The sequence below is a fragment of the Pseudomonas floridensis genome (assembly GCF_002087235.1).
Lineage (GTDB): Bacteria > Pseudomonadota > Gammaproteobacteria > Pseudomonadales > Pseudomonadaceae > Aquipseudomonas > Aquipseudomonas floridensis.
This window is the reverse complement of sequence record NZ_MUIO01000024.1, coordinates 1-57,671: the sequence shown is the minus strand read 5'-3', so window position 1 is coordinate 57,671 and position 57,671 is coordinate 1. Positions and strand designations below refer to the sequence as shown.

Sequence of the window (57,671 nt, the reverse complement as noted above, 5' to 3'; positions counted from 1 at the left end):
GGCATCCTTCGAGCCTTCCATCGACTACGTCGTGACCAAGCTGCCTCGCTTTGCCTTCGAGAAGTTCGCCAAGGCCGACGCCCGTCTGACCACTCAGATGAAATCGGTCGGCGAAGTCATGGCCATCGGTCGTACCTTCCAGGAATCGCTGCAGAAAGCGCTACGCGGTCTGGAAGTGGGCGTCTGCGGTCTGGACCCGAAGCTAGACCTGAGCCACCCGGAAAGCATGAGCACCCTCAAGCGCGAACTCACCGTGCCGGGCGCCGAGCGTATCTGGTACGTCGCGGACGCCTTCCGTGCGGGCATGACGGTCGAAGACATCTTCGCCATGAACATGATCGACCCTTGGTTCCTGGTCCAGATCGAAGATCTGATCAAGGACGAAGAGAAGGTCAAGACACTGGGTCTGTCGGCCATCGACCGCGACCTGATGTTCCGCCTCAAGCGCAAGGGCTTCTCCGACGCACGCCTGGCCAAGCTGCTGGGTGTGACCGAGAAGAACCTGCGTACGCACCGTCACAAGCTGGAAGTGTTCCCGGTCTACAAGCGCGTCGACACCTGCGCTGCCGAGTTTGCGACCGACACGGCGTACCTGTACTCCACGTATGAAGAAGAGTGCGAAGCCAACCCGTCGACTCGCGACAAGATCATGATTCTGGGCGGCGGTCCTAACCGCATCGGCCAGGGCATCGAGTTCGACTACTGCTGCGTACACGCCGCCTTGGCACTGCGTGACGACGGGTACGAGACCATCATGGTCAACTGCAACCCGGAAACCGTATCCACCGACTACGACACCTCCGATCGCCTGTACTTCGAGCCGGTCACCCTGGAAGACGTGCTGGAAATCGTGCGTGTCGAGAAGCCGAAAGGCGTGATCGTTCAGTACGGCGGTCAGACGCCGCTGAAGCTGGCGCGTGCCCTGGAAGCCGCTGGCGTACCGATCATCGGCACCAGCCCTGATGCCATCGACCGTGCCGAAGACCGTGAGCGCTTCCAGCAGATGGTCGAGCGCCTGAACCTGCGTCAGCCGCCTAACGCCACCGTGCGCAGCGAAGACGAAGCGATTCGTGCTGCCGCGAAGATCGGTTATCCACTGGTCGTACGTCCGTCCTATGTACTGGGGGGTCGCGCCATGGAAATCGTTTATCAGGAAGACGAGCTCAAGCGTTATCTGCGTGAAGCGGTTCAGGTCTCCAACGACAGCCCGGTGCTGCTGGACCACTTCCTGAACTGTGCAATCGAAATGGACGTCGATGCGGTCTGCGACGGCACTGACGTGGTGATCGGCGCGATCATGCAGCACATCGAACAGGCGGGCGTTCACTCCGGTGACTCCGCATGCTCGCTGCCGCCATACTCGCTGCCGGCACATATCCAGGACGAGATGCGCGAGCAGGTCAAGAAGATGGCGCTGGAGCTGGGCGTGGTTGGCCTGATGAACGTGCAGTTGGCCCTGCAGGGTGAAGACATCTACGTCATCGAAGTGAACCCGCGTGCATCGCGTACCGTACCGTTCGTGTCCAAGTGCATCGGCGTCTCCCTGGCCATGATTGCTGCCCGCGTGATGGCTGGCAAAACCCTGAAAGAGCTGAACTTCACCAAGGAAATCATCCCCAATTTCTACAGCGTGAAAGAAGCGGTATTCCCGTTCGCCAAGTTCCCGGGCGTTGACCCGATCCTCGGCCCGGAAATGAAGTCGACCGGTGAAGTGATGGGTGTGGGCGACACCTTCGGTGAAGCATTCGCCAAGGCGCAGATGGGTGCCAGCGAAGTATTGCCGACTGGTGGCACCGCATTCATCAGTGTGCGTGATGACGACAAACCGCTGGTGGCCGGCGTTGCGCGTGATCTGATCGATCTGGGTTTCGAGGTCGTCGCGACAGCGGGTACCGCCAAGCTGATCGAGGCGGCCGGCCTGAAGGTGCGTCGCGTCAACAAGGTGACCGAAGGTCGTCCGCACGTTGTGGACATGATCAAGAATGACGAAGTCACCTTGATCATCAATACCACCGAGGGCCGCCAGTCGATCGCGGATTCCTACTCCATTCGTCGCAACGCCTTGCAGCACAAGATTTACTGCACCACTACTATTGCAGCAGGCGAAGCGATCTGTGAAGCGCTCAAGTTCGGTCCAGAGAAGACTGTACGTCGCTTGCAGGATCTCCATGCAGGATTGAAGGCATGATCAAATACCCAATGACTGTTCAGGGCGCTCGCGCCCTGGAAGAAGAGTTGACACATCTGACCAAGGTGGTCCGTCCCAAGCTGAGCCAGGACATCGGCACAGCGCGTGAGCTGGGCGATCTCAAGGAAAACGCTGAATACCATGCCGCGCGTGAGCAGCAAGGTATGGTCGAGGCGCGTATTCGCGACATCGAAGGCCGGATGCAGAATGCCGTGGTGATCGATGTCACCACCATTCCTCACACCGGCAAGGTGATTTTCGGTACTACCGTTGAAATTGCCAATGTGGAAACGGACGAAAGCGTCACGTATCAGATCGTCGGTGAGGACGAAGCGGACATCAAGAAAGGCAAGATTTCGGTGGGGTCGCCCATCGCACGCGCCTTGATTGCCAAGGAAGAAGGCGATGTCGTTGTGGTAAAAACGCCAAGCGGCGTCATCGAATACGAAATCGTCGAGGTTCGTCACATCTAAGGCTCGGTGCCCGCTCAACGCGGGCGCAACCTGTCAGTCTTCAGGGTTCTGACCTTGAGGCGCTGGCGGTAGCCTGTTCGATGGTTCGGTACAGAGAGTGCTGGAATCAGGAGCAGGGCACGCGTTAAGCGGCCCTGGCTTCTGTTTTTTTTAGTGCGCGCGGTGGACGTTGGACAGCTGCTTGTTTACCTTTGGGTTCTTGCGGTAGATCAGCGCCATTTTGCCGATGACCTGAACAAGGTCCGCCGAGCCGGTCTTGCAGAGTTCTGCAATGGCCTGCAAACGACTCTCACGGTCGAGGATGTTGAGCTTGATCTTGATCAGCTCGTGATCGCTCAGTGCGCGTTCAAGTTCTGCCAGCACACCTTCAGTCAAGCCATTGTCCGCCACGATCAATACCGGTTTCAGGTGGTGGCCAATGGATTTGTATTGTTTCTTCTGCTCTTGAGTGAGCGGCATAATCTGACCTCTGCGTCTGATCTTGTAAAAAGCGGCGGCCAGTTTACCCGAGCGAGTCCGGGACCGCCCAGTTAATCACGACTCGTTTATTTTTGAGGTGCCCAGTGGCCCGTTCCAAGACAAGCCATAACTGGCTTAAAGAACACTTCGACGACAAGTACGTCAAAATGGCGCAGAAGGACGGCTACCGTTCGCGTGCCAGTTACAAGCTTCTCGAGATTCAGGAAAAGGACAAGATTATTCGTCCCGGCATGACCGTGATCGACCTCGGTGCAGCCCCGGGCGGATGGTCGCAGGTGACCAGTCGTCTGATTGGCGGTCAAGGCCGGCTGATCGCTTCCGACATCCTTGAAATGGACAGCATCCCCGATGTGACCTTCATTCAGGGTGACTTCACCGAGGATGCGGTGCTGGCTCAGATTCTGGAAGCGGTCGGTAATACGCAGGTAGACCTTGTGATTTCCGATATGGCCCCCAATATGAGTGGATTGAGCGCTGTCGATATGCCGCGAGCAATGTTTCTCTGTGAATTGGCGCTTGACCTGGCCGGTCGGGTACTACGCCCCGGTGGTGATTTTCTGATCAAGGTCTTCCAGGGCGAGGGCTTCGATGTGTATCACAAGGATATCCGCAAGCTGTTCGACAAGGTTCAGATGCGTAAACCGTTGTCGTCCCGCGACCGATCCCGCGAGCAATACCTGCTGGCTCGAGGTTTCAAAGGCGTCGAGGGGGCGGCCAGTGATGAGCGTCTCTGACACGATGCGATAGCTTTTTTTAAATGGCGTTGTCGATGCAGCATGTCCGAACATTGCGTAGTCAAAGTTTCACAAAGGGTTACAGACGGCGCCTGCCACATCTGTAGGTTCTGTAGTAAGTTAGGCCGGTGAATATCATGCGAGGCACGCTTGCTGCGTGGAGCTTGCTTCAGAGGGTAGCTAATTGAACGATATGGCAAAGAATTTGATCCTGTGGTTGATCATCGCGGCTGTCCTGGTGACGGTGATGAACAACTTCTCCAGCCCGAACGAGCCGCAGACCCTCAACTACTCCGAGTTCATCCAGCAAGTGAAGGATGGCAAGGTTGAGAAGGTTTCCGTGGACGGCTACGTCATCACTGGCAAACGCAGTGATGGCGACACCTTCAAGACTATCCGTCCGGCCATCCAGGACAACGGTCTGATCGGCGATCTGGTCGACAACAATGTGGTCGTGGAAGGCAAGCAGCCTGAACAGCAGAGCATCTGGACCCAATTGCTGGTCGCCAGCTTCCCGATTCTGGTGATCATCGCGGTCTTCATGTTCTTCATGCGCCAGATGCAGGGCGGAGCCGGTGGTAAAGGCGGCCCGATGAGCTTTGGCAAGAGCAAGGCGCGACTGCTGTCCGAAGATCAGGTCAAGACCACCCTTGCGGACGTCGCCGGTTGCGACGAAGCCAAGGAAGAAGTGGGCGAGTTGGTCGAGTTCCTGCGCGATCCGGGCAAATTCCAGCGTTTGGGTGGTCGTATTCCTCGCGGCGTGCTGATGGTCGGTCCTCCGGGTACCGGTAAGACGCTGATCGCCAAGGCGATCGCCGGCGAAGCCAAAGTGCCGTTTTTCACGATTTCCGGTTCTGACTTCGTTGAGATGTTCGTGGGTGTGGGTGCAAGCCGTGTGCGTGACATGTTCGAACAGGCCAAGAAACATGCGCCTTGCATCATCTTCATCGACGAAATCGACGCTGTCGGTCGTCACCGTGGTGCGGGCATGGGCGGTGGTCACGACGAGCGTGAGCAGACTCTCAACCAGTTGCTGGTCGAGATGGATGGTTTCGAAATGAATGACGGCATCATCGTCATCGCTGCTACCAACCGTCCCGACGTGCTTGACCCTGCGCTTTTGCGTCCGGGCCGTTTCGACCGTCAGGTCGTGGTCGGTCTGCCGGACATTCGTGGTCGCGAGCAGATCCTCAAGGTTCATATGCGCAAGGTTCCGATGGGTGAGGACGTCAACGCAGGCGTTATCGCTCGCGGTACGCCTGGCTTCTCGGGTGCCGATCTGGCCAACCTGGTCAACGAGGCCTCGCTGTTCGCCGCTCGCGCCGGCAAGCGCATCGTCGAAATGAAAGAGTTCGAACTGGCAAAAGACAAGATCATGATGGGCGCAGAGCGCAAATCCATGGTCATGTCCGAGAAAGAAAAGCAGAACACCGCCTACCACGAAGCGGGTCACGCTATCGTGGGTCGGCTGGTGCCTGAGCACGATCCGGTCTACAAGGTCTCGATCATCCCACGCGGTCGTGCGCTGGGTGTGACCATGTTCCTGCCGGAAGAGGATCGCTACAGCTTGTCCAAGCGTGCGCTGATCAGTCAGATCTGCTCGCTGTACGGCGGCCGTATTGCCGAAGAGATGACGCTCGGTTTCGACGGTGTTACCACCGGTGCTTCCAACGACATCATGCGTGCCAGTCAGATTGCCCGGAACATGGTCACCAAGTGGGGACTCTCGGAAAAGCTGGGTCCGCTGATGTACTCCGAAGACGAGGACTCAGGTTTCCTGGGGCGTGGCGGCAGCCAGAATTCCAATTTCTCTGGTGAGACGGCCAAGCTGATCGACTCCGAGGTGCGCAGTATCATCGACCTCTGCTACGGCACGGCCAAGCAACTGCTCACGGACAACCGTGACAAGCTCGACGCCATGGCGGATGCGCTGATGAAATACGAAACCATCGATGCCGATCAGATCGATGACATCATGTCCGGTCGTCCTCCCCGTGAGCCTCGCGACTGGGAAGGTGGTTCGGGTACCAAAGGTACGCCGATCACTCCTGACCCTCGTCCTGAAACACCGATCGGCGGTCCTGCTGCCGAACATTAAGGTCTGACATGACTTCTGTGCTGTACCCGACCCGGTTGCCTTGCGGCAACCGGGTTCTTGATTTGGCCCATACCCATGTGATGGGCATCCTCAACGCCACTCCTGACTCATTTTCTGACGGCGGCCGTTACAGTCAGCTCGATGCGGCCTTGCGCCACGCGGAAGCGATGGTGGCGGCAGGCGCGACCTTGATCGACGTAGGAGGGGAGTCAACACGCCCTGGCGCTCGTTCGGTTTCGCCTGTCGAGGAGGTCGAGCGCGTTGCGCCGGTCGTCGAGCTTATCGCTCGCGAGCTGGATGTGATCATTTCGGTCGACACCTCTACTCCCGAAGTCATTCTAGAGTCCGCCAGGCTCGGTGCGGGGCTTATCAACGATGTGCGCTCGCTGCGACGTCCCGGTGCGCTCGAGGCCGCTGCCTGCACCGGTCTTCCGGTCTGTCTGATGCATATGTTGGGCGAGCCGGGCGACATGCAGGATAATCCTCACTATGACGATCTGATCGGCGAAGTAAGCGCCTTCCTGGCTGAGCGAATGGAGCGGTGCGAGGCCGTTGGCATTGACCGCGACCGGATCATTCTCGATCCCGGTTTTGGCTTTGCGAAAACCCTGGCGCACAATCTCAGTCTGTTCAAGCGCATGGAGGCGTTGCATGCGCTGGGCCGCCCGCTGCTGGTCGGTGTGTCGCGCAAAAGCATGATCGGCGCAGTGCTGGGGCGTCCGGTGGATGAGCGATTGTCTGGTGGGCTGGCTCTGGCTGCCTTGGCCATGATCAAAGGGGCTCGAATCTTACGTGTGCATGATGTCGCCGAAACGGTCGACGTGGTTCGCATGATTGCAGCTGTCGAAGCAGCTGAATAACAACAGTGGGGCATCCATGACTAGCAGAAAATATTTCGGAACCGACGGCATTCGCGGTCGCGTGGGCCAGTTTCCCATTACGCCCGAGTTCATGCTCAAGCTGGGCTGGGCCGCAGGCATGGCCTTCCGCAAGCTGGGGTCCTGCCGCATTCTGGTGGGCAAGGACACCCGGATTTCGGGTTACATGTTCGAGTCTGCGCTGGAAGCCGGACTGTCTGCCGCAGGCGCCGACGTGATGCTGCTGGGTCCTATGCCCACGCCTGCGATCGCCTACCTGACGCGTACGTTCCATGCTGAAGCGGGCATCGTGATCAGTGCCTCGCACAACCCGCACTACGACAACGGCATCAAATTCTTCTCCGGGCAGGGCACCAAGCTCCCCGATGAAATCGAAATGATGATCGAGGAGCTGCTTGATGCGCCGATGACCGTCGCCGAGTCGGAAAACCTCGGCAAGGTATCGCGCATCAACGACGCCGCTGGTCGTTACATCGAATTCTGTAAAAGCAGCGTTCCCACCAGTACCGATTTTGCCGGTCTGAAAGTCGTGATCGATTGCGCGCACGGCGCGACCTACAAGGTTGCGCCCAACGTATTTCGCGAACTCGGTGCGCAGGTCGTTGTGCTCTCCGTCCAGCCAGACGGGCTGAACATCAACAAGGATTGCGGCTCGACTCATATGGAGGCGCTGCAGGCCGCCGTGCTGGCCGAGAAGGCCGATATGGGTATCGGCTTCGATGGTGATGGCGATCGGGTCCTGATGGTCGATCATACGGGCACTGTCGTCGACGGTGACGAACTGCTCTACATCATCGCCCGCGATCTGCATGAGCGCGGTCGCTTGCAGGGTGGCGTGGTTGGCACGCTGATGAGTAACCTGGGCCTCGAACTGGCGCTGGCCGAACAGAATATTCCGTTCGTGCGCGCCAATGTGGGCGACCGCTACGTCATCGCAGAACTGCTGGAGCGCAACTGGCAGATCGGCGGCGAGAATTCCGGGCATATCGTGTGCTTCCAGCATGCCACCACGGGCGACGCGATCATCGCTGCACTGCAGGTGATTCTCGCGCTGCGCCGTAGCGGTATCAGTCTGGCCGAATCGCGCCTGAGGCTGCGCAAGTGTCCGCAGATCCTGATCAATGTGCGGTTCGCAGGCGATGGTGTCGACCCCGTTTCGCATCCCTCGGTACAGCAAGCCTGCGCGCGCGTCACCGAGCAGATGGCGGGTCGTGGTCGGGTGCTTCTGCGCAAGTCCGGCACCGAGCCGCTGGTCCGCGTGATGGTCGAAGGCGAGGACGAAACCCAGGTCAGGGCCCATGCTGAAGAGCTGGCAAAACTGGTTGCTGAAGTTTGCGCCTGATTTCGGCTTGCCAGTGCTCTAAGTGTTGGGTAACATCTGCGCCCACTTTGACCCACGAGGTGTAGCATGCGTCGCCCAATGGTAGCTGGTAACTGGAAAATGCACGGTACCCGCGCCAGCGTCGCTGAGCTGATCAAGGGTCTTGCTCTGCAGTCTATTCCGAGCAATGTTGATGTTGCCGTGATGCCTTCGAGCCTGTTCATCGGTCAGGTGGTTCAGGGGCTTGAAGCTACCTCGATCATCATTGGTGCTCAGGATGCGGCCATACAGGCTGCGCAGGGCGCGCTGACAGGTGAGGTTGCATCGAGCCAGCTGGCTGATGCAGGTTGCAAGCTGGTGTTGGTGGGGCACTCCGAGCGCCGTCAGTTGATTGGCGAGCAGGACGATGTCCTCAACCGCAAGTTTGCAGCGATCCAGGCAGAAGGGCTTACGCCGGTGCTTTGTATTGGTGAAACCCTGGAAGAACGTCAGGCGGGCCGGACACTTGAAGTGGTTGGTCGTCAGCTTGAGGTGGTCATTGCTGAGTTTGGTGTTGAAGCGTTCTGGAATGCGGTCATCGCTTACGAGCCAGTCTGGGCCATTGGTACCGGGCTGACCGCTTCGCCTCAAGAGGCGCAGGAAGTGCACGCAGCCATTCGTGCGCAACTGGCGGAAAAGAATGCCGAAGTCGCACAAGGCGTGCGACTTCTCTATGGCGGCAGCGTTAAGTCGGCCAATGCGGTCGAGTTATTCAGCATGCCGGATATCGATGGGGGGCTCATTGGTGGTGCCTCCCTGAATGCAGATGAGTTCGGTGCGATCTGTCGCGCCGCGGGAAACTGAAAAAATGCTGGAAACAGTCGTAGTCGTTTTTCATCTGTTGGGCGCTCTGGGCGTTGTTGCTCTGGTATTGCTGCAGCAGGGTAAAGGTGCGGACGCAGGTGCGTCTTTCGGAGCAGGTGCATCAAATACTGTCTTCGGGGGGCAAGGAACCTCTACCTTTCTCAGTAAGTTTACTGCTATACTTGCGGCATGTTTTTTCATAACCAGCTTGGGGTTAGGTTACTTTGCTAAAGAGAAAGCTCAACAGCTGACTCAAGTAGGTTTGCCAGATCCAGCGGTACTGGAAGTGAAGCAAAAGCCGGCGGCAGATGATGTCCCGGTGCTCGAAGGGCAAAAGCCAGCCGTTGTTCCGGCTGACGTACCTCAGGCTCCAGAGCAGAAGTAAAAGAATTCGGCGATGTTCGTTGAGGTCGCCAAAAAGAGTTGTAATGCCGAGGTGGTGGAATTGGTAGACACGCAACCTTGAGGTGGTTGTGCCCATAGGGTGTAGGGGTTCGAGTCCCCTTCTCGGTACCAATTAACAGGAGAGCCCGCATTAGCGGGCTTTCTTGTAGGTGGATGTTCGATTGACCCATAGCAGGATCAGTCGTATACTTCCGCCCCAGCTTTGTCGCGGGGTGGAGCAGCTTGGTAGCTCGTCGGGCTCATAACCCGAAGGTCGTTGGTTCAAATCCAGCCCCCGCAACCAGTTTTAGCGGAGCCCCTTTTTAGGGGCTTTTTGTTAGCTGGACAGTACATGACGTCGATGTTCAGCGGCGTTCTCATGGATGGGCTTTTGCCCATTTTTTTATTTTTAAAGCATGCACGAGGGGGTTCAGGTGTCGAGCAAGCTAGAACAGTTGCAGGCCTTGTTGGCCCCGGTGGTCGAGGCTCTTGGCTATCAATGCTGGGGAATAGAGTTTCTTTCCCAGGGCCGACATTCACTGCTGCGCATTTATATCGACAAGGAAGGTGGTGTTCTGGTGGAGGACTGCGAAATCGTCAGTCGCCAGATCAGTGGTGTGTTGGATGTAGAAGATCCAATCGCGGCTGAATACACGCTTGAGGTGTCTTCTCCCGGCATGGACCGCCCGCTGTTCACTCTTGAACAGTTTGCTTTGCACGCTGGGGAACAAGTGAAAATAAAGCTGCGCTCGCCCTTTGATGGCCGACGCAACTTTCAAGGCCTTCTCCGCGGGGTGGAGGAGCAGGATGTCGTGGTGCATGTAGAAGATCACGAATACCTGTTGCCGATCGACTTGATCGACAAGGCCAACATTATTCCCACGTTTGACTGAGACGTGCCAGATACTGCGGATCCCGCGGATCCAATGGCTTGCGAAAGGCGAGGCGTACGATGAGCAAAGAAGTACTGCTGGTTGTTGAGTCGGTGTCCAATGAAAAGGGCGTTCCGGCAGGTGTAATTTTCGAAGCACTGGAGCTGGCGCTTGCCACTGCTACCAAGAAACGTTTTGAAGATGAAGTTGAACTGCGTGTGGAAATCAACCGTCACACGGGTAACTACGAGACTTTCCGTCGCTGGACGGTGGTCGAAGACGAAGATCTGGACGATCCGGCTTACGAGCTGGCTGTCGATCAGGCCCAGGCTAAAAAGCCGGGCGCCGTTGCTGGCGATCTGATCGAAGAGAAAATCGAATCCATCGAGTTCGGCCGTATCGCCGCGCAGACCGCCAAGCAAGTCATCGTGCAAAAGGTTCGTGAAGCCGAGCGTGCTCAGGTTGTCGATGCCTATCGTGAGCGTCTGGGCGAAATCATCTCCGGTACTGTCAAAAAGGTTACGCGTGACAATGTCATCGTCGACCTTGGCAACAATGCCGAAGCACTGCTGGCTCGCGAAGACATCATTTCCCGGGAAACTTTCCGGGTCGGTGTTCGCGTTCGGGCGCTGCTGAAAGAAATTCGCACCGAAAACCGTGGCCCCCAGCTGATTCTGTCGCGTACTGCGCCAGAGATGCTGATCGAGCTTTTCCGTATCGAAGTACCGGAAATTGCCGAAGGTCTGATCGAGGTGATGGCTGCCTCCCGTGACCCGGGTTCGCGTGCAAAAATCGCTGTTCGCTCCAAGGACAAACGAATCGACCCGCAAGGCGCTTGTATCGGCATGCGCGGTTCGCGAGTTCAGGCCGTTTCCGGCGAGCTGGGTGGCGAGCGTGTGGATATCGTGCTTTGGGACGATAACCCGGCACAGTTCGTGATCAATGCAATGTCCCCTGCTGAAGTAGCGGCAATCATCGTAGATGAAGATGCGCATGCAATGGACATCGCGGTCGGCGCGGACAACCTGGCCCAGGCGATTGGTCGCGGCGGTCAGAACGTACGTCTGGCAAGCCAGCTGACTGGCTGGACCCTGAACGTAATGACCGAATCGGACATCCAGGCCAAGCAGCAAGCTGAGACCGGCGACATCCTGCGCAATTTCATCGACGAGCTGGAAGTCGATGAAGAACTGGCACAGGTTCTGGTTGATGAAGGTTTCACCAGCCTGGAAGAGATTGCCTACGTACCGTTGGAAGAAATGCTCAACATCGACGGCTTTGACGAAGACATCGTCAACGAGCTTCGCGCTCGTGCCAAGGATCGTTTGTTGACTAAAGCCATCGCTACTGAGGAAAAGCTGGCAGACGCCCATCCGGCCGAAGACCTGCTCTCGCTTGAGGGTATGGACAAGGATTTGGCGATGGAACTGGCGGTGCGCGGCGTAGTTACCCGCGAAGACCTGGCCGAGCAGTCTATAGATGACCTGCTCGACATCGACGGCATTGACGATGATCGTGCCGGCAAGTTGATCATGGCCGCCCGAGCCCATTGGTTCGAGTAAGTAGGCGCGGCCTGAGGAGAGAAGTGCATGACGCAAGTCACGGTGAAAGAACTGGCCAAAGTGGTCGACACACCGGTAGAGCGCCTGTTACAGCAGATGCGTGAGGCAGGTCTGCCGCACACCGCCGCCGAGCAAGTTGTGACCGATAACGAAAAGCAAGCCCTGTTGACGCATTTGAAAAGCGGTCACAAGGCCAAGGTGGAAGAGCCGCGCAAGATTACCTTGCAGCGCAAAACCACCAGCACCCTGCGCGTTGCTGGCAGCAAGAGCATCAGCGTTGAAGTGCGCAAGAAGAAAGTCTTCGTGCAGCGTAGCCCGGAAGAAATCGAAGCCGAGCGCAAGCGCGAGATGGACGAACGTCGTGCGGTAGAAAACGCGGCTCGTCAAAAGGCTGAAGAAGAAGCCAAGCGTCGCGCCGAAGAAGAAGCGGCGCGCCAGCCTGCTGGAGCACAGACAGCCGAGCAAGCCGCACCAGCGCCTGCTCAGCCGGTTGCTGCTAGCGAGCCTGCACGTGAAGCACCGGCAGCTCCTGCTCCGGCGCATCCAGGTGCAACGCCGACCGTTGAAGTGCGCAAGCGTGACGACCAGCGTCGTCCGGACAAGCCGCGCGCCGATGATCGCAATGCCCGTGGTGGCGACGGTGAGCGCAAGAACGCGCCGCATCGCGCTTCGGTCAAAGAGAAGGCTCCGGCTCCACGCGTAGCCCCTCGCACCACCGACGAAGAAAGCGATGGTTTCCGTCGTGGCGGTCGTGGCAAGTCCAAGCTGAAGAAGCGCAATGCACACGGTTTCCAGAGCCCTACCGGTCCTGTGATTCGTGACGTTGCCATCGGCGAGACCATCACTGTCGGCGAATTGTCCGCTCAGATGTCGGTCAAGGCTGCCGAAGTCATCAAGTTCATGTTCAAGATGGGCACCCCGGTGACCATTAACCAGGTACTGGATCAGGAAACTGCCCAGTTGATCGCCGAAGAGCTGGGCCACAAGGTCACGCTGGTCAGCGACAACGCCCTGGAAGATTCCCTGGCTGAATCGTTGAAGTTCGAAGGCGAGACGTTCTCCCGTGCACCGGTCGTGACCGTAATGGGCCACGTTGACCACGGTAAGACTTCCCTGCTCGACTACATTCGTCGTGCCAAGGTTGCGGCTGGCGAAGCGGGCGGCATCACTCAGCACATCGGTGCCTACCACGTTGAAACCGAACGCGGCATGGTCACCTTCCTCGACACCCCGGGTCACGCCGCGTTTACCGCAATGCGTGCTCGTGGTGCCAAGGCGACCGACATCGTGATCCTCGTGGTTGCGGCGGACGATGGCGTCATGCCTCAAACCATCGAAGCGGTTCAGCATGCTGTTGCTGCTGGCGTGCCTCTGGTGGTTGCAGTGAACAAGATCGACAAGCCGGGCGCAGATCTCGATCGCATCCGCAGCGAGTTGTCGGTTCACGGCGTAACGTCGGAAGAGTGGGGCGGTGATACGCCGTTCGTACCGGTTTCCGCGAAGATGGGTACCGGCGTCGACGAACTGCTCGAAGCCGTTCTGCTTCAGGCTGAAGTTCTGGAACTCAAGGCAACGCCATCGGCTCCTGGCCGTGGTGTGGTTGTCGAGTCCCGTCTGGACAAGGGCCGTGGCCCGGTCGCGACGGTTCTGGTTCAGGACGGTACGCTGCGTCAAGGCGACATGGTTCTGGTCGGATCGAACTTCGGTCGTATCCGCGCCATGCTCGACGAGAATGGCAAGCCGGTCAAAGAAGCAGGTCCTTCGATTCCGGTCGAAATCCTGGGTCTTGACGGTACGCCGGACGCTGGCGACGAGATGTCTGTACTGGCTGACGAGAAGAAAGCCCGTGAAGTCGCTCTGTTCCGCCAGGGCAAGTTCCGCGAAGTCAAACTGGCTCGCGCACATGCCGGCAAGCTGGAAAACATCTTCGAGAACATGGGTCAGGAAGAGAAGAAGACGCTTAACATCGTCCTCAAATCTGACGTCCGCGGTTCTCTGGAAGCATTGCAGGGCGCCCTCGGCGGCCTGGGTAACGATGAAGTGCAAGTGCGCGTAGTCGGCGGCGGTGTCGGTGGTATCACCGAAAGCGACGCCAACCTGGCACTGGCCTCCAACGCTGTACTGTTCGGCTTCAACGTGCGTGCCGATGCCGGCGCTCGCAAGATCGTCGAGCAGGAAGGTCTGGATATGCGTTACTACAACGTGATCTACGACATCATCGAAGACGTCAAGAAGGCCCTCACCGGCATGCTTGGCAGCGACGTCCGGGAAAACATCCTGGGTATCGCCGAAGTCCGCGATGTGTTCCGCTCGCCGAAATTCGGTGCGATCGCAGGTTGTATGGTGCTGGAAGGCGTTGTTCACCGTAACCGTCCAATCCGTGTTCTGCGTGACGACATCGTTATCTTCGAAGGCGAGCTGGAATCCCTGCGCCGCTTCAAGGATGACGCTGCCGAAGTGCGTGCCGGCATGGAATGCGGTATCGGCGTCAAGAGCTACAACGACGTCAAGGTCGGTGACAAGATCGAAGTCTTCGAGAAGGTCCAAGTGGCTCGCAGCCTCTAAATCGCGAGCTTCAGGAGCCATGGTGAAACGACGCATGCAAATGCCGCAGTCTTCATCATGGGCTCTCAACGCAACGCCCGGTCTGGCACTTGTCAGGCCGGGCGTTTGCCGCTTTCAGACTGTCAGGGTTTGGTCCCGGATCAGTAACAGGTAACAAACATGGCAAAAGAATACAGCCGCACCCAACGTATTGGCGATCAGATGCAGCGCGAGCTGGCACAGCTGATCCGCCGCGAAATCAAGGACCCACGTGTGGGTCTGGTCACCATCACCGCCGTGGACGTCAGCCGCGATGTGGGTCATGCGAAGATTTTCATGACCGTGATGGGGCAGGACAGTGCTGAAGAAATCGCGCAAAGCATCAAGGTGCTCAACGCTGCTGCCGGTTTCCTGCGCATGCAACTGGCGCGTGAAATGAAGCTGCGCAGCGTGCCTCAGTTGCACTTCCACTACGATGAAAGCGTCGTACGTGGCGCCCACCTCTCGGCGTTGATCGAGCGGGCTGTCGCTGAAGACGGGCAGCATCAGCAAGACTCTGCACCGCAAGGCGTCAAGCCTGACGATACCGAGGAGTAAAGGGTGGCTCAGGTCAAGCGTATACGCCGTAATGTCAGCGGGATCATCCTGCTCGACAAGCCGCTGGGTTTCACCTCCAACGCAGCGCTGCAAAAGGTCCGCTGGTTGCTCAACGCCGAGAAGGCTGGTCACACAGGCAGTCTCGACCCGCTGGCGACCGGTGTATTGCCGCTGTGCTTCGGTGAGGCCACCAAGTTCTCGCAGTACCTGCTCGATTCGGACAAGTCCTACGAAACCCTGATGCAACTCGGCAAGACCACCACCACGGCAGACTCCGAAGGCGAAGTTTTGCTGACCCGCCCGGTGACCGTTGGTCGTGACGATATCGAGGCCGTATTGCCCGCTTTTCGCGGGGAAATCAGTCAGATACCGCCGATGTACTCGGCGCTCAAGCGCGACGGGCAGCCTCTCTACAAGCTGGCACGTGCAGGCGAAGTAGTGGAGCGCGAGCCTCGTTCTGTTACTATTGCGCGCCTGGAATTGCTTGCCTGCGAAGGCGACACGGCACGTCTGTCGGTCGATTGCAGCAAAGGCACTTATATCCGGACCCTGGTCGAGGATATCGGCGAGAAGCTGGGTTGTGGTGCTTACGTTTCAGAACTGCGTCGCACGCAAGCCGGGCCGTTCAGTCTGGCCCAGACGGTCACGCTGGAAGAGCTGGAGCAGGTGCATGCCGATGGCGGCAACGAAGCAGTCGATCGCTTCCTGATGCCGTCGGACAGTGGCTTGCTGGACTGGCCGCTGTTGAAGTTTTCGGAACACAGTTCGTTCTACTGGTTGCATGGTCAGCCAGTGAGAGCACCGGACGCGCCGAAATTCGGTATGGTTCGGGTGCAGGATCATGAAGGTCGCTTCATCGGTATTGGTGAAGTCAGCGAAGACGGGCGCATTGCGCCGCGTCGATTGATTCGGTCAGAGTGACCGGAACCAGTCCGTCAGCAGGCTAGCCTGCGAGCGGGGTGGAAGAGGATGGCTGTCAACAGGCACGGTCATGCCTCATTTTTTAATACGGGGATTTGTCCTCGGCCTGTTGGAAACGTTTCTCCGGAAGCGCTTCCTTGAATAGAAGGATTGCCCACATGGCACTCAGCGTTGAAGAAAAAGCTCAGATCGTAACCGACTACCAGCAAGCTGTTGGTGACACTGGTTCGCCAGAAGTGCAAGTTGCACTGCTGACCGCCAACATCAACAAATTGCAAGGCCACTTCAAGGCCAACGGTAAGGACCACCACTCGCGTCGTGGTCTGATCCGTATGGTAAACCAGCGTCGCAAGCTGCTGGATTACCTGAAAGGTAAGGACGTTAGCCGTTACAGCACCCTGATCGGTCGTCTGGGTCTGCGTCGCTAATAACGACGTTGCTAGAGGTTGGTTGTCTGTCACGAATCGTCGGCTTTGCCCGACGGTTCTGGCAGGCTCCCAGCCTCAAGTTTTATCTGGACTGTGGAAGGGGCCGATTCCCCACGCTGCCCAAGAATTCGCAAGAAACCAGTTCCCCAAGAGCCACAAAGAAAGGTAGGAAACCGTGAACCCGGTAATCAAGAAGTTTCAATTCGGTCAATCGACCGTAACCCTCGAGACGGGCCGTATCGCCCGCCAGGCCTCCGGCGCAGTATTGGTCACCGTTGACGACGACGTCAGCGTGTTGGTGACTGTCGTCGGCGCCAAGCAAGCCGATGCCGGCAAAGGCTTCTTCCCCCTGTCCGTGCACTATCAGGAAAAGACCTACGCTGCCGGCAAGATTCCTGGTGGTTTCTTCAAGCGTGAAGGCCGTCCTTCCGAGAAAGAAACCCTCACTTCGCGTCTGATCGATCGCCCGATCCGCCCGCTGTTCCCTGAAGGCTTCATGAACGAAGTGCAGGTTGTCTGCACCGTCGTGTCCACCAGCAAGAAAACCGATCCGGACATCGCTGCGATGATCGGTACCTCGGCTGCCCTGGCCATCTCCGGCATTCCGTTCGACGGCCCGGTTGGCGCTGCCCGCGTTGCTTTCCATGAAAGCACCGGCTATCTGCTGAACCCGACGTACGAGCAGCTTCAGGCTTCCAGCCTGGACATGGTTGTAGCCGGTACCTCCGAAGCCGTTCTGATGGTCGAATCGGAAGCCAAGGAACTGACCGAAGACCAGATGCTGGGCGCCGTGCTGTTCGCCCACGATGAGTTCCAGGTCGTGATCAATGCCGTCAAGGAGCTGGCTGCAGAAGCTGCCAAGCCTACCTGGACCTGGCAGCCAAAGCCTGAAGCCACCGCGCTGCTGGGCGCCATCCGCGCCGAGTTCGGCGATGCAATCTCCCAGGCTTACACCATCACCATCAAGGCCGACCGTTATGCGCGTCTGGGCGAGTTGCGTGAGCAGATCGTCGCCAAACTGGCCGTCGAAGATGGCAGCCCGTCCGCCAGCGAAGTCAAAGCCGCTTTCGGTGAAATCGAATACCGCACCGTTCGCGAAAACATCGTCAACGGCAAGCCGCGTATCGATGGCCGTGACACCCGCACCGTTCGTCCTTTGAACATCGAAGTCGGCGTTCTGCCAAAGACTCACGGTTCGGCACTGTTCACCCGCGGCGAAACCCAGGCGCTGGTCGTTGCCACGCTGGGTACCGCACGTGACGCACAATTGCTCGATACCCTGGAAGGCGAGAAGAAAGACCCTTTCATGCTGCACTACAACTTCCCTCCGTTCTCGGTGGGCGAGTGTGGCCGCATGGGTGGCGCGGGTCGTCGCGAAATCGGTCACGGTCGTCTGGCACGCCGCAGCGTACAGGCCATGCTGCCAGGCGCTGACGTGTTCCCATACACCATCCGTGTCGTATCGGAAATCACCGAATCCAACGGTTCCAGCTCCATGGCCTCGGTCTGCGGTGCTTCGCTGGCACTGATGGACGCAGGTGTTCCTATGAAGGCACCGGTTGCCGGTATCGCCATGGGTCTGGTCAAGGAAGGCGAAAAGTTCGCCGTTCTGACCGACATCCTGGGTGACGAAGATCACCTGGGCGACATGGACTTCAAGGTAGCCGGTACCTCGAAAGGTGTTACCGCGCTGCAGATGGACATCAAGATCAAGGGCATCACCGAAGAAATCATGGAGATCGCTCTGGGCCAGGCCCTGGAAGCTCGCCTGAACATCCTCGGTCAGATGAACCAGATCATCGGTCAGTCGCGTACCGAGCTGTCGGCCAACGCTCCGACCATGATCGCGATGAAGATCGACACCGACAAGATCCGTGACGTCATCGGTAAGGGTGGCGCGACCATCCGTGCCATCTGTGAAGAGACCAAGGCGTCGATCGATATCGAAGACGACGGCTCGATCAAGATCTTCGGTGAATCCAAGGAAGCGGCCGAGGCAGCTCGTCAGCGCGTTCTGGGTATCACCGCAGAAGCGGAAATCGGAAAGATCTATGTCGGCAAGGTTGAGCGCATCGTCGATTTCGGCGCATTCGTGAACATCCTGCCGGGCAAGGATGGTCTGGTTCACATCTCCATGCTGAGCGACGCTCGTGTGGAAAAAGTGACCGACATTTTGAAAGAAGGTCAGGAAGTCGAAGTGCTGGTACTGGACGTGGACAACCGCGGGCGTATCAAACTGTCGATCAAGGACGTAGCGGCGGCGAAAGCATCCGGCGTCTGATGGACCTGGCAGTATGAAAAAGGACCCTTCAGGGTCCTTTTTTTATGAGCGCAATTAAAGAGTTATGACAGCATGATGCAGAGCGGATGACACAAACATGCATCTTGCATGCGCAAACGGGCCGAAGCGGGCAATCTGCACGATTCCGTAAAATCATGAAAATCATAACTATCTGATTTTATTGGTTTTTATGGGTTTATGAGGGTTGGCACACCGCTTGCGATATACCTGTTAACCCTGCAGCCACACGCTGGCGCAGATTTTGAGAAAAACAGGAGTTATCGTATGAAGAAGTTCGTTATCGCTGCTGCTACCGCTACTACCCTGACTCTGACCATGGCTGGTGCTGCTTTCGCACAGACCGCCGTTCAATCCCCAATGGTTCTGGCAGCCAACACCACTACTCAAGAAGTGAAAGAAGACACTTCTGATACCTGGATCACCACTAAAGTCAAAGCTGACCTGCTGACTGAAAAAGGCATCCCGGGTTCGGACATCAAGGTTGAGACCAACAAAGGTGTGGTTTCCCTGTCGTCGACCGTCGCAGTGACCGACAGCCAGAAGAAAATGGCCGTTGATATCACCAAGAAGATCAAAGGCGTGAAGGACGTTTCTGCTGCCGGCCTGAAAGCTGAGTAATCAGATTCTGCCCATGAGCCTCCCTGTCATCTGACCGATGGAAAGTTCATGCGAGGCTACAAGGATGTAGCCATTACAGGCCCCGGCTTTCGAGTCGGGGCCTGTTCTATTGTGGGCAGGAAAAAGTTAAGAGAACGGAGCTTTCAGTTACCGCGCTTGCTCTGGATCTCCGTCAAACGGCCGCCTACGAAGCGCAGATACTGATACATGCCGTGGCTGGGTCCATAGACCCATTCTTCAACGATGACTTCTTCGGACTGTCGGTAGTAGTTCACCACCTCGCGACTGCTCACCACTTGCTGGCTGATCGGCTCGCCACATTTCTGCTGGACCTCGAACGTTCGGTCCCCTGTGCTGACCAGCTGGCTGCCGCAACGCAATGTCGAAGCGGCCTGGACGTCAAGCGCTGCCGGGCCTGTGATCATGAACAGAGCCAGGTACAGCGTGGATTTCATGGGGAGACGAGACAAAGTGGTTACTCACTGTCCAGATGAAGTGGGCTGATGACACGGCCATCTCGCTCGGCCTGACCCAGCCGAGCATCGACGAAGTACACACGCTCATCCTCGAGTTTACCTTTATCCACCAGATAATCCTTGATACTGCTGGCCCTGTTCTGTCCCAGCTCACGAAGCAGCACTTCATTGCCACTCCAGAATTTGAGGATGGCAGCCTGCATCTGATGGGTACGCTCTTCCTTGCCCAAATTGGCCCATTCGGCGGGCGGCTGCTGTTTCAGACGCGCGCGATAGATGCCTTCCAGCATGGGCGCCTTCTCATCATCCGGCACCTGTAGCAGACCGGCCTTGGCTGGCACCTTGTCACCACGTCGCTGCAGGATCTTGTAGTAGGTGGATTGGTATTCGCGTTCCAGTCGCTGTTGAGCGATCAATGGACCATCGCTACTGGCCGCGCTGGTGCCTTCGATCTCAAGCTTCAAGGCCGGACGTTCCTTGAGCGCGGCTGAGAGCTTGTCCAGGGCTTTTTGGGTGTCATTGCTCAACTCACTGGAACCGGGCGCGAAACTCACGTTACCGAGGTCCTCAGAGCTTCCTCCGGCCACCAGCCCACCCAACATCTTGAACGGCGCCTGTGCGGCACGCAGGACCAGATTGCGCAGGGTTTGCCAGACGATCGGCATCACACTGAACTGAGGGTTGTTCAAGTCGCCTTCGACCGGCAGTTCGATAGAGATGCGGCCCTGTGTGTCCTTGAGCAGGGCGACGGCCAGACGAATCGGCAGATCCACCGCGTCCGGGCTGTCCACTTTTTCGCCCAGTTGCAGTTGTTCAACCAATACTTTGTTCTGAGCTTTCAGCTGGCCATTGGTGATCAGGTAGTGCAGGTCGAGGTTGAGTCGGCCCTTGCGGATCCTGAAACCCGCGAACTTGCCGGAGTAGGGCGTCAGCGTAGTCAACTCGACGCGTTTGAAGCTGGTGGCGATGTCGAGGCTGGCCATCGGGTCGAACGGATTCAGGCTGCCCTTGATCGTAACGGGCGCGTAGCGATCGACCTTGCCTTCGATATTCACCGGGGCCGGCGTGGACTTGCGATTGTCGATGGTGCCGATACGTCCGTTGAGCTGCTGCACGGCGGTCGAGAAGTTGGGCGTCAGCGTCAGGTCGGCGAAATTGGCCGAGCCGTCCTTGATGTTCACTTCACCCACATAAATGCCCAGCGGATTTTCCTTGCCTGCCTTGGTTGTCGGCCTGGCAGCCGTTTTCTTCGCTGCCGGTTTTTCGTCTCCCGGTTGGGGAATCAGCAGATCGTCGATGTTGGTGGTGCGGTCATCGTTGATCATGAAGCGTGCGTACGGCTGCTCCATGTTGACTTTGGCAATCGAAAGGCTGGCGCCGTGTTGGTAATCCAGTCCCTCGAGTTCCAGTTGCTGCCACTTGAGGAAGTCGCGCTGTTTGAGCGTATCCAGGGTGTGCAGCTGACTCACCTGAGCCTTGCCGGTCACGCTGAACGCCAGCGGCTCGGTGCTTTCCAGGTTGACCGCCAGATCGCTGCCCAGCATGCCGCTGCGCATTTCGAGCCGGATGAACGGGCTTATGTAAGCCTGCGCGAGTCGCAGGTCGATGTCGCGGGTCGTGACAGTGAGGCGGGCGCTGACCGGGTTGAGATTGACGTCACCGGCGGCGGTCAGGTTGCCCTGCTTGCCAAGCCCGGTGTCGAGTCGGAGCGGGAAGGGTGAGGTGTTGAGGCTGTCGAAGTTCTGCACATCCACATTCAGCGGACCGACGTCCAGCGTGACCGGCTCGGCTGGAACGCGATCCGCCAGATGCACCCGGTAGTTGCGCAGTTGCACATCGCGCAGCACCACTTGCCAGGGTTTACCGGGCTTGGCGGATTGCGCCGTGGCCTTGGCCGAAGCATCGGTGACGGGCGCAGGCTCGGCGGCTTTCTCATCCACTGGCGGTTTTTGAGGTGCGGCAGGTTTGGTCGGCTTGTCAGCGAATAGTTTCTGCCAGTCCAGTTGGCCATCCGACTCACGCGCCGCCCAGGTTTCCAGCCCCTGGCTGCGGATCTTGCCCACGTTGACGTGCTGTCTGGCCAGATCCACCGAGGTCTCGCTCACGTCCAGACGCTGCAGACGCACCAGCGGGCGACCGTCAGGTGCATTGAGGCCGAAAGGCGCAACGCTGGCCGACAGGTTGGTCAATTGCAGCTCGGTGTCCTTGGCGAGATCAAGCTTGTAGGCGGTGCTGAAATTCAGCACACCGTCCTGAATCGCCAGCGGCAGCGCATCACGGACATAAGGCCACCAGAGCTTCATCTTGCCATCGGTAACCTTCAGCGTGCCCTCGGAGGTGATCGGTACCAGGCTGATACGCCCGACCCAGTCAATCCGGCCTCCATCGGGCCCTGCGGCCACCAGGGTCATGTCGGCATTGTCTTCAGGCAGCGTGCTGAGGTTCTTAAGCTCAAAATTCAGCTTGTCGTAGAGGAATTCGATTGGCTCGCTGGGACGCAGGTCGCGGAAGTGCAGATAGCCGTCAGCCAGCCTGACTTCGTCGATACGCAAAGGAAAGGGCTTGCCTGGTGGCTCGTCCTTGACCGGTTCACTGGCCGGAAACTTGAACAGTTGCGCCAGATTCAGCTTGCCCTGCTTGTCGAACAACAACTCGGTCTTCGGCTGCAGCAGCTCGATGCGTTGCAGGTGCAGCGCGCGGGTCCACAGGCTGTCGAGCTGGAGATTGGCGTAGAGCTTTTCGAACGCGATCTGTTCTTTGCCAGGCGTGCCGATATTCAGGCCCCAGAGGGTCAGCTCAAGCGTATACGGGTTGAACTCCAGCCGCTCCAGCTTCGCCGGAGCGGTCGAATAGGTGGCCAATTGCTGATTGGCGATTCGCAAGGCGACACCGGGAAGGATGAAAAACCCCAACAGGCTGTAGAGCACACACACAGTCAGCAGGGAGCCAAGTGTGATTTTCAATCCTCTGGACATGGGCAGTGACGTCTCGCTCTTTCGGAGGTCCTTGGAGTATGGCATGCCTGTTCGGTTCCCAAGCCGCTGCCGATCACGCATGTAGGAAGTTTCAGGTATTGCGGACGGCCTAGAACTGCAGAATCAGGGTTTTCAGCGGTGGCTGGTTATCCAGAGAAGGAAAGTCTTGCGCAGGCTGCATGACCTGCCATTCGCGGACCGGGCGACCGGCCTTGGTGGCGCAGCGCAGAACCTGGTCTCGCCAGTCTTCCATGCTCACCTTCGCCAGGTTGTTGCAGCAGATCAGCACCCCGTCGTCGCAGGTGCTCAGCAGCGCGGGCTTGAGCAGGCTCTGGTAGTCGCGCAACAGATCGACGGTGCCGAATGCGCTCTTGGCCCAGGCGGGCGGGTCCAGCAGCACCAGATCGTATTGGCGCGGTTGCAGCTTGATGTAACCCGGCAATTTCTGGCTGCGTCGCGCCGAAACCGGCAGGCCGGCCAGCTGACGGATCGCCGGAAAGTAATCGGACTGGATGAACTGCATGGTCGGCAAGTGCGGATTCAGCGCGCCGTTTTCGCGGCCGACCGCCAGGTTGCCCTCGGCGAAGTCCAGGTTGCACACTTCCCGCGCACCACCGGCTGCGGCACTCAGGCCGACGCCACAGGTGTAGGCGAACAGATTCAGTACGCTTTTGCCTGCGCTGTGTCGTTTGACCCAGCCGCGGGTATTGCGCAAGTCGAGAAACAGCAGTGGGTCCTGACCGGCATGGCGGCCACGCACCCGATAATTGAGCCCCCATTCGTGACCGACCTGGTCTTCGAGCGCGGCGTCTTCGGCTTTGTACACCGCATCCTGACGGTCGATGCGCGAATTGCCTTGCGAGCGGTCGTTGTAGACCAACAGCGTGTCCAGGCCCAGACGGCGGTTGACCTGAGTATGCAGTTCGAGCAGCGACTCGCGATCCAGACCGGTATGAAAACTCTGCACCAGCAACTGCGGGCCATAGCGGTCAACGGTCAGACCGCTGGCACCTTCCTGACTGCCATGAAACAGGCGATAGCAATCGGTGCCTTGCTCGTGCAGTTCAGCGAGCAGACGCTGGCGATTATCGAGGGCGACGCTGAGCGCCTGATTCAAGGAAGACATACAACGCGCCTCGGGCTGGAATGAGGCGCGGGAGTTTAACAGTTACTGCAAGCTGGAGATGCATCGCTTGCAGCGCAGGGGAAAGTGTTCTGACAGGGGGTGAGCCGACTGTCTTTAATGACCCCTTCGACGACACACCTTGTTCGCGGACAAGTCCCCACGAGAGCGCGCCGGCGGACCGCTGCGGGAGTGGACGTGCCCACGGAGAGATCTTTTCAGACTCCTCACTCAGCGAACTCGCGCTCACTAGTCACCGCGTCATCCGTGGAAGTGGGCTAACGCCCTGTTCTGTCTTCCCACAGGTCAACGCGCCAACGCCAGTGCCACGCCCTGACCACCGCCGATGCACAGTGTCGCCAGGCCTTTTTTCGCGTCACGCTTGATCATTTCGTGCAGCAGGGTGACCAGCACGCGGCAACCCGAGGCTCCGATCGGATGGCCGATGGCGATTGCGCCGCCGTTGACGTTGAGCTTCGCCGGATCCAGTCCCAGTTCTTTGCCGACCGACAATGACTGTGCGGCGAAAGCTTCGTTGGCTTCGATCAGGTCCAGTTGCTCCAGCGTCCAGCCCGCCTTGTCCAGGCAACGGCGTGTGGCGCTGACCGGGCCGATGCCCATGATCGCCGGGTCCACCCCGGCATTGGCGTAACCGGCAATGCGTGCCAGCACCGGCAGGCCCAATTGTTCGGCCTTGGCCGCGCTCATCAACATCACCGCAGCCGCACCGTCGTTGAGCGAGGACGCGTTACCGGCGGTTACCGTGCCGTCTCTCTTGAACGCCGGCTTGAGTTTGGCCAGCGATTCGGCGGTTGTGCCCGCGCGCGGTTGTTCATCGGTGGCGAAGGACAACGGGTCGCCTTTGCGCTGTGGAATCAGGATCGGGGTGATTTCGTCGACAAAGCGTCCGCCTTCGATCGCGGCCAGTGCCTTCTGCTGCGAGGATGCGGCGAACGCGTCTTGCGCCTCACGGCTGATCTCGTACTTCTCGGCCAGATTCTCCGCCGTGATGCCCATGTGATAGTCATTGAACGCATCCCACAAGCCATCGCTGATCATGGTGTCGATCATCGTCGCGTGGCCCATGCGCAAACCGGTTCGTGCGCCCGGCAGGACGTAGTTGGCCAGGCTCATGTTTTCCTGACCGCCCGCGATGATGATCTCTGCGTCACCGCAGCGAATGGCCTGAGCCGCCAGATGCAATGCCTTGAGACCCGAGCCGCAGACTTTGTTCAAGGTCATGGCGGGTACGGCGAAGGGCAGGCCAGCCTTGATCGCGGCCTGGCGTGCCGGATTCTGTCCGGCACCTGCGGTCAGAACCTGCCCCATGATGACCTCATCGACCTGCGCACCGTCGACGCCGGTCTGGCTCAGAAGTTGACGGATGACCGCCGCTCCCAGTTCGACGGCGGGAGTTGTAGCCAGGGAACCCTGGAAACTACCCACGGCGGTGCGGGTGGCGGCAACGATAACGACGTCTTGCATGGTGCGGATCCTCATTGTTATTGGGGGGCGAGCCGGTCGGGCTTGCTGTGATCACATGGCTCATGGTGTCACAGTTGGGGATCAACCTTCCAACTGCGAACCCGTTGGTCACTTTTTGCACCTGATCCGGGTTGTTCAGAGGCCCATTCGTCGCTTTGCCCGATGCGAAGAACCATCACGCACTGCCCAGCGCAAGATCGGCGCGCAGCTGTTCACGCCCATATGGATCAATGTGCGTTTCGCGGGGCCTTGAGGCACATCGAGCATGTCGCTCGCCCAGGTCGGCAGTAGCTCGATGCCAGCCTGCATCATCAGCACACCGAAGGGCTTCGCCAGCCAGTTGGGCGCGGGTGCATCGAGCAGCAGACGCAGCACTTCGCGGCTTCGGGCATCGCAGACCAGTTGAGGGCGGACGTTGTCGAGATAGTCGGCAATGGCTGCACGTGACTGGGGGACGTCACGTGCACCAAGCCGTTCGGCGACCTGCGCCGTCTCAGCGTAGTAGGTGTCTTGATCAGCCGGGGAAAGCTGCGGATTCAGGTAACGCAGGTGCGCCGCCATGAAGCTGCTGACTTCTGCCACGTGCACCCAGGTCAGCAGGTCCGGGTCGCTTGCGGCATAAGGGCGGCCGTCTGGTGCGGTGCCGGTGACCTGCAAGTGGATGGTGCGTACCTTGTCGATCAGCCAGTTGGCGTCCTGAGTCGAGCCGAAGGTCGTGCCGGACAGAAACTGCCCGGTGCGTCGCAGCCGCCCGAGCATATCGTCGCGAAAGTTGGAGTGATCCCAGATCCCCGCCAGTGCCAGCGGATGCAGCGCCTGCAGCATCAGCGCACTGATGCCGCCGACCAGCATGCTGGTGAAATCACTGTGCACGCTCCAGCAGACAGCCTGCGGACCGAACAGACCTGGATCACCCTTGGGGTTTTCCAGGTCCAACTGGCCCAGTGACAGGCCAGTGAGACTGATGACCTGCGTTTCGATACGACGACGAATGAATTCCATGTTCCCTCATGCAGGCGACTACGAACGCGGCGCTGACCATGCCCTGTCAGCTTCAACGATTCAAGCGTTTGTCGATCAGATCATCCACTACGCCAGGGTCGGCCAGGGTTGACGTGTCGCCCAGACTGTCGAGTTCGTTGCAGGCGATCTTGCGCAGGATGCGACGCATGATCTTGCCCGAACGGGTTTTCGGCAGAGCCGATGCCCACTGGATGTGGTCCGGCTCGGCGAAGCTGCCGATTTCCTGGCTGACGTGACTGAGCAACTCCTTTTTCAAGGCATCACCGGGCTCGACTCCGTTGATCGGCGTGACGAATGCGTAGATGCCCATGCCCTTGACGTCGTGCGGATAGCCCACCACCGCAGCTTCGGCGATATTGTCGTGCAGCACCAGCGCGCTTTCCACCTCGGCCGTGCCGATGCGGTGACCGGAGACGTTGATCACATCGTCGACGCGGCCAGTGATCCAGTAATCGCCATCTGCGTCACGTCGAGCGCCGTCGCCGGTGAAATAGTAACCGGGGTAAGGTTTGAAGTAGGTGTCGATCATGCGCTGCGGATCGCCATATACGCTGCGAATCTGCCCCGGCCAACTGGCCTTGATCGCCAGCAGGCCGCTGCCGGGGCCGTCGAGTTCCTTGCCCTGTTCATCCAGTAACACCGGCTGCACCCCGAACAGCGGGGACGTTGCACAGCCAGGTTTGACCTGTCCGGCACCGATGAGCGGTGTGAGCATGATGCCGCCGGTTTCGGTCTGCCACCAGGTGTCGACGATCGGGCAGCGCTCTTTGCCGACCTGGTGGAAATACCATTCCCAGGCCTCCGGGTTAATGGGTTCGCCCACGCTGCCCAGTAATCGCAGGCTTTCGCGGGACGATGCCTGTAGCGGTCCAGGCCCTTCACGCATCAACGCGCGCAACGCAGTGGGCGCGGTGTAGAAAATATTGACGTGATGCTTGTCGATGACCTGCCAGAAGCGTGACGCGTCCGGATAGTTGGGGACGCCTTCGAACATCAAAGTGGTCGCGCCGTTGGCCAGCGGTCCGTAGACGATATAGCTGTGTCCGGTGACCCAGCCGACATCCGCCGTGCACCAAAACACCTCGCCGTCCCGGTAATCGAACACGTACTTGTGGGTCATGGCCGCGTACAGCAAGTAGCCACCAGTGGTGTGCATCACCCCTTTGGGTTTGCCGGTGCTGCCGGAGGTATAAAGAATGAACAGCGGATCTTCGGCGTCCATGGGCTCCGGCGGGCAGTCGTCGCCAGCCTCGTGAATCGCTTCGTGATACCAGAGGTCGCGGCCTTTGACCCACTCGACGTCCCCCCGCGTGCGCTCCACGACCAGCACGGTGCTGACCGACGGACAGCTTTGCAGCGCCTTGTCGACATTCGCTTTGAGCGCAATGTATTTCCCGCCACGAACCCCTTCATCAGCGGTGATCACGGTGCGGCAGTCTGCGTCCAGAATCCGGTCGCGCAGCGCGTCGGGTGAGAAACCACCGAACACCACTGAATGCACCGCGCCGATTCGGGCGCAGGCCAGCATCGCATAGGCCGCCTCGGGGATCATTGGCATGTAAATGCACACGCGGTCGCCTTTCTTGACGCCACGCAGCTTCAGCACGTTCGCCAGACGGGCGACATGATGATGCAGCTTTTTGTAGGTAATTTCCGCCGACTCGGAAGGATCGTCGCCCTCCCAGATAATGGCGATCTTATCGGCGTGGTCTTTCAGGTGGCGATCAATGCAGTTGTGGCTGACGTTGAGCTTGCCGTCCTTGAACCAGGTCGCCTTTGCGCTGGAAAGATCAGCGGTGTGCACCTCGCTCCAGGGCGAAGACCAGTCGAGAAAGAGGTGAGCCTGCTCGGCCCAGAATGCATCAGGGTGATCGACGGATTGGCGGTACAGACGCTGATAGTCGTCGGCACTGAGCTGCGCCGCTTTGCACACGGCAATGGCATTGGGGAAAGCGCTGATATCGAACATGACGGCTTCCTTATTCTGTGATCCACAGAAATGGGAGTCATGCGCGGGGAGAGGGGTTCAATGTGTGTGGCTGTCTGGCCGCTTCTCATGCGTCACCTGGAAATGGCGCCTGAGACGCTCCGCGTCCACTTCTAGAGGTGTGGCGCAGCGTCCTGAACGACACATGCCCGCGCACAGCACGGGCATGATCATTCCAGATCAACGCATCAGCCGCGGTGACGGCCGCGGAAATAGTTGATCAGGCCTTGGGTGGACGCATCATCGGCCGGCTCTTCAGTGCCACCGGTCAGACGCTGGTACACCGCCTTGCCCATTTCCTTGCCCAGTTCGACGCCCCATTGGTCGAAGGCATTGGTGCCCCAGACCACGCTTTGCACGAACACTTTGTGCTCATACATAGCGACCAGCGCGCCAAGGCGACGCGGGCTGATGCGTTCGACCACCAGCGTGTTGCTCGGACGATTGCCGGGAATGACCTTGTGCGGCGCGAGTTTCTGCACCTCGTCTTCGGCCATGCCTTTCTCGCGCAGCTCGGCTTCGGCCTCGGCGCGGGTCTTGCCCATCATCAGGGCCTGGCTCTGCGACAGGCAGTTGGCGTACAGCCACTGATGGTGGTCGGAGACCGGGTTGAAGCTGACGATCGGCACGATGAAGTCGGCCGGGATCATCTGGGTGCCTTGATGCAGCAACTGGTGATATGCGTGCTGACCGTTGGCACCCACGCCGCCCCAGATGACGGGACCGGTATCGGTGGCGACCGGTGTACCGTCCTGGCGAACGCTCTTGCCGTTGGATTCCATGTCCAGCTGCTGCAAGTGCTTGGTGATATTGCGCAGGTAATGGTCATACGGCAGGATCGCGTGGCTCTGGGCATCCCAGAAGTTACCGTACCAGACGCCCAGCAGGGCCAGCAGCACTGGCATGTTCTTCTCGAACGGCGCGCTCTGGAAGTGCTGGTCCATGGTGTAGGCGCCGGACAGCAGTTCCTTGAAGTTGGACATGCCGATGGCCAGCGCGATAGGCAGACCGATCGCCGACCACAGCGAGTAACGCCCGCCGACCCAGTCCCACATCGGGAAAATGTTTTCTTCGCGGATTCCGAACGCCACGGCCGCCGCATTGTTGCTGGAAACGGCGATGAAGTGGCGATGCAGTTCCGCTTCGGAGCCGCCCTGCGCCAGGTACCAGGCGCGTGCAGCCTGGGCGTTCTTCAACGTTTCGAGTGTATTGAAGGATTTCGACGAGACGATGAACAGCGTGGTCTCGGCGCGAATTTTCATCGACAGTTCGTGGAATTCACTGCCGTCGATGTTCGCCAGATAATGGCAACGCACGCCTTTGTGGGCGTAGGCGACCAAGGCTTCGGAGACCAGCTCGGGACCCAGGAAGGAGCCACCGATGCCGATATTGACCACGTCGGTGATCGGCTTCTCGGTGTAGCCACGCCACAGGCCGTCGTGAATGCGTCCGACCAGCTCGGTCATCTGGTTCAGAACGCGATGCACGTCCGGAATCACATCGACGCCGTTGACCTTGAGCTTGTCACCCACCGGGCGACGCAGCGCTGTATGCAGCGCAGGACGGCCTTCGGAAGCGTTGACCAGCTCACCGTCATACTGCGCCTTGATCGCGTCTTTCAGGCCCACTTCGTTGGCCAGGCTTACCAGCAGGTCGCGTGTTTCGGCAGTGATCAGGTTTTTCGAGTAATCGAGAAACAGGCCGGCACTGCTGAGGGTGAATTCGTTGAAGCGCTGTGGATCTGCAGTAAACGCCTCGCGCATGCTGAAATCCTGCATGGCTTTGCGGTGTTGACTCAACGCCTGCCAGGCGGGCAGAGCGGTCACATCGGAAGGAGTGCGGTAGTACGCCATCGCTGCGGGTTTCCTTAACTGGATCTGTCTTTGGGCTTTTTCAGACTGTCTTGAAGCGAGGTCGCGAACTGACTCATGGGCCACGTCAGCCAGACTACCCCTCGCGTACCTATTTGTCTGCGCTTCGCCGTACCTGCGCCCGGTACTATTTCACACAAAATGACCGGGCTTTTCGCTCGAATGCTGTCGGCGTTCAGTTATGCAAACTGTACCGGTATGGCATTGCTGGTGTGGCTAAGTTCATTGCCGGGCGACATGTACAGCATGCGCGGCTTGAAATTGACCAGCTCGGCCTCGGTGTAATGAGCATAGGCGCAGATGATCACCCGGTCGCCGACTTTGGCTTTGTGTGCGGCCGCGCCGTTCACCGAAATCATGCGCGAACCCTCTTCGCCACGGATGGCGTAAGTGGTGAAGCGCTCGCCGTTGTCGATGTTGTAGATCTGGATCTGTTCGTACTCACGAATACCCGACAGGTCCAGCCATTCGCCATCGATGGCGCAAGAGCCTTCGTAGTCGAGTACCGCGTGGGTAACTTCGGCGCGGTGCAGTTTGGCTTTGAGCATCACGGTGTGCATCTTGTTGTTATTCCTTGATCAGGTGCAGATTGTCGATCAGTCGGGTCTTGCCCATGAACGCGGCCGCGATGACCACCAGGTCGTGGTCCTGAACGGTGGCCGGTTGCAGGCTGTTGGCCTCGCGTATCTCGAGGTAATCGATGCGAAAGTTTGCGGCTTCCAGTTCCTGCCTGCTTTGCAACAACAGGCTGTCGAAGTCTTGCGCGCCTGCCTGAATGGCATCGGCTGTCTGGCGCAGCACGCGGTACAGCGCAGGTGCCGCCGCGCGTTGTTGTTCATCCAGATAGCCATTGCGCGATGACAGCGCCAGGCCATCGTCGGCCCGAACGGTCGGTTCGCCAATGATCTGGATCGGCATGTTCAGGTCGCGAACCATTGCGCGAATCACCGCCAGTTGTTGAAAGTCCTTTTCGCCGAATACCGCTACGTCAGGCTGCACCATGTTGAACAGCTTGCTGACGACCGTGGCAACGCCGTCGAAATGGCCGGGACGGCTGGCGCCACACAAACCTTGCGAAACGAGCGGCACGCTGACCAGCGTCTGTCCGTTCATGCCGTTGGGATACATCTCCTCCACAGTGGGCGTAAAGAGCAGGTCACAGCCCGCTTGAAGCAGCTTCTCCTGGTCCGCCGCCAGCGTGCGCGGATAGGTGGCCAGGTCTTCGTTGGCACCGAACTGCAACGGGTTGACGAAGATGGTGGCGACCACGAAATCCGCGCACTGGGTGGCTTTGGTGACCAGCGCCGCATGGCCGCTGTGCAGGTTGCCCATGGTCGGGGTCAGGCCGATGCGCTTGCCTTCGCGACGTGCCTGAGTAACGGCTGTGCGCAGTTGCGAAACGGTTGTCACTGTGATCATGCCGAGAATCCGTGTTCGAGAGCGGGAAAGCTGACGTCTTTGACGGCGGTGACATACGCCTTGATTGCCGACTGGATGTCAGGCTGGCCGACCATGAAGTTCTTCACGAACTTGGGAACGCGACCTGTGATGGAAAGGCCGAGCATGTCGTGCAGCACCAGAACCTGACCGTCGGTGGCGCTGCCTGCGCCGATGCCGATCACCGGGATCTTCACCGCGTGGGTGATTTCTTCAGCCAGTTCGCTCGGCACGCATTCGAGCAGGATCATTGCCGCGCCGGCCTGCTCCAGCGTGATGGCATCGGCGCGCATCTGGCGAGCCTGTGCCTCGAGGCGACCCTGGACCTTGTAACCGCCCAGCACATTGACCGACTGCGGCGTCAGGCCCATGTGTGCGCAGACCGGAATGCCACGCTCTGCCAGCAGTCTGATCGACTCGGCCAGCCAGGCGGCGCCCTCGACCTTGACCATGTGCGCGCCGGCCTGCATGAGCGTGGTGCTGTTGATGAAGGTCTGATCCAGCGTGGCGTTGGCCATGAACGGCAGGTCGGCGAGAATCAGTGCGCCCTGGTTCCCGCGTTTGACACAGGCCACGTGGTAGGCCATCTCCGCTGTGGTCACCGGCAGGGTGCTGTCGTGACCCTGCAGGACCATGCCCAGCGAGTCGCCTATCAGCAGCACTTCGACGCCCGCCTGACTGGCAGCGTGGGCGAAGGTCGCGTCGTAGCAGGTCAGCATGGTGATCTTTTCACCTTTCTGTTTCATACCCAGCAACGACGTAACGGTTATGTTCGGCATGTAAAGTCCTCCATCAGGCGCTGAAAACGGCGGGACTCAGCGCGTGAGAGTCATCCTGGAAAAGCAGGCACACCGTCGTGTCGCGGTGTTTTGCAAAGGCCTGTTTCGCGCCCGTTCACCACGGGGGTGGCGGCGGGAGGCCTATCTTCGTGAGGAGGGGGCATGAAGTCAATTGCAGGTGTTACCCGTTTGCTGCAACGGTTACAACCTCGGTAACGGCTGGTCGTCTGGCATCAGCCCTGTGCGGGTAAACGTTCCAGGCCCACGAACGGGCAATCGTTCAACAAACGACTCAATTCGCGCCCGTCAGCCAAGGTCAGGCCGGGTGCCAGTTCGGCCAGCGGGTAGAGCACGAACGGCCTCGCCTGCATGTGGTAATGCGGCACCTTGAGGCGTGCGTCGTCGATCAGGTGATCGCCGAACAGCAGGATATCCAGGTCCAGTGTGCGCGGGCCCCAGCGCTCATGGCGCTCTCGGCCCTGATCCAGTTCGATGGACTGCAAGGCGTCAAGCAACACCAGTGGCGTGAGGGAGGTGTCCAGCGCCGCAACCGCGTTGGTGAAGCGCGGCTGACCGGGCAGTAGCGAGTCACTGACATAAAACGATGAGACACCCGCCAACCGGCAACCGGGCAATTGCCCAAGCGCTTTGAGTGCGCTGCGCAATTGCTCGGCCGGGTCGGCGAGGTTGCTGCCCAGGCCGATATAGACGCGTTCAGTGCTCACCGCGCGTCACTCACCACCGGTCGCTTCGGCACCGCCGCTGCGCTTGCGTTTCGCGCCGCTGTTGCGACGGCGTTTGCGCGGGGCGGCACCGGCAGCTTCCGGCTTGCCGCTCAGGTCGCGAATCATGTCGCGGCGTTCGCTTTCGTTGCATTCCTGATAATCGGTCCACCACTGGCCCAGACCATCGGTCTGTTCGCCCGCTGTTTCACGCAGCAACAGGAAGTCGTAACCGGCGCGGAAGCGCGAGTTGTCGAGCAGCATGTCTGCGCGCTTGCCGGAACGGCGCGGCAGACGTTCCTGCATGTCCCAGATCTCGCGGATGGGCAGGGTGAAGCGCTTTGGAATGGCGATGCGCTGGCACTGCTCGATGATCAGCTCGTGAGCCGCTTCCTGCATGGCAGCGATCGGTGGCATGCCACGTTCCTGGGCACGCAGCACTTTGGCAGGCAGAGCAGGCCAGAGCAGCGCGGCAAACAGGAACGCTGGCGTCACCGGTTTGTTCTGTTTGATGCGCAGGTCGGTGTTGATCAGTGCGTTGCTGATCAGCGTGTGGGTGTAGGTCGGGTTGTACTCCAGCGCCTTGGCGCTGGCCGGGAACAGGGGATCGAACAGCTCCAGGTCCACCAGCATCTCGAATGTCGGCGCGGCGTGGCCGGAAAGGAACAGCTTGAGCACTTCTTCGAAGAGGCGCGCCGACGGAATATCGCGCAACATGGCGGCCAGCGGCCGGATCGGCAGGGCGCTGTGCTTTTCGATGCCGAAATCCAGCTTGGCGGCGAAGCGTACGGCACGCAGCATGCGCACAGGGTCTTCCTTGTAACGCTGCTCGGGATCGCCAATCAGACGGATCAGGCGATTGCGGATGTCGTGCACGCCGTTGGCGTAATCCAGCACCCGCTCGGTAACCGGGTCGTAGTACAGGGCATTGATCGTGAAGTCGCGACGCTGGGCGTCCTCTTCAAGGGTGCCGTAAACGTTATCGCGCAGGATGCGGCCGCTTTCATTGCGCGAGGACTGATTGCTGTCTTCTTCCTCATCATCCTGTGGGTGGTTGGCGCGAAACGTCGCCACTTCGATGATTTCCCGGCCGAAGTGGATGTGCACCAGCTTGAACCGGCGACCGATGATGCGGGCATTGCGAAATTCTGCACGCACCTGTTCCGGCGTGGCGCTGGTGGCGACGTCGAAGTCCTTGGGCGTGATATTGAGCATCATGTCGCGTACGCAGCCACCGACCAGATAGGCCTGGTAGCCTGCGTTCTGCAAGCGCTCGACGATATTGACGGCATAGCGGCTGAATTGGGTGCGCTGCAGCGAATGCTGGCTGCTATTGAGCACTTCAGGCGTGGTGCGCGTGTGTTGCTGCGGCTTGCGCAGTGGAGAACGAAATGACTGGAACAGCTTCTTCAGCATGGGATGCACTGTTTGAAGGAATATTCGGCCAAAAACGTGGAATGACCGCATGATGGGCGGGGATTCTAGCATTTAGTCGAGGGATGGTGTAGGAAGCTGTCGCGGAAGGGGCAAAGTGCGGGCCGGTTTTGCGCTGCAAGCTACTGGGGGAGCCGAAGCTCCCCCAAAGTGCGTGCTCTTTATTATTGTTTTCTGTCAGGGCTTCTTGTTTTTGTTGAGTGCCCATTCACGAGACTTTCGTCTGTGAAACCTCCCAATCGGGAGTCAAGAGCAAACGGATTGCTTTGGTCGCTGCGTTGCAATGATCATTCGATCCAACCAGTTCAGGCTCTACCTAAGGGTAGTTTTTGTTGTTCTCGGCCTGGTTGCGGGGCAAGCCCCAAATACAACTCCTCTCCAAAAGAATCAGTTAGCTGCGCCTCCGCCGTGTTGTTCTTGTTATGCGTGAGTCGATTCGTGTTGTTCTTGTTATAGGTGTCGTACTGCTTGTTGTTCTTCTTGTACCAGAGATATAGCAGGACCTGTGCCAACTTTTGGAAATCCCCGGAAACCGGGGCTTTGCGCGCTGCTGGTCATTCAGGCAGGCATAAAAAAACCGGAACTACGTTACCGTAAGCCCCGGCTTTTGTTACGTCAGATGACCAAGGTAACAGTTTGCGCGCCGCCCTGTGCACCGCGCGCCAGAGCCTTGCGCATGACTTCAGGTCTCGTTGGCCACACCTTTGCGACGGGGGATCCCCAGGCGCTGGCGACGTTCCCACAGACACTTGCGGCTGACCCCGAGTTTGCGGGCCAGCTCGGTTTCGGTCATGTGGTCCTGATGCTCCAGAACGAAATGCTGAAAGTAGTCTTCCAGAGACAGGTCCTCGGACGGTTCAGTGTTACCCGATGTCGAGGTACCCGAAAGCGGCGCAAGCCCCATGTATTCGTCGTCTGCCAAGCCATCCAGCTCGATGTCGATGCCCAGCAGGTCAGCCGTGATCTCCGGATTTTCACACAGGATCACCGAGCGCTCGACGGCATTTTCCAGCTCGCGTACGTTACCCGGCCAACTGTAGTGACGAATCGCCTGCTCGGCGTCAGGGGCGAACTTCAGGTCAGTTCGGCCAATCTTGGCGCTCTGACGGGCCAGAAACGCATGGGCGATTTCCAGCACGTCACTGCCGCGTTCGCGCAACGCCGGCAACTTGAGGGCGATGACGTGCAGACGGTAGAAAAGGTCTTCGCGGAATTCGCCGTTCTTGGCAAGCGTCTTCAGGTCTCGGTGAGTGGCCGCGATCAGCCTGACGTCGACCTTTTGCGACTGCACCGAACCCACGCGGCGAATCTCGCCTTCCTGCAAGACACGTAACAGACGCGCCTGCGCTTCCAGAGGCAACTCGCCGATCTCGTCGAGGAACAGCGTGCCGCCGTCCGCCGCTTCGACCAGCCCCGCGCGTCCTGCGCTGGCACCGGTAAACGCGCCTTTCTCGTGACCGAACAGTTCGGATTCGATCAGCGATTCCGGGATGGCCGCACAGTTGACCGAAATCATCGGCGCCTTGGCGCGGCGCGACAGGTTGTGCAGAGCGCGAGCCACGAGCTCTTTGCCCGTGCCGGATTCGCCCTGGATCAGCACATTGGAATCGGTGGGCGCGACTTTGCGGATCTTGCTGTACAGGTCCAGCATGGGCGGGCAGGAGCCAATGATTCCGATCTCGCCGTTGTTGTTCGGCGCGTCCCCTTTTTCGGGACTGCTGACCTTGCCCATGGCGCTGCGTTCGGCCTGCAGGCTGCTGACCGTCTGACGGTCGCGCAAAATACGGGAAACTGCCTGCAGCATTTCATCATGATCGAACGGCTTGGCAATGTAGTCCACCGCGCCCATCTTCATTGAGTCGACCGCCGAGCGCAGGCTGGCGTAACTGGTCATGATCAGCACCGGTTTGCCTTCGCCCAGCTTGATCAGTTCGGTACCGGGTGCTCCTGGCAGTCGCAGGTCGCTGACGATCAGGTCAAACGACGGGATGCTGAAACGTTCCTGAGCCTCCTGAACGGAGCCCGCTTCACTGACTTCATACTGATTGCGTTCAAGCAGGCGACGCAGGGCTGAGCGGATAATCGTTTCGTCTTCGACGATCAAAATATGCGGCATTGATTCAGTTCTCTCGACGGTCTCAGTTCGCGGTGGACGTCGCGTCGACATGGCGTGGCAGAGTCACCCGGATACGGGTACCACGCTGGTGCTCGGGGTCGGCCGGGCTGTCGATGGTGATTTGTCCATAATGCTCTTCAACGATGGAATAGACCAGCGCAAGGCCCAGTCCTGTTCCTTCACCGGGGTCCTTGGTGGTGAAGAATGGCTCGAACAATCGGTCCATGATTGCTTTGGAAATTCCACTGCCTTCGTCTTCGACGATCAAGTCCACAGTGTGTTCGGAAGCTTCGCTCTTGACCCTGACGGCGCTGCCCGCGGGCGAAGCGTCGCGTGCGTTGGACAGCAGGTTGATCAGCACTTGCGCCAGCCGTTGCGGATCGCCATCGACCCAATGCTCGGGGTTGCACAGATTGTAGAACTGGACTTCGAAGTTGCGTCGGTTCAGTGCCAGCAGACCGATTGCGTCCTGCGCCACTTCGGCCAGACAGACGGCTTCGTCGCTGTGCTGGTGAGCACCGGCGTGAGCGAAGCTCATCAGCGATTGCACGATACGCGACACGCGCTTGGTCTGTTCAAGAATCTGACTGCTGATCTCCTTCAGTTCGTCGTCTTCTTCGCGCTCCTCACGAAGGTTCTGCGCGAGGCAGGCGATGCCGGTGATCGGGTTGCCGATTTCATGGGCCACGCCCGCCGCCAGCCGACCGATGCTGGCCAGCCGTTCAGAGTGGACCAGTTTGTCTTCGAGCATCTGGGTGTCGGTCAGGTCTTCGACCAGCAGCACCAGACCGCTGTTGCCGGGCGCGAGCGGTTCGTTGATTGCCGCCTTGTGCAGGTTGAGCCAGCGAGTCTGCCCGTCCAGGCCCAGGCGCTGTTTGTGCAAGTGCTCGTCAGGGACACTGATGAATCCGGTCAGCAGCCCTTTCCACGGCTCGGCAATGGTTTCCAGGCGTGAACCGACGACTCGTTGTGCGACGATGCCAGTCAGTTCTTCCATGGCGCGGTTCCACATCAGGATTTCCTGATCTTCGGCCAGCGAGCACACGCCCATCGGCAGTTCCTGGAGGGTCTGGCGGTGATAGCGACGCAGGGCGTCGAGTTCGGCAGCCAGTCCGGTCAGGCGCGAGTGGTAATCTTCAAGGCGGCTTTCGATAAAGTGGATGTCTTCGGTGACGTACTTCTCGCTGCCCGATTTATACGGCAGGAAGGTTTCGACCATGTCCTGAGCGACACTGGGACCCATCAGACCGGACAGGTTGGCCTCGATCCGGTCACGCAAGCGGCGCAAGGCATAGGGCCTGCGCTCGTCGAACGGCAGGTACAGATCGCGCAGCGCCTGTTCGACCTCTTTCTGTGCCGCCTTCGCGCCCAGCGGTTTGGCCAGTTGCGTGGCGAACTCCTGTGGCGAGACGGCATGCAGTTCCCGGCGCTGCGGCCTGCGCACGTTGTCCACGGCGCACGCCTCGGCAGCGCTGACTTCTTCGGCGCTGGCGTTGGTGAACAGTGACACCAGGGTGAACAGCAGCACGTTGGCGGCCAGCGACGCGATTGCCGCCATGTGCCAGCTAGTGTCGTCCATTACGTAGATCATGTTCAGCAGTGGAATGTAGAAGCCCTGCAGGTTGCTGATCAGCGGCAACAGCATGCTGACCACCCACACCGCAATGCCGGCCAGCAGTCCGGCAATGAAGCCGCGTCGGTTGGCCGTCGGCCAATACAGCACCGACAGCACGCCCGGCAGGAACTGAAGGGTTGCAACGAACGCCACGATGCCCAGATTGGCCAGATCCTGCTGGGCCCCCAGCATCAGATAGAAGCCGTAACCGGCGGCAATGATCGCCACGATCAGCCCGCGCCGCGTCCACTTCAACCAGCGATAGATATTGCCCTCGGCCGGAGGTTGATAGAGCGGCAGCACCAGATGGTTGAGCGCCATACCCGACAGCGCCAGGGTGGTCACGATGATCAGTCCGCTGGCCGCCGACAGCCCGCCAATGTAGCCCAGCAAGGCCAGCGCCGGGCTGTTGGCGGCAAGACCGATGCCCAGCGTGAAATATTCCGGGCTGGTCGTGGCGCCGAGCTTGAGGCCGGCCCAGAGAATCAGGGGGACGGCCAGGCTGATCAGCAACAGGAACAGCGGCAGCCCCCAACTGGCGCTGACCAGCGAGCGCGGATTGAGGTTTTCGGTGAACGTCATGTGGTACATGTGCGGCATGACGATGGCCGAGGCGAAGAACACCAGCAGCAACGTGCGCCACGGACCTTCCTGCAGCGGCGTGTGCAGTGAGGCGAGGGCGGTCTGGTTTTGCAGCAACCACAGCTCCAGTTGCTGAGGCCCGTCGAACACCCCGTACAAGGCGTACAGGCCGACGCCGCCCAGAGCGATCAATTTGATCAGCGACTCGAAGGCAATCGCGAACACCAGCCCTTCATGTTTCTCGCGGGTGGCGATATGACGAGAACCGAAGAAGATCGTGAACAGCATGATGATTGCGCAGAAAGCCACTGCAACCCGGTCCTGTACCGGCTCGCGGGTCAGGATGCCAATGGAGTCGGCCACCGCCTGAATCTGCAAGGCCAGCAACGGCAGCACGCCGATCAGCATGAATACGGTGGTCAGCGCGCCCGCCCAGGTACTGCGAAACCGGAACGCAAACAGGTCGGCCAGCGATGAGAGCTGATAGGTGCGGGTGATTTTCAGGATCGGATAAAGCAGCACCGGCGCCAGCAGAAACGCCCCGGAGACACCGAGGTAGCTGGACAGAAAGCCATAACCGTATTGATAGGCCAGGCCTACGGTGCCGTAAAATGCCCAGGCGCTGGCATATACGCCCAGCGACAAGGTGTAAGTCAGTGGATGGCGAATGATCGCACGGGGGATCAGACCACGTTCGCTGACCCATGCCACACCAAACAGCACCAGCAGATAACCGGCGCTCACCAACAGCATCTGCGTCAGGCTAAAGCTCATCGGCATCTCGCTGGCTCTGCAGGATGAACGTCACCACGATCAGGATCAGCCACAGCATGTAAGGCCTGTACCAGGCGCCGGTCGCGTCGATCCACCAGTCCATGATGGCCGGAGAAAAAAGGTAAATACCTACCACCAGAAGCAAAACCAACCGGTATATGTACATCTGGTCTCCCTGCGCCGGTAGATGAGGAGCGGCATGGTAACGGATGGCGGATAACCTGCAACTATCCTTAAGCAGTAGTTTTCGGCGACCGCTCTGGCTCAGTCTATCCGGGCTTCTTCGATCGTGCGCAGCTTCGGGATCAGGTCGGCGTCCCAGTGCCGCACAGCCCAGGCCAGCACTTCCTGCGGCGTGCCGTAGGACAGATGGGTGTCGGTCGGCTGGTTCAACGCCCGCAACGCCCGCAACAGCAGGGGTGTTGCCTGATCGGCGGGCAGCGGCGGGGAGCGGGAGGACTTGCCGAGTTTGTGACCGTCTGGCTGGGTGATCAGCGGCACATGCAGATAACGTGGCTGTGGCAGGCCCAGCAGTTCTTGCAGATACAGGTGGCGAGGGGTCGAGTCCAGCAGATCGGCACCGCGCACGATGTCGGTCACGCCCTGCCAGGCGTCATCAACGACAACCGCCAGTTGATAGGCGTAAAGACCGTCGCGTCGACGGATCACGAAGTCGCCACTTTCGTTGCCCAGGTGCATGCGGAACGTGCCCTGTACCCGGTCCTCGAACCGATACTCCAGCTCCGGCACGCGAATCCGTATGGCGGCATTCTCCGGCGAGTGCCCGGCGTTGCGGCAAAAGCCCGGGTACACGCCCTGATGATCTTCGAGCTGTTTGCGCGAACAGGTGCAGGCATAGGCCAGTCCGTGACTGAACCAGCGATCGAGCACCGCAGCGTAGGCGTCGTGCCGCTCGCTTTGCCGGACCAACTCACCGTCCCACTCGAAACCGTAGCGCTCCAGCGTTTCGAGAATTGCTGTTTGCGCGCCGGGCACTTCGCGAGGCGGATCGAGGTCTTCCATGCGCATCAGCCACTGTCCGCCCGCTGCTCGCGCGTCGAGGTAGGAGGCCAGCGCCGCAATCAGCGAGCCGAAGTGCAGATAACCGCTGGGGGTTGGCGCAAAGCGACCTATGTAGGCAGATTTTTTCATGGGCCGGATGTTACCGGCGCGAAGGTTGGGCGATCAAGGCACTGCTGCGGCATGGCCTGCGACCAGGCAGCAAAAAAGACGCCGCAGCGTCTTTTTCGTTGAAGGCAGGTCCCGACAGGTCATTTACCGACCTGTTTCTCCTTGATTTCCGCCAGTGTCTTGCAGTCGATGCACAGATCGGCGGTCGGTCGGGCTTCGAGGCGGCGGATGCCGATCTCCACGCCGCAGGATTCGCACCAGCCATATTCCTCATCGAGGATGAGCTGCAGCGTCTTGTCGATCTTTTTGATCAGTTTGCGTTCGCGATCACGGGCGCGAAGTTCCAGGCTGAATTCTTCTTCCTGGCTGGCACGGTCCGCCGGGTCAGGGAAGTTGGCAGCTTCGTCCTTCATGTGGTCTACCGTTCGGTCGACCTCTTGCATCAAGTCCTGCTTCCACTTGTTCAGGATCTTGGTGAAGTGCGCGCGCATAGGCTCGCTCATGTACTCTTCGCCCTGCGTTGGCACGTAGGGTGAAAAGCCGCTGATTAGATGGTTCTGTTGCTTTTCTGGGGTGGGCATGTATGGACCGCCTCTCACTCTTCTAATCTATTGCGCAGGATTGTTCCATCACCGACACCCGTCGGCCCTGCAGCTGCAAGCGGGCGAACTTACCAGATCAAATCGGAGTGCGCTACTCCCGGTTGTCGAGCATGACGATGCAGTCAGGTTGTTGGCGTGGACCGCAGTGAAACGGCGTCTGCCTTAAATGAACTCTAGCCTTTGCCTGCCGTCGTAGCTTTCTTTTCGCTTGAATTTGTCAGCACGTCCCGCCCGATCATTTAGCGCACTGCCGTTACAGGGTTGGGTAGAATCGTGCCCCTCAGTCATGACAATCATGTTTCCAGACGTTTTCGCCATAAAGGAAGACCCATGGCCCAGCCTTATAGTGCGCGCAGTCGCGACATCGAACCCTTTCATGTCATGGCGCTGCTGGCACGTGCCAATGAACTGCAGGCGGCCGGCCACGACGTCATACACCTGGAAATAGGCGAGCCGGACTTTACGACTGCCGCTCCCATCATCGCTGCCGGGCAGGCCGCGCTGGCGGATGGCAAGACGCGCTATACCGCAGCGCGTGGCCTGCCGCAATTGCGTGAGGCCATTGCCGGCTTTTACGCTCGGCGTTATGGGGTCAGTGTCGATCCGCAGCGCATTCTGGTTACACCGGGCGGCTCGGGCGCATTGCTGCTGGCCAGCAGTCTGCTGGTCGATCCGGGCAAACACTGGTTGCTGGCCGACCCTGGCTACCCGTGCAATCGGCATTTTCTGCGGTTGATCGAAGGCAGCGCGCAACTGGTGCCGGTTGGTCCGCAAGAGCGATATCAACTGACGCCTGAGCGGGTCAGCGAATACTGGAATGAAAACAGCGTTGGTGCGTTGGTGGCCTCGCCTGCCAACCCGACTGGGACATTGCTGCATCGTGACGAACTGGCGGCCCTTTCGCAAAGTCTGAAAGCGCGCAATGGTCATCTGGTGGTGGACGAGATCTACCACGGCCTGACGTATGGTGTGGACGCAAGCAGCGTGCTGGAAGTCGATAACGACGCGTTCGTGCTCAACAGTTTTTCAAAATATTTTGGCATGACCGGTTGGCGCCTGGGCTGGCTGGTCGCTCCTGAAGAGGCTGTCGCCGATCTGGAAAAGCTGGCGCAGAACCTCTACATCAGCGCACCGAGCATGGCGCAACATGCCGCGCTCGCCTGTTTCGAACCGCAGACGCTGGAGATTCTCGAGCAGCGCCGCGCCGAATTCGGCCTTCGCCGGGATTTTCTCCTGCCAGCATTGCGCGAACTGGGGTTCGGCATTGCCGTGGAGCCGGAAGGAGCCTTCTACCTGTACGCCGACATCAGTGCGTTTGGTGGCGACGCCTTCACGTTCTGTAGACACTTCCTGGAAACCGAACATGTCGCGTTCACGCCGGGGCTGGACTTTGGCCGTCATCAGGCCGGGCACCACGTGCGCTTCGCCTACACGCAAAGCCTGCCAAGGCTGCAGGAGGCCGTCGAGCGAATCGGGCGCGGCCTGCGCGCCTGGAGCGTCTGATGCGGTTTTCGCCTGAGCTTGAACAGGGTCGTCTGATCGTTCGCTACAAACGTTTCCTGGCCGATATCGAAACCGACACCGGTGAGTTGATGACCATTCATTGCCCCAACACCGGTTCGATGCTCAATTGCATGATGCCGGGCGGGCGGGTCTGGTTCAGTCGTTCCAATGATCCCAAGCGCAAATTGCCGGGGACCTGGGAAATCAGCGAAACGCCACAGGGACGCTTCGCTTGCATCAACACCGGCCGTGCCAACACGCTGGTGGAGGAAGCCTTGCGTGCCGGAGTGATCAGCGAACTGGCAGGCTTCACCGCGCTAAAGCGGGAGGTCGCTTACGGCCAGGAAAAAAGTCGTGTCGACTTTCGGCTCCAATACCCCGACGGTTATCTGTACCTGGAAGTGAAAAGTGTCACGCTGGGCTTCGACGACTCGACCGTGGCTGCGTTTCCCGATGCTGTTACGCAGCGCGGTGCGCGTCACCTGCGCGAGCTGGCGGCACTGGCGCGTGAAGGCGTGCGCTCGGTGCTGCTGTATTGCGTCAACCTGACCGGGATCGAATCGGTCAGGCCTGCGCAGGAGATCGATCCGGCCTATGCGCTGGCGCTGAAAGAGGCCATCGAGGCGGGCGTCGAGATTCTGGCTTACGGCGTGCAGCTTGATTCGGAGCAAGTGCGCATTGATCGGCGTTTGCAGGTGCAGTGGACGGAGTGAGTCAGTCTTCGTCATCCTCTGTGGGCAGCATCACCCAGACGCCTTTTGCGTCCTCACGGCAAGCGACCGCAGTCAGCGACTGACCTTCGCAAGGGCCGGCGACACATTCGCCATTCTCGATCAGAAACAGCGCGCCGTGGGTGGCGCATTGAATCAGGCTGGCGCTGCTGTCCAGAAACCGGTCCGGCTGCCACTCCAGCGCAATACCGCGATGCGGACAGCGATTGGTGTAGACGAAAATCCTGCCCTCTCGGCGCACCGCCAGAAGCCGGTGGCCGTCCAGCTCGAAGCCTCGGCTTTCTGATTCGGGCAGATGGTGTGATGTGCAAAGCAATCTCAAGAAAACCCCATGGCGTCTGATCGTCGGCTGAAGATGGATGAAAGGCTGATGTCCGCTCGCCCTTGCAACGGCGGCGGGTTGAGAGAGGTTACCGTAAAGTTCGATCGCGCCCGCTATACGATGACTTGGTCAAAGCAAGACTGCGCTACTCGGTAATGTCAGAGCGTTCCTTTTATGGCGTGGGATTTCTCTCGGACTGGAGGGGGCCGCGCTTCAGGTGCACGCGCTCCTATATTGTTTCGCTTCCATTTTTGCGAGCGAACGACCATGACCGCGATTACCGCAGACAACGAACGGTTGGCACGTCAGGCCATAGCGTTAATGGAGCTCTTTGCGCTCAACCACGACGACACCGAGCAGCGCATCGTCGGCGTTTGCCAGCGGGCAGTGACACCCTTCGGGGCGGTTGCGGCCGTCTGTGTTCAGCCGCGTCATGTAAGTCTGGCACGCACTACCCTGGACCGGCTCCAGGCCCGAGAGGTCAATGTGGTGGCGGTGATCAATTTTCCGCACGGAGGCCGGGGCATCGAGTCGGCTGTGTCCGAAACCCGGGCGGCGCTGATGGGCGGTGCTGATGAGGTCGACGTGGTCTATCCCTTTGGTGCGCTGTTGTGCGGTGATCAACAGGCAGGCACTGAGCTGATATCGGCGTGTAAATCCGTTCTCGATCCCCGCATCAAGCTGACGGTGACGCTCGAAACCGGGGAGCTGCGGGACTCGGAAAACATTCACACTGCCTGCCGTTGCGCCATCGAAGCGGGAGCGGACTTCGTCAAGACCAGTACCGGCAAGGCTGCGCGGCACGCTACGCCTCAAGCGGCGCGAATCATGCTCGAATGTATCGCCGACATAGGTGGGCAGGTCGGCTTCAAGGTTGCGGGCGGTCTGCGGACATTCGAAGAGGCCAGACTGTTCATGCAACTGGCCCAAGCGCGTTTCGGGGCGCACTGGACAAGCAGTGAGCGCGTACGGTTGGGCGGGTCGAGTCTGCTTGACGACTTGCTGGCGCGGCTGGGCCTGCACGGTGCTTTCACTGCGCCGCCATTTCTGGAAGGCAAAAAAAGACCCGGCAAAGAGCCGGGTCAAAAACCGTGATTAGCCTGATGAGGAGATAATCTGAAAGTCCGAACCAAGGTCTTTCAGTTACCGTCCAGTCTCGCGACCGGATGTGATAATCATAACGATTCTCATTTCTAAGTCAACAGTTCTTTTTTTGGCCGATCAAAGCTACGTGCCGCTCTTGTCAGGTCTACTGGCTGCATAGAAAACGGTGTGCTTTTGAGGGAAGGGCTGGCGCGGCGTGTCGGTGTTTCAAAGACGCGAGACCGGCACGCATTGCGCGTGCCGGTTGATGCATGAGGCTATTCGGCAGTGTTCAGCGCGTGCGATAGCGCAGGCGGGTACCGAAGTTGACCGACATGAGAATTTCATCGGCGCTCAGTTCTACCGGGAAAAATGCCCCTGAGATCTGTGCGTGAGCGATGCTTGCGCCTTCCATCGGTGTATTGCGCAAGTCCAGTCCGCGCAAGTCGGCGGAGCGGAAGTAGGCATCGGTAAAGTCGATGCCCGCCGTGTCCAGTTCACGCAGGTCCAGACCCCGAAAGTCGCCGCCGGCCATATCGATAGTGCCGGTCTTCGGCTTCTCCTGATTGAAGCCTTCGACGTCGTCTTTACGCAGCAACATGTAAAGCGGTGAGTCGATCTGTTTGGGCTGGCTCATGATGGCCTCGTGGTTTGCGTTGGATTTATGGCGCCAGTATATCGCCACCATTGATCAGCCGTGAAGCACTACCCGCCCAACGGCTGAGCCTGCTTTTCAGGCGCCTGGCAGGCGTTGACGCAGTTGATCGATCAAGCTGTCCAGGTCGCTGCTTTCATGGGTCGCGACGTGCTTGCTGTACACGATTTCTTCAACGGTCAGCGGCTCGCGACTGGCCTGCTGGGTCTTGATCACGTCCATGGTGGCGTCCGACGGATCGGTGTTTTGCGCCTGACGCTGCTCGAGCCAGCCAGCAATGACCGCATCCGGCGCTTCACAATCCAGAATCAGGAAGGGCACCCCGGTGGTTTCCGCCACTTTGGCGGCGGCCTGGCGTTGCTCATGCTTGAGGTAAGTGGCATCAATCACAACCGCAAAACCGGCACGCAGGACCGTGCCCGCCAGTTCGTGAAGCCGGGCATAGGTCGCATTGCTGGCCTGCTCTCCATACAGCGCAGCGCTTTCATCGGAGAACATGCGCTTGCGCTCCACGTCCGAACGCAGACGAATGGCACCCAGCGACTCGACCAGGCGCATGGCGACGTGGCTCTTGCCGACTGCGGAAACACCGTGGGTGATCACCATGAAGCGTGATGGAATGGCGCTGTAGCTCTCCGCCAGATTGGCGTAGTTGCGATACTGGCGCAGGGTGGCGGCACGCTGGACGCCGTCTGCATCGGCAGGCTGGCTGAACAGTGCGACCTTGGCGCGAACCATGGCCCGGTAAGCCTTGTAGAAGTTGAGCAGCTCAAGGCCGTCATAATCGCCGGTCTTTTCCAGGTACTGGCTGATCAGGCGTCGGGACAGCGATTTCAGGCCGCGATCTTCAAGGTCCATGGCCAGAAAGCCGATGTCGGCGTAAACGTCGGTCTTGCGGAACGGCTCGTTGAATTCAATGCAATCGAACAGCACGACCTTGCCATTGATCAGGGTTGCGTTACCCAGATGAATATCGCCATGGCATTCGCGAATGAAGCCTTCAGCCTTGCGTTGTGCCATCAAAGGCTTAAGGCGTTCGAAGCTCGATTCGGCCCAGGCTTGCAAGGCATCGAGTTGTGTGAGGTCGGATTTTTCGCTGATGAGAGGGCGAATCTGCTCAAAGTTTTGCACCACCGGCGCCATGGCGCTGTCGGGCGATCCGAATTCAGTGTCGGAATCCACGCGGGGAGTGTGCTGGTGGAAGTCAGCAATCTGGGTGGCCAGATCGTCGATATGCCCGGTCGTCAATTCACCGTTGGCTTGCAGAGTGCTGAGCAGACCTGCCTGCGAGAACTGGCGCATCTTCAGCGCGTACTCGAGCACTTCGCCGTTGCCGCCCAGTTGCGGAGCTTCGACCGAGCCTGTGATTGGCAGCACTTCAAGGTACAGATCGTCGGTCAGACGCTGGTTGAGGCGCAGTTCTTCGTTACAGAAATGCTTGCGCGCCTCCAGCGTGGTGAAGTCCAGAAAACCGAAATTGGCGGGCTTCTTGAATTTGTAGGCATAGGGACCGGTGAGCAATACCCAAGAAATATGGGTTTCGATTACCTGAAAATCGTCTACCGGATGGGGGAAAAGAGCGGGATTTTGCAGGGCTGCGATCAAAGACTGGCTCACGGGCGATCCTTCAAGAGTGGATTCAAAAATGTAACTGTTCGATGCCGCCATTATGGCCGCTTGGCGCGAGGCTGCAAACCGCCGACTCGGGCGTCTGTCGAAGCCAGGCAAAGTGCGTATAATCCGCGCCCATGACTCGATCCCGCACCTCTCGTCCCTCGAAAAAACAACCCTCCGGCAGCCTGCGCAAATGGCTGGGCTGGGCGTTGAAACTCAGTATTGTCGGCCTGGTTCTACTGGCCGGTCTGGCCATCTACCTGGACGCGATCGTCCAGGAAAAATTCTCCGGCAAGCGCTGGACGATTCCTGCGAAGGTCTACGCACGTCCGCTGGAGCTGTTCGTAGGCCAGAAGCTGAGCCGCGACGACTTCCTTATCGAACTCGATGCGCTGGGCTACCGCCGCGAGAGCGTGGCCAATGGGCCCGGCGCCGCTGCGGTGAACGGCAACACGGTCGACCTTAACACTCGTGGTTTCCAATTCTACGAAGGCACTGACCCGGCGCAGCAGATCCGCGTACGCTTCTCCGGCGATTATGTAGCCGACCTGGCCTCAGGCAACGGCGGCAAGCTTGCCGTGGCCCGGCTCGAGCCGCTATTGATTGGCGGTCTGTACCCGAAGAACCTGGAAGACCGGATTCTCATCAAGCTGGATCAGGCCCCGCCTTACCTGCTTGACGGGCTGGTGGCGGTGGAAGACCGCGACTTCTACCATCACTTCGGTGTGTCGCCCAAGTCCATTGCCCGTGCCCTCTGGGTCAATACTTCCCAAGGGCAGATGCGCCAGGGCGGCAGTACGCTCACGCAACAGTTGGTCAAGAACTTCTATCTGACCAACGAGCGCAGCCTGTCGCGCAAACTCACCGAGGCGATGATGGCCGTGCTGCTGGAGATTCACTACAGCAAGCAGGAAATTCTCGAGGCGTACCTCAACGAGGTTTTCGTCGGCCAGGATGGTCAGCGCGCGGTGCATGGTTTCGGGCTGGCCAGTCAGTACTTCTTCAGCCAGCCGCTGTCGGAGCTGAAAATCCATCAGGTGGCGATGCTGGTCGGTCTGGTCAAAGGGCCTTCCTTCTACAACCCGCGTCGTAACCCCGAGCGGGCGCTGGAGCGCCGCAACCTGGTGCTCGATCTGTTCGAACAGCAGGGCGTTGCCACGGCCGAAGTGGTCGCCGCCGCCAAGAAGATGCCGTTGGGTGTGACCAAGACCGGCACGCTTGCCGACAGCTCGTTCCCGGGCTTTCTGGATCTGGTCAAGCGTCAACTGCGCGAAGACTACCGCGACGAAGACTTGACCGAAGAGGGGCTGCGGATCTTTACCAGCTTCGATCCGATCCTGCAGATGAAATCCCAGGCGGCCATGGACGACACGTTCAAGCGGTTGGCGGGGCGTAAAGGTTCGGATGAGGTGGAAGCGGCCATGGTCGTGACCAATCCGGAGACCGGCGAAGTGCAGGCGTTGCTGGGCAGTCGTCAGGCCGGGTTTGCAGGTTTCAACCGAGCCATTGACGCCGTGCGGCCGATTGGCTCGCTGGTCAAGCCAGCCATCTACCTTACGGCGCTGGAACGACCGAGCCAGTACACGCTGACCAGTTGGATCGCTGATGAACTGTTTCAGGTCAAAGGTGCGGACGGCCAGATCTGGAAGCCGCAAAACTACGATCGCAAATCACACGGCAACATCTTCCTGTACCAAGGGCTGGCGCATTCCTACAACCTGTCCACCGCCAAGCTTGGTCTTGAGCTGGGCATCCCCAATGTTTTCAAGACTCTGGCGAAGCTGGGCGTGACGCGTGAATGGCCAGCATATCCTTCGATGCTGCTGGGTGCTGGCGGGCTGACGCCGATGGAAGTCGCCACCATGTACCAGACCATTGCCAGTGGCGGCTTCAACACGCCTATGCGCGGTATTCGCAGCGTATTGACTGCCGAAGGCGAGCCGCTCAAGCGCTACCCGTTCCAGATCGAACAGCGCTTCGATCCGGGCGCCATTTATCTGGTGCAGAATGCGATGCAGCGCGTAATGCGCGAAGGTACGGGCAAATCGGTTTACAGCGTATTGCCAGCCTCCTTGAACCTGGCAGGCAAGACCGGCACCAGTAACGACTCGCGTGACAGCTGGTTCGCCGGTTTCAGCCAGGACCTGCTGGCCGTGGTGTGGATGGGCCGCGATGACAATGGCAAGACGCCGTTCACCGGCGCCACCGGTGCCCTGCAGGTCTGGACCAGTTTCATGCGCAAGGCCGACCCTCTGCCTCTGGACATGGCCATGCCGGACAACGTCGTTCAGGCGTGGGTCAATGCCCAGACCGGACAGGGTTCCGACGCGAGCTGCCCGAATGCCGTCCAGATGCCGTATATTCGCGGCAGTGAGCCCCAGCCCGGCGCTACATGCGGCGGCAGTCCGGCACCTGCCACTGAGGTGATGGACTGGGTCAAGGGTTGGTTGAACTAAGCAATGAGGGTTTGAAGTGAATAAATGGTGGATTCCAGCTTTAACGGCTCTGGCTTTGCTCAACGGTTGCGCCAGCGTGGAGCGCGGCTCGATTCCGGTCGTGGATTCGAGCTCCAAAGTGTCGAACGGTGAACGTGTCTCGGCGTCGCGCAATGGCGTGAACAGAGCAAATACGGCCCAGGCCCAGCAGCCACAGGCCGTGCCGCAGGATTCGGGCGTCGTTGTGATGGTTCCGGGTGCCGGTGGCAGTGATACCGGACAGAGCTTTTCGGCCCCTGCCAGTCAGGCGCCATTCAGCGTAGATGCGCCGCCGATCGATACGGCACCTGTTAATCAGGCACCGATCAACACTGCGCCTGCCAACAACAGCAGTTACAGCATGCCGCCTGCTTCGGCACCGACGGGCATCCCGTCCAGCGGTGGTGGCCTGTCCGCAGACGAGCAACTGGATGGTCCAGTGCTGGCCCTGCTGACCACCGCGCAGCAACAGCAGAGCAGTGGCGATCTGAACGGTGCTTCGTCGAGCCTGGAGCGTGCGCAGCGTGTTGCGCCGCGTGAACCACAAGTGCTTTATCGTCTGGCGCAGGTGCGTCTGGCGCAGGGCGACGCCGCTCAGGCTGAACAACTGGCCCGTCGCGGTCTGACGTATGCCAACGGTCGTGCCAGTCTGCAGGCGAGCCTGTGGGAGTTGATCGCTCAGTCCCGCGAGAAACAGGGCGACTCGGCAGGCGCGGCGCTGGCGCGTCAAAAGGCCCGCTGATGGACAGTCGTTTTCATGACATTGCGGAGCAGTTACTCCTGATCGAACGGGAGCTGCGTGCGCTGGGCTGGTGGGAAACCACACCGCCCAGCGAGGAGGCGCTGTCAAGCCAGGAGCCTTTCTGTGTGGACACCCTGGAGTTCGCGCAGTGGCTGCAATGGATTTTCCTGCCGCGGATGAAGATCATCCTTGAGCGCGATCTTCCATTGCCCAACGCTTCCGGCATTCTGGAAATGGCCGAGATGGCCTACGCCGGCAAGCTCAATGAAACCCGACTGTTGCAGCAGAGCCTGGCCCGTTTCGATCAGTTGATCACTCAGGCCGGTTAATCGAGCTTATGCCTAGCGACAGTATTCGCTGATCGCTCTTTGAGTCTCTTCGATACGCGTCTTACGGTTCTCATCCGTAAGACGCCTGATCTCCCCATCGACCTGCTCGCGTACTCGCGGATTGTTCTGCAACTGCGCGAGGTTGGTGCGCAGCGCCTCGCAATTTTCCGCCCGTTTGGCTTCCTGTGCCTTCACTTGTCCCTTGACCTTGTCATCAATGGCCTTTTGCTGTGGATCGTTCGAGCGTGCAGGGGCTGCAGGCGTGCCGGGAGCTGAGGCGGGCGAGGGCGTTTGTACGTTGATCTGCTGGGCGTCCTTGCCTGTCGGAGGCTGGGCGTCGAAATGCGTTACGCCTTGGGCATCTACCCATTTATAGATAGGGGCTGCCTGAGTGCTGACGCTGGCTGCCATTGCCAGCGCAGCGGCGAAGATCGTCCATTGCATGATGTTTCCTTGAAATACCTGTGCCGCTGGAAAGCTACCATAACGGTGCGCCTCAGTCTGAAACAGTGCAATTTCAGGGCCTTGGTAACAAGAAAGCTCAACGATGACTTGACTTGAAGGGGGGGAATCACAACAATCCAAAGTTCGCTGTAGAAGGACTGCCAGAAGCAGACCCTCTCGGTAGATCATGAGGCGCACACCCGCGCCGACCTGTAACACCCGCAACGCGTTACCTCGCGCTGGGTGGGAATGTTCCGAAACACTCAGGGACATCCCAATACTTGCTCAGTCAGTGCTGACGTAGTCGGCGACCACCGTCGCTCATGCTCTGCTTGGCAGTAAACCTATTAAGACCCGTCCCGGAGTGGGCGGTATTCTGGCGTTTTAGAGGTGAACAACGTGGAGCTTTTATCTGGCGCTGAAATGATCGTCCGCTTTTTGCGTGACGAAGGCGTTGAGCATATCTATGGGTACCCGGGTGGTGCCCTTCTGCATGTCTACGATGCTCTGTTCAAAGAACCTGCCGTAAGCCACATTCTCGTCCGTCACGAGCAGGCCGCGACGCACATGGCCGATGGCTATGCACGGGCGACCGGCAAGGCTGGCGTGGTGCTGGTGACGTCCGGCCCTGGTGCGACCAATGCCATTACCGGTATTGCGACGGCCTACATGGACTCGATTCCGATGGTGGTGCTGTCCGGTCAGGTCGCCAGTACGTTGGTGGGCACCGACGCATTCCAGGAGACCGACATGATCGGTATCTCCCGTCCGATCGTGAAGCACAGCTTTATGATCAAGCACGCGTCGGAAATCCCGGAGATCCTGAAAAAGGCGTTCTACCTGGCGCAATCCGGTCGTCCTGGCCCTGTTGTTGTCGACATTCCGAAGGACATGACCAACCCGGCCGAGAAATTCGAATACGTCTTCCCGAAAAAAGCCAAGTTGCGTTCCTACAGTCCGGCGGTCCGTGGTCATTCCGGCCAGATCCGCAAGGCGGTCGAAATGCTGCTGGCGGCCAAGCGTCCGATCATCTATGCCGGTGGCGGCGTGATCATGGGCAACGGTTCGGCGCAGTTGACCGAACTGGCACAACTGCTCAACGCACCTGTCACCAACACCCTGATGGGGTTGGGTTGCTATCCGGGTACGGATCGTCAGTTCGTCGGCATGCTGGGCATGCACGGCAGCTACACCGCCAACCTGGCCATGCACCACACCGATGTCATCCTGGCAGTCGGCGCGCGTTTCGATGACCGCGTGATCAATGGCGCGAGCAAGTTCTGCCCGAATGCCAAGATCATTCACATCGACATCGACCCAGCCTCGATCTCCAAGACCATTAAAGCCGACGTGCCGATCGTGGGCCCTGTCGAAAGCGTGCTGACCGAAATGGTCGCCACGTTGAAAGACATCGGCGAGACGCCGGACAAGGCAGCCGTTGCCGCCTGGTGGAAGCAGATCGACGAGTGGCGCGCTGGCGGCGACCTGTTCCCGTACAACCGTGGCGACGGTTCGGTCATCAAGCCACAAACCGTGATCGAAACCCTCTGCGAAGTCACCAAGGGTGATGCCTATGTCACCTCGGACGTAGGCCAGCACCAGATGTTCGCGGCGCAGTACTACCGCTTCAACAAGCCGAACCGCTGGATCAACTCCGGTGGTCTGGGCACGATGGGCTTCGGTTTTCCGGCAGCCATGGGCGTCAAGCTGAATTTCCCGGATGCGCATGTTGCTTGCGTGACCGGCGAAGGCAGTATCCAGATGAACATCCAGGAACTGTCGACCTGCCTGCAGTACGGCCTGCCTGTGAAGATCATCCTGCTCAACAACGGTGTGCTTGGCATGGTTCGCCAGTGGCAGGACATGAGCTATGGCGCACGTCACTCGCATTCCTATATGGAATCGCTGCCGGACTTCGTCAAGCTGGTCGAGGCCTATGGTCACGTCGGCATGCGCATCACTGACCTGAAGGATTTGAAGCCGAAAATGGAAGAGGCCTTTGCCATGACGGATCGTCTGGTCTTCCTCGACATTCAGGTCGATGTCACCGAGCACGTCTATCCGATGCAGATCAAAGACGGCTCCATGCGCGATATGTGGTTGAGCAAGACGGAGCGGACATAATCATGCGGCACATCATTTCCCTACTGCTGGAAAACGAACCGGGTGCGTTGTCTCGTGTCGTCGGGCTGTTCTCGCAGCGTAACTACAACATCGAAAGCCTGACGGTCGCGCCAACCGAGGACCCGACCCTGTCGCGTCTGACGCTGACCACCGTGGGGCATGATGAGGTGATCGAGCAGATCACCAAAAACCTCAACAAGCTCGTTGAAGTGGTCAAGCTGGTCGATCTGTCGGAAAGCGCGCACATCGAACGTGAGCTGATGCTGGTCAAGGTCAAGGCCACCGGCGCGCAGCGTGCCGAGATCAAGCGCACCACGGACATCTTCCGCGGGCAGATCGTCGACGTCACCGCCAGCGTCTACACCGTGCAGTTGAGCGGGACGAGCGACAAACTGGACAGCTTCATTCAGGCCATCGGCACCGCCGCTATCCTGGAAACAGTACGCAGTGGCGTGACGGGCATTGCCCGTGGCGACAAAGTGCTGAGCATTTAAATCATTTAGCAAATGGCCTGAACGGCCAAGATAACAGGGGAATTCCATGAAAGTTTTTTACGACAAAGACTGTGACCTTTCGATCATCCAGGGCAAGAAAGTCGCCATCATCGGTTACGGTTCCCAGGGCCACGCTCAAGCGTGCAACCTGAAAGATTCCGGCGTTGATGTCACTGTCGGCCTGCGCAAAGGTTCGGCCACTGTCGCCAAAGCTGAAGCTCATGGCCTGAAAGTGACTGACGTTGCTTCCGCCGTTGCCGCTGCCGACCTGGTCATGATCCTGACCCCGGATGAATTCCAGTCTCAGCTGTACAAGAACGAAGTCGAGCCGAACCTGAAAAAGGGCGCAACACTGGCGTTCTCCCACGGTTTTGCCATTCACTACAACCAGGTCGTGCCACGTGCTGACCTGGACGTGATCATGATCGCGCCGAAAGCCCCAGGCCACACCGTGCGTACCGAGTTCGTCAAGGGCGGCGGTATTCCTGACCTGATCGCTGTTTACCAGGATGCCTCGGGCAACGCCAAGAACGTTGCTCTGTCCTACGCTTCGGGCGTTGGCGGCGGCCGTACCGGCATCATCGAAACCACGTTCAAGGACGAGACCGAAACCGACCTGTTCGGCGAGCAGGCCGTTCTTTGCGGCGGTACCGTTGAACTGGTCAAGGCTGGCTTTGAAACACTGGTTGAAGCCGGTTACGCGCCAGAAATGGCTTACTTCGAGTGCCTGCACGAATTGAAGCTGATCGTTGACCTCATGTACGAAGGCGGTATCGCCAACATGAACTACTCGATCTCCAACAACGCCGAATACGGCGAGTACGTGACCGGCCCTGAAGTCATCAACGCTGAATCCCGCCAGGCCATGCGCAACGCTCTGAAGCGCATCCAGGACGGCGAATACGCCAAGATGTTCATCAGCGAAGGTGCTACCGGCTACCCGTCGATGACCGCCAAGCGTCGTAACAACGCAACGCACGGCATCGAAGTCATCGGCGAGAAACTGCGCTCGATGATGCCTTGGATCGCGGCGAACAAAATCGTCGATAAAGAAAAGAACTGATCTTTTCCGGTTCATGAAAAAACGCGGCCAACAGGTCGCGTTTTTTCGTTATGGGGACCGGCTCTGGTATAAAGCTGCATCGTTTGCCGACGAACCCTCGTCGCAGACATCTGTCGAACCTTTTCAAACCGCTGCAAGGTAATGTCCATGAGCGAACGTCCTGAAGAGCCGATCAAGGCCTCTGACGCTGAAAGTCTGCTACCCATCGATGAACACGTTGAAGAAGGACATGACGCCGAAGGGCGCAAGGTCCGTCACCGCGGTATCTATCTGCTGCCCAATCTGTTCACCACCGCGAATCTGTTTGCGGGCTTTTACTCCATCATTAGCTCCATGAGTGCCCAAAGCGCCTTGAGCGCCGGTGACACTGCGGGAGCAAGCAAGTATTTTGCGTTTGCCGCCATTGCCATTTTCGTGGCCATGGTGCTGGACGGCCTCGATGGTCGTGTGGCGCGCATGACCAATACGCAAAGTGCGTTCGGCGCCGAATACGATTCGTTGTCCGACATGGTCGCCTTTGGTGTGGCGCCGGCATTGCTGGCATTCGGCTGGGCGCTGGGAGACATGGGCAAGGTCGGCTGGATGGTCGCCTTCATTTATGTCGCGGGCGCAGCGTTGCGTCTGGCGCGCTTCAATACTCAGGTCGGCAAAGCGGACAAGCGCTATTTCATCGGCCTTGCCAGTCCGGCTGCTGCCGGTGTCGTAGCGGGTACCGTCTGGGCCTTCAGTGACTTTGGCATTCAAGGTTCAAGGCTGTCTTTTCTGGTCGCGCTGCTAGTGGCTGGCGCAGGCATGCTGATGGTCAGCAACATCAAGTACAACAGCTTCAAGGAACTGGATTTGAGAGGACGTGTGCCTTTCGTTGCCATTCTGGCGGTGGTACTGGTGTTTGCTGTGGTGTTCAGCGATCCGCCGCGCATTTTGCTGCTGATATTCCTCGGTTATGCGCTTTCCGGCCCTGCCCAGTATTTGTTGCGCCTTCGTCGCCACAAGTCCGCCAATTGATCTAATTTCCCCCATACTCCGTAGTCTATTGGTGCATCAGTTCCCCTAGGCTGCGGAGTCATCATGCTAATCAAGCTTCCTTCTGCGTCCGACTCCAAAGAGTCCGACGTCACGCCTGAATCCATTTACCTTTCTCGCCGCACCTTGCTGACCAGCTCGCTTGCCGGACTGGCAGTCAGCGCATTGCCGCGATGGGCCGGCGCGGCCGATCCTTCCCGCTATGCCGACGTGGAGGCCGGCCAGGCTCCGGGCTGGTTTGCCGAGAAGCTGCCCGACACCAAGTGGCAGGCGGTCAACGTCAAGGATGAGGCGATCACGCCGTACAAGGACGCGACCCACTACAACAACTTTTACGAGTTCGGGACTGATAAGGGCGATCCTGCGAAAAACGCGGGCTCCCTGAAGACCGAGCCCTGGAGTGTCGTGATTGACGGGGAGGTGGGCAAGCCGGGCCGCTACGCGCTTGAAGACTTCATGAAGCCCTACCAGCTTGAAGAGCGCATCTACCGGCTGCGCTGTGTCGAGGCCTGGTCAATGGTCATTCCGTGGATGGGGTTTCCCGTTTCGGCTTTGTTGAAGCAGGTCGAGCCGACCTCTAAAGCCAAATACATTCGATTCGAAACATTAGAAGACTCCAAGTCAATGCCTGGTCAGCGTTCTGACTTCGCCCTGATCGATTGGCCTTATGTAGAGGGGCTGCGTCTTGATGAGGCGATGAATCCATTGGCGATTCTTGCGGTGGGAATGTACGGACGGGAGCTGCCTAACCAGAACGGTGCGCCATTGCGCCTGGTCGTGCCGTGGAAGTACGGCTTCAAGAGTGTGAAATCCATCGTGCGTATCAGCATCGTCAGCGAGCAGCCGAAAACCACTTGGCAAAGTATTGCGGCCAATGAGTATGGCTTCTATGCCAATGTGAACCCTACGGTCGATCACCCGCGCTGGACGCAGGCTCGTGAGCGACGGCTCCCAAGCGGTCTGTTCAGTCCCAATGTCCGTGACACGCAGATGTTCAATGGCTACGCCGACGAGGTCGCCTCTCTATATACAGGTATGGATTTGCGGAAGGACTATTGATGCGCTACCCGCTACTGCGTCTCTGCGTGTTCATCGCTGCATGCATTGCGCCCGTGCTGTGGCTCTACGAGGCCTGGATATTCGCGCTCGGTCCTGATCCAGGCAAGGCACTGGTGGATAACTTCGGATTGGGAACGCTTATCCTGTTGCTGATCACGTTGACCATGACGCCGCTGCAGCGGTTGACCGGCTGGCCGTTCTGGATCGTGGTGCGCCGTCAACTGGGGTTGTGGTGTTTTGCCTACGTCGTGCTGCACATGACGATGTATACGCTCTTTGTGCTGGGGCTGGATTTCGGTCAACTGGGTGTGGAGCTGGTCAAGAGGCCTTACATCATTGTCGGGGCGCTCGCATTTCTCTGTCTGCTGGCACTTGCCTTGACGTCCAATCGCTACAGCCAACGACGACTGGGTGCACGGTGGAAAAAGCTGCACCGGCTCATCTATGTGATTCTGGGGTTGGGCCTGCTGCATATGTTCTGGATCGTCAGGGCTGATCTCAAGGAATGGTCTTTATATGCGGCGATCGGGGCGGGGCTGTTAATCCTTAGAATCCCAATGATTGCTAGGCGAATCCCGCGTCTTATCAATATGCGTGTAAATCCATCTGCAAAAACCTGAAAATAACGGTTGACGC

Annotated in this window: 50 protein-coding genes and 2 tRNA genes (1 of these 52 running past the window's edge); 30 read left to right on the top strand and 22 right to left on the bottom strand. The window is 59.1% G+C overall.

Annotated features, from left to right (window positions below; translation table 11 throughout):
- Positions 1-2,188, top strand: the 3' portion of a protein-coding gene (gene carB / locus BZK31_RS09275; RefSeq protein WP_083182403.1) for a carbamoyl-phosphate synthase large subunit. 1,034 nt of this gene lie to the left of the window's left edge; only the last 2,188 of its 3,222 coding nucleotides appear in the window; its start codon lies off the left edge, out of view; its stop codon occupies positions 2,186-2,188.
- A complete protein-coding gene (gene greA, locus BZK31_RS09270; protein ID WP_004879992.1) occupies positions 2,185-2,661 on the top strand; it encodes a transcription elongation factor GreA in 477 nt (158 codons plus the stop codon). The genes carB and greA overlap by 4 nt, the downstream gene beginning before the upstream one ends.
- Positions 2,662-2,811: 150 nt before the next feature.
- Here the strand turns inward: greA and BZK31_RS09265 are convergent, their stop codons facing one another.
- Entirely contained in the window at positions 2,812-3,120 is a 309-nt protein-coding gene (locus BZK31_RS09265) for a YhbY family RNA-binding protein (RefSeq protein ID WP_083182402.1), read from the bottom strand.
- A gap of 104 nt (positions 3,121-3,224) precedes the next feature.
- Here BZK31_RS09265 and rlmE point away from each other — a divergent pair, with 104 nt between their 5' ends.
- The 16 genes from rlmE to BZK31_RS09180 all read left to right on the top strand — a co-directional run bounded on the left by rlmE (position 3,225) and on the right by BZK31_RS09180 (position 19,243).
- On the top strand, positions 3,225-3,875 hold the full coding sequence (gene rlmE, locus BZK31_RS09260) for a 23S rRNA (uridine(2552)-2'-O)-methyltransferase RlmE (protein ID WP_083182401.1): 651 nt from the start codon (positions 3,225-3,227) through the stop codon (positions 3,873-3,875).
- A gap of 193 nt (positions 3,876-4,068) precedes the next feature.
- The gene (gene ftsH, locus BZK31_RS09255; protein WP_083182400.1) at positions 4,069-5,973 is read left to right on the top strand and encodes an ATP-dependent zinc metalloprotease FtsH; all 1,905 of its coding nucleotides are present in this window, start codon (positions 4,069-4,071) and stop codon (positions 5,971-5,973) included.
- An 8-nt stretch (positions 5,974-5,981) separates the two neighbouring features.
- Positions 5,982-6,833, top strand: coding sequence for a dihydropteroate synthase (gene folP, locus BZK31_RS09250; protein WP_083182399.1), 852 nt, complete (start codon positions 5,982-5,984; stop codon positions 6,831-6,833).
- Positions 6,834-6,849: 16 nt separating this feature from the next.
- Positions 6,850-8,193, top strand: coding sequence for a phosphoglucosamine mutase (gene glmM / locus BZK31_RS09245; protein ID WP_083182413.1), 1,344 nt, complete (start codon positions 6,850-6,852; stop codon positions 8,191-8,193).
- A 66-nt stretch (positions 8,194-8,259) separates the two neighbouring features.
- Positions 8,260-9,015, top strand: a complete 756-nt coding sequence (gene tpiA, locus BZK31_RS09240) for a triose-phosphate isomerase (RefSeq protein ID WP_083182398.1) — start codon at positions 8,260-8,262, stop codon at positions 9,013-9,015.
- A 4-nt stretch (positions 9,016-9,019) separates the two neighbouring features.
- Positions 9,020-9,400 carry a preprotein translocase subunit SecG gene (gene secG / locus BZK31_RS09235; protein WP_004879981.1) on the top strand — a complete coding sequence of 127 codons (381 nt, stop codon included), beginning with the start codon at positions 9,020-9,022 and terminating at the stop codon, positions 9,398-9,400.
- Between the two features lie 45 nt (positions 9,401-9,445).
- A tRNA-Leu gene (locus BZK31_RS09230) sits at positions 9,446-9,531 on the top strand.
- Between the two features lie 95 nt (positions 9,532-9,626).
- A tRNA-Met gene (locus tag BZK31_RS09225) sits at positions 9,627-9,703 on the top strand.
- A gap of 130 nt (positions 9,704-9,833) precedes the next feature.
- Positions 9,834-10,292, top strand: coding sequence for a ribosome maturation factor RimP (gene rimP / locus BZK31_RS09220; protein WP_004879978.1), 459 nt, complete (start codon positions 9,834-9,836; stop codon positions 10,290-10,292).
- Positions 10,293-10,351: 59 nt separating this feature from the next.
- Entirely contained in the window at positions 10,352-11,833 is a 1,482-nt protein-coding gene (gene nusA / locus BZK31_RS09215; RefSeq protein WP_083182397.1) for a transcription termination factor NusA, read from the top strand.
- A gap of 27 nt (positions 11,834-11,860) precedes the next feature.
- Positions 11,861-14,398 carry a translation initiation factor IF-2 gene (gene infB / locus BZK31_RS09210; RefSeq protein WP_083182396.1) on the top strand — a complete coding sequence of 846 codons (2,538 nt, stop codon included), beginning with the start codon at positions 11,861-11,863 and terminating at the stop codon, positions 14,396-14,398.
- 159 nt (positions 14,399-14,557) lie between these two features.
- Positions 14,558-14,974, top strand: coding sequence for a 30S ribosome-binding factor RbfA (gene rbfA, locus BZK31_RS09205; protein ID WP_083182395.1), 417 nt, complete (start codon positions 14,558-14,560; stop codon positions 14,972-14,974).
- Between the two features lie 3 nt (positions 14,975-14,977).
- Positions 14,978-15,895 carry a tRNA pseudouridine(55) synthase TruB gene (truB, locus tag BZK31_RS09200; protein WP_083182394.1) on the top strand — a complete coding sequence of 306 codons (918 nt, stop codon included), beginning with the start codon at positions 14,978-14,980 and terminating at the stop codon, positions 15,893-15,895.
- A gap of 158 nt (positions 15,896-16,053) precedes the next feature.
- Positions 16,054-16,323 (top strand): 30S ribosomal protein S15, encoded by a 270-nt coding sequence (rpsO, locus tag BZK31_RS09195; RefSeq protein ID WP_024684882.1) that lies wholly within the window; start codon positions 16,054-16,056, stop codon positions 16,321-16,323.
- Between the two features lie 175 nt (positions 16,324-16,498).
- A complete protein-coding gene (gene pnp / locus BZK31_RS09185; protein WP_083182392.1) occupies positions 16,499-18,604 on the top strand; it encodes a polyribonucleotide nucleotidyltransferase in 2,106 nt (701 codons plus the stop codon).
- Between the two features lie 285 nt (positions 18,605-18,889).
- The gene (locus BZK31_RS09180) at positions 18,890-19,243 is read left to right on the top strand and encodes a BON domain-containing protein (protein WP_083182391.1); all 354 of its coding nucleotides are present in this window, start codon (positions 18,890-18,892) and stop codon (positions 19,241-19,243) included.
- A 143-nt stretch (positions 19,244-19,386) separates the two neighbouring features.
- On the opposite strand, the gene BZK31_RS09175 is transcribed toward BZK31_RS09180, so the two are convergent.
- The 17 genes from BZK31_RS09175 to dksA form a co-directional block, all read right to left on the bottom strand.
- Positions 19,387-19,668 (bottom strand): DUF2845 domain-containing protein, encoded by a 282-nt coding sequence (locus BZK31_RS09175; protein WP_083182412.1) that lies wholly within the window; start codon positions 19,666-19,668, stop codon positions 19,387-19,389.
- Between the two features lie 50 nt (positions 19,669-19,718).
- Positions 19,719-22,694 carry a DUF748 domain-containing protein gene (locus BZK31_RS09170; RefSeq protein WP_167377892.1) on the bottom strand — a complete coding sequence of 992 codons (2,976 nt, stop codon included), beginning with the start codon at positions 22,692-22,694 and terminating at the stop codon, positions 19,719-19,721.
- A gap of 109 nt (positions 22,695-22,803) precedes the next feature.
- The gene (locus BZK31_RS09165) at positions 22,804-23,820 is read right to left on the bottom strand and encodes a class I SAM-dependent rRNA methyltransferase (RefSeq protein ID WP_083182389.1); all 1,017 of its coding nucleotides are present in this window, start codon (positions 23,818-23,820) and stop codon (positions 22,804-22,806) included.
- A gap of 303 nt (positions 23,821-24,123) precedes the next feature.
- Positions 24,124-25,302, bottom strand: a complete 1,179-nt coding sequence (locus BZK31_RS09160) for an acetyl-CoA C-acetyltransferase (RefSeq protein ID WP_083182388.1) — start codon at positions 25,300-25,302, stop codon at positions 24,124-24,126.
- Between the two features lie 135 nt (positions 25,303-25,437).
- Complete coding sequence (locus tag BZK31_RS09155; protein ID WP_083182387.1) at positions 25,438-26,304, bottom strand: oxygenase MpaB family protein; 867 nt, start codon at positions 26,302-26,304, stop codon at positions 25,438-25,440.
- A gap of 52 nt (positions 26,305-26,356) precedes the next feature.
- Positions 26,357-28,294, bottom strand: coding sequence for an acetate--CoA ligase (gene acs / locus BZK31_RS09150; protein WP_083182386.1), 1,938 nt, complete (start codon positions 28,292-28,294; stop codon positions 26,357-26,359).
- 206 nt (positions 28,295-28,500) lie between these two features.
- On the bottom strand, positions 28,501-30,165 hold the full coding sequence (pgi, locus tag BZK31_RS09145; RefSeq protein ID WP_083182385.1) for a glucose-6-phosphate isomerase: 1,665 nt from the start codon (positions 30,163-30,165) through the stop codon (positions 28,501-28,503).
- A gap of 197 nt (positions 30,166-30,362) precedes the next feature.
- The gene (gene panD / locus BZK31_RS09140; protein ID WP_083182384.1) at positions 30,363-30,743 is read right to left on the bottom strand and encodes an aspartate 1-decarboxylase; all 381 of its coding nucleotides are present in this window, start codon (positions 30,741-30,743) and stop codon (positions 30,363-30,365) included.
- Between the two features lie 7 nt (positions 30,744-30,750).
- Positions 30,751-31,602, bottom strand: a complete 852-nt coding sequence (panC, locus tag BZK31_RS09135; RefSeq protein WP_083182383.1) for a pantoate--beta-alanine ligase — start codon at positions 31,600-31,602, stop codon at positions 30,751-30,753.
- On the bottom strand, positions 31,599-32,399 hold the full coding sequence (gene panB / locus BZK31_RS09130) for a 3-methyl-2-oxobutanoate hydroxymethyltransferase (protein ID WP_083182382.1): 801 nt from the start codon (positions 32,397-32,399) through the stop codon (positions 31,599-31,601). Before panB ends, panC begins: the two co-directional genes overlap by 4 nt.
- 233 nt (positions 32,400-32,632) lie before the next feature.
- On the bottom strand, positions 32,633-33,124 hold the full coding sequence (gene folK / locus BZK31_RS09125; protein ID WP_083182381.1) for a 2-amino-4-hydroxy-6-hydroxymethyldihydropteridine diphosphokinase: 492 nt from the start codon (positions 33,122-33,124) through the stop codon (positions 32,633-32,635).
- A gap of 6 nt (positions 33,125-33,130) precedes the next feature.
- Positions 33,131-34,537 carry a polynucleotide adenylyltransferase PcnB gene (locus BZK31_RS09120; RefSeq protein WP_083182380.1) on the bottom strand — a complete coding sequence of 469 codons (1,407 nt, stop codon included), beginning with the start codon at positions 34,535-34,537 and terminating at the stop codon, positions 33,131-33,133.
- A 700-nt stretch (positions 34,538-35,237) separates the two neighbouring features.
- Positions 35,238-36,671 carry a sigma-54-dependent transcriptional regulator gene (locus BZK31_RS09115; RefSeq protein WP_083182379.1) on the bottom strand — a complete coding sequence of 478 codons (1,434 nt, stop codon included), beginning with the start codon at positions 36,669-36,671 and terminating at the stop codon, positions 35,238-35,240.
- A 22-nt stretch (positions 36,672-36,693) separates the two neighbouring features.
- The gene (locus BZK31_RS09110) at positions 36,694-39,648 is read right to left on the bottom strand and encodes a sensor histidine kinase (protein WP_087881650.1); all 2,955 of its coding nucleotides are present in this window, start codon (positions 39,646-39,648) and stop codon (positions 36,694-36,696) included.
- Positions 39,632-39,808, bottom strand: a complete 177-nt coding sequence (locus BZK31_RS09105) for a hypothetical protein (RefSeq protein WP_002552060.1) — start codon at positions 39,806-39,808, stop codon at positions 39,632-39,634. The genes BZK31_RS09110 and BZK31_RS09105 overlap by 17 nt, the downstream gene beginning before the upstream one ends.
- 98 nt (positions 39,809-39,906) lie before the next feature.
- Positions 39,907-40,794 (bottom strand): tRNA glutamyl-Q(34) synthetase GluQRS, encoded by an 888-nt coding sequence (gene gluQRS / locus BZK31_RS09100; RefSeq protein ID WP_083182377.1) that lies wholly within the window; start codon positions 40,792-40,794, stop codon positions 39,907-39,909.
- Positions 40,795-40,913: 119 nt separating this feature from the next.
- Positions 40,914-41,354 (bottom strand): RNA polymerase-binding protein DksA, encoded by a 441-nt coding sequence (gene dksA, locus BZK31_RS09095; RefSeq protein WP_083182376.1) that lies wholly within the window; start codon positions 41,352-41,354, stop codon positions 40,914-40,916.
- Between the two features lie 351 nt (positions 41,355-41,705).
- Between dksA and BZK31_RS09090 the strand changes: the two genes are divergently transcribed.
- Positions 41,706-42,878 (top strand): pyridoxal phosphate-dependent aminotransferase, encoded by a 1,173-nt coding sequence (locus tag BZK31_RS09090; RefSeq protein ID WP_083182375.1) that lies wholly within the window; start codon positions 41,706-41,708, stop codon positions 42,876-42,878.
- Entirely contained in the window at positions 42,878-43,591 is a 714-nt protein-coding gene (sfsA, locus tag BZK31_RS09085) for a DNA/RNA nuclease SfsA (RefSeq protein ID WP_083182374.1), read from the top strand. The genes BZK31_RS09090 and sfsA overlap by 1 nt, the downstream gene beginning before the upstream one ends.
- Position 43,592: 1 nt before the next feature.
- Here sfsA and BZK31_RS09080 read toward each other — a convergent pair whose 3' ends face one another.
- The gene (locus BZK31_RS09080) at positions 43,593-43,931 is read right to left on the bottom strand and encodes a Rieske (2Fe-2S) protein (RefSeq protein ID WP_083182373.1); all 339 of its coding nucleotides are present in this window, start codon (positions 43,929-43,931) and stop codon (positions 43,593-43,595) included.
- Positions 43,932-44,198: 267 nt separating this feature from the next.
- On the opposite strand from BZK31_RS09080, the gene deoC reads away from it, so the two are divergent.
- On the top strand, positions 44,199-45,026 hold the full coding sequence (deoC, locus tag BZK31_RS09075; RefSeq protein ID WP_083182372.1) for a deoxyribose-phosphate aldolase: 828 nt from the start codon (positions 44,199-44,201) through the stop codon (positions 45,024-45,026).
- A gap of 280 nt (positions 45,027-45,306) precedes the next feature.
- On the opposite strand, the gene BZK31_RS09070 is transcribed toward deoC, so the two are convergent.
- Positions 45,307-45,651 (bottom strand): pentapeptide repeat-containing protein, encoded by a 345-nt coding sequence (locus BZK31_RS09070; protein WP_083182371.1) that lies wholly within the window; start codon positions 45,649-45,651, stop codon positions 45,307-45,309.
- A 96-nt stretch (positions 45,652-45,747) separates the two neighbouring features.
- Positions 45,748-47,286 carry a bifunctional aminoglycoside phosphotransferase/ATP-binding protein gene (locus tag BZK31_RS09065; protein ID WP_083182370.1) on the bottom strand — a complete coding sequence of 513 codons (1,539 nt, stop codon included), beginning with the start codon at positions 47,284-47,286 and terminating at the stop codon, positions 45,748-45,750.
- A 131-nt stretch (positions 47,287-47,417) separates the two neighbouring features.
- Between BZK31_RS09065 and mrcB the strand changes: the two genes are divergently transcribed.
- The 3 genes from mrcB to BZK31_RS09050 are packed head-to-tail and all read left to right on the top strand — an operon-like array spanning position 47,418 to position 50,828.
- A complete protein-coding gene (mrcB, locus tag BZK31_RS09060; RefSeq protein WP_083182369.1) occupies positions 47,418-49,739 on the top strand; it encodes a penicillin-binding protein 1B in 2,322 nt (773 codons plus the stop codon).
- A 16-nt stretch (positions 49,740-49,755) separates the two neighbouring features.
- Positions 49,756-50,499 (top strand): tetratricopeptide repeat protein, encoded by a 744-nt coding sequence (locus tag BZK31_RS09055; RefSeq protein ID WP_083182368.1) that lies wholly within the window; start codon positions 49,756-49,758, stop codon positions 50,497-50,499.
- The gene (locus BZK31_RS09050) at positions 50,499-50,828 is read left to right on the top strand and encodes a YqcC family protein (RefSeq protein ID WP_083182367.1); all 330 of its coding nucleotides are present in this window, start codon (positions 50,499-50,501) and stop codon (positions 50,826-50,828) included. Before BZK31_RS09055 ends, BZK31_RS09050 begins: the two co-directional genes overlap by 1 nt.
- A 12-nt stretch (positions 50,829-50,840) precedes the next feature.
- Here the strand turns inward: BZK31_RS09050 and BZK31_RS09045 are convergent, their stop codons facing one another.
- Entirely contained in the window at positions 50,841-51,272 is a 432-nt protein-coding gene (locus tag BZK31_RS09045) for a DUF4124 domain-containing protein (RefSeq protein WP_083182366.1), read from the bottom strand.
- 399 nt (positions 51,273-51,671) lie between these two features.
- Here BZK31_RS09045 and BZK31_RS09040 point away from each other — a divergent pair, with 399 nt between their 5' ends.
- From BZK31_RS09040 to msrQ, 6 genes are all read left to right on the top strand, one after another.
- Complete coding sequence (locus tag BZK31_RS09040) at positions 51,672-53,396, top strand: acetolactate synthase 3 large subunit (protein WP_083182411.1); 1,725 nt, start codon at positions 51,672-51,674, stop codon at positions 53,394-53,396.
- Between the two features lie 2 nt (positions 53,397-53,398).
- Complete coding sequence (gene ilvN, locus BZK31_RS09035) at positions 53,399-53,890, top strand: acetolactate synthase small subunit (RefSeq protein WP_025258538.1); 492 nt, start codon at positions 53,399-53,401, stop codon at positions 53,888-53,890.
- A gap of 46 nt (positions 53,891-53,936) precedes the next feature.
- Positions 53,937-54,953 (top strand): ketol-acid reductoisomerase, encoded by a 1,017-nt coding sequence (gene ilvC, locus BZK31_RS09030; protein WP_083182365.1) that lies wholly within the window; start codon positions 53,937-53,939, stop codon positions 54,951-54,953.
- Between the two features lie 147 nt (positions 54,954-55,100).
- Complete coding sequence (pssA, locus tag BZK31_RS09025) at positions 55,101-55,958, top strand: CDP-diacylglycerol--serine O-phosphatidyltransferase (RefSeq protein WP_083182364.1); 858 nt, start codon at positions 55,101-55,103, stop codon at positions 55,956-55,958.
- A gap of 63 nt (positions 55,959-56,021) precedes the next feature.
- On the top strand, positions 56,022-57,035 hold the full coding sequence (gene msrP, locus BZK31_RS09020; protein WP_083182363.1) for a protein-methionine-sulfoxide reductase catalytic subunit MsrP: 1,014 nt from the start codon (positions 56,022-56,024) through the stop codon (positions 57,033-57,035).
- Positions 57,035-57,655, top strand: a complete 621-nt coding sequence (gene msrQ, locus BZK31_RS09015; protein ID WP_083182362.1) for a protein-methionine-sulfoxide reductase heme-binding subunit MsrQ — start codon at positions 57,035-57,037, stop codon at positions 57,653-57,655. The genes msrP and msrQ overlap by 1 nt, the downstream gene beginning before the upstream one ends.
- Positions 57,656-57,671 lie beyond the last annotated feature (16 nt).

Excerpts from the sequence above, each read along its gene's own strand:
- BZK31_RS09105 (WP_002552060.1), bottom strand. The coding sequence starts at position 39,808 with ATGTACATATACCGGTTGGTTTTGCTTCTGGTGGTAGGTATTTACCTT.
- BZK31_RS09175 (WP_083182412.1), bottom strand. The coding sequence starts at position 19,668 with ATGATCACAGGCCCGGCAGCGCTTGACGTCCAGGCCGCTTCGACATTG.
- BZK31_RS09180 (WP_083182391.1), top strand. The coding sequence starts at position 18,890 with ATGAAGAAGTTCGTTATCGCTGCTGCTACCGCTACTACCCTGACTCTG.
- glmM (WP_083182413.1), top strand. The coding sequence starts at position 6,850 with ATGACTAGCAGAAAATATTTCGGAACCGACGGCATTCGCGGTCGCGTG.
- panD (WP_083182384.1), bottom strand. The coding sequence starts at position 30,743 with ATGCACACCGTGATGCTCAAAGCCAAACTGCACCGCGCCGAAGTTACC.
- pgi (WP_083182385.1), bottom strand. The coding sequence starts at position 30,165 with ATGGCGTACTACCGCACTCCTTCCGATGTGACCGCTCTGCCCGCCTGG.
- panB (WP_083182382.1), bottom strand. The coding sequence starts at position 32,399 with ATGCCGAACATAACCGTTACGTCGTTGCTGGGTATGAAACAGAAAGGT.
- rbfA (WP_083182395.1), top strand. The coding sequence starts at position 14,558 with ATGGCAAAAGAATACAGCCGCACCCAACGTATTGGCGATCAGATGCAG.
- BZK31_RS09165 (WP_083182389.1), bottom strand. The coding sequence starts at position 23,820 with ATGTCTTCCTTGAATCAGGCGCTCAGCGTCGCCCTCGATAATCGCCAG.
- mrcB (WP_083182369.1), top strand. The coding sequence starts at position 47,418 with ATGACTCGATCCCGCACCTCTCGTCCCTCGAAAAAACAACCCTCCGGC.
- sfsA (WP_083182374.1), top strand. The coding sequence starts at position 42,878 with ATGCGGTTTTCGCCTGAGCTTGAACAGGGTCGTCTGATCGTTCGCTAC.
- BZK31_RS09090 (WP_083182375.1), top strand. The coding sequence starts at position 41,706 with ATGGCCCAGCCTTATAGTGCGCGCAGTCGCGACATCGAACCCTTTCAT.
- BZK31_RS09070 (WP_083182371.1), bottom strand. The coding sequence starts at position 45,651 with ATGAGCCAGCCCAAACAGATCGACTCACCGCTTTACATGTTGCTGCGT.
- greA (WP_004879992.1), top strand. The coding sequence starts at position 2,185 with ATGATCAAATACCCAATGACTGTTCAGGGCGCTCGCGCCCTGGAAGAA.
- ilvN (WP_025258538.1), top strand. The coding sequence starts at position 53,399 with ATGCGGCACATCATTTCCCTACTGCTGGAAAACGAACCGGGTGCGTTG.
- deoC (WP_083182372.1), top strand. The coding sequence starts at position 44,199 with ATGACCGCGATTACCGCAGACAACGAACGGTTGGCACGTCAGGCCATA.
- BZK31_RS09045 (WP_083182366.1), bottom strand. The coding sequence starts at position 51,272 with ATGCAATGGACGATCTTCGCCGCTGCGCTGGCAATGGCAGCCAGCGTC.
- BZK31_RS09115 (WP_083182379.1), bottom strand. The coding sequence starts at position 36,671 with ATGCCGCATATTTTGATCGTCGAAGACGAAACGATTATCCGCTCAGCC.
- pssA (WP_083182364.1), top strand. The coding sequence starts at position 55,101 with ATGAGCGAACGTCCTGAAGAGCCGATCAAGGCCTCTGACGCTGAAAGT.
- ftsH (WP_083182400.1), top strand. The coding sequence starts at position 4,069 with ATGGCAAAGAATTTGATCCTGTGGTTGATCATCGCGGCTGTCCTGGTG.
- BZK31_RS09155 (WP_083182387.1), bottom strand. The coding sequence starts at position 26,304 with ATGGAATTCATTCGTCGTCGTATCGAAACGCAGGTCATCAGTCTCACT.
- secG (WP_004879981.1), top strand. The coding sequence starts at position 9,020 with ATGCTGGAAACAGTCGTAGTCGTTTTTCATCTGTTGGGCGCTCTGGGC.
- BZK31_RS09170 (WP_167377892.1), bottom strand. The coding sequence starts at position 22,694 with ATGTCCAGAGGATTGAAAATCACACTTGGCTCCCTGCTGACTGTGTGT.
- BZK31_RS09050 (WP_083182367.1), top strand. The coding sequence starts at position 50,499 with ATGGACAGTCGTTTTCATGACATTGCGGAGCAGTTACTCCTGATCGAA.
- BZK31_RS09265 (WP_083182402.1), bottom strand. The coding sequence starts at position 3,120 with ATGCCGCTCACTCAAGAGCAGAAGAAACAATACAAATCCATTGGCCAC.
- BZK31_RS09110 (WP_087881650.1), bottom strand. The coding sequence starts at position 39,648 with ATGCCGATGAGCTTTAGCCTGACGCAGATGCTGTTGGTGAGCGCCGGT.
- folP (WP_083182399.1), top strand. The coding sequence starts at position 5,982 with ATGACTTCTGTGCTGTACCCGACCCGGTTGCCTTGCGGCAACCGGGTT.
- nusA (WP_083182397.1), top strand. The coding sequence starts at position 10,352 with ATGAGCAAAGAAGTACTGCTGGTTGTTGAGTCGGTGTCCAATGAAAAG.
- msrP (WP_083182363.1), top strand. The coding sequence starts at position 56,022 with ATGCTAATCAAGCTTCCTTCTGCGTCCGACTCCAAAGAGTCCGACGTC.
- tpiA (WP_083182398.1), top strand. The coding sequence starts at position 8,260 with ATGCGTCGCCCAATGGTAGCTGGTAACTGGAAAATGCACGGTACCCGC.
- rpsO (WP_024684882.1), top strand. The coding sequence starts at position 16,054 with ATGGCACTCAGCGTTGAAGAAAAAGCTCAGATCGTAACCGACTACCAG.
- BZK31_RS09160 (WP_083182388.1), bottom strand. The coding sequence starts at position 25,302 with ATGCAAGACGTCGTTATCGTTGCCGCCACCCGCACCGCCGTGGGTAGT.
- acs (WP_083182386.1), bottom strand. The coding sequence starts at position 28,294 with ATGTTCGATATCAGCGCTTTCCCCAATGCCATTGCCGTGTGCAAAGCG.
- ilvC (WP_083182365.1), top strand. The coding sequence starts at position 53,937 with ATGAAAGTTTTTTACGACAAAGACTGTGACCTTTCGATCATCCAGGGC.
- gluQRS (WP_083182377.1), bottom strand. The coding sequence starts at position 40,794 with ATGAAAAAATCTGCCTACATAGGTCGCTTTGCGCCAACCCCCAGCGGT.
- msrQ (WP_083182362.1), top strand. The coding sequence starts at position 57,035 with ATGCGCTACCCGCTACTGCGTCTCTGCGTGTTCATCGCTGCATGCATT.
- infB (WP_083182396.1), top strand. The coding sequence starts at position 11,861 with ATGACGCAAGTCACGGTGAAAGAACTGGCCAAAGTGGTCGACACACCG.
- panC (WP_083182383.1), bottom strand. The coding sequence starts at position 31,602 with ATGATCACAGTGACAACCGTTTCGCAACTGCGCACAGCCGTTACTCAG.
- dksA (WP_083182376.1), bottom strand. The coding sequence starts at position 41,354 with ATGCCCACCCCAGAAAAGCAACAGAACCATCTAATCAGCGGCTTTTCA.
- BZK31_RS09120 (WP_083182380.1), bottom strand. The coding sequence starts at position 34,537 with ATGCTGAAGAAGCTGTTCCAGTCATTTCGTTCTCCACTGCGCAAGCCG.